A 54,245-nucleotide genomic window follows, 5' to 3' on the forward strand; every position below is an offset into this window, starting at 1 on the left:
CGTTCGGTCTAGGGACAGGACAGGTCAAGTCGCTGAACGATCTCAACGCGAAGCTCGCAGCCAACAACCTGCAGGCCTCGATCGATTCGTCGACCGGCAAGATCACCCTCAGCACGACCAACGACGCGGCGTCCGCCACGATCGGCGCGATCGGCGGTACGTCGGCTGCATCCAGCCAGGCCTTCAACGGTCTGACGGCGGCGGCTCCGGTGGCGGATGTGACCGCGCAGACGCAGCGCGCGAGCCTGGTCTCGCAGTACAACAACGTGCTGGCGCAGATCAATACGACCGCGAGCGATGCGTCGTTCAACGGTGTCAACCTGCTGAACGGCGATACGCTGAAGCTGACCTTCAACGAAAACGGCAAGTCGACGCTGTCGATCACCGGCGTGACCTTCAACTCCGCGGGGCTCGGGCTGACGACCCTGACCTCGGGCACCGACTTCCTCGACAACAACTCGGCGAACAAGGTCATCGGCGTGCTCACCACCGCCAGCTCCACGCTGCGCAACGAGGCCTCGACGCTGGGTTCGAACCTGTCGGTGGTGCAGGTTCGTCAGGACTTCAACAAGAACCTGATCAACGTGCTGCAGACCGGCTCGTCGAACCTGACGCTGGCCGACACCAACGAGGAAGCGGCCAACAGCCAGGCGCTGTCGACCCGTCAGTCGATCGCGGTGTCCGCGCTGTCGCTCGCCAACCAGTCGCAGGCGAGCGTGCTGCAGCTGCTGCGCTGATCCACAAGCATCGCATCTCGACGATCAAGGCGGCGGGGGAAACCCCGCCGCTTTTTTATCGGAGGAAAGGTCCGACATTGCTGCGGCGTAGCTTGGCGAGCGCGCAAAAATCGGAAAGCCCGGCCTCGCGACTGGCGAGCCGGGCCTTTCGATGTCGGGTGAGGAGACGAAAGCTCAGGCCGCCGAGCTCACCGGCTTGTCCTGCTGTTCGGCTTCAGCCTGCTCGATCAGCTTCTTCTCGTAGGCGACGAGCTTCTTGGCTTCCTTCAGCGCCTGGTAGAGATCGCCGTTGAGGATATGACCGTTGATCGCCTCGATAATCGGCCAGGCGCTCGGCACCGTGGTGATGATGTCGCGCAGCAGGTTGAAATAGGTGCCGTGATCCGCGTCTGCCCCCGGCGAGATGTACATCAGCTGGACCGCAAGATAGACGAGCTTGGCCGGCGTGTCGGCCGTCTCCGGCGTCAGGATGTCCTTCTCGCGCAGGATCGGAATGTTCTCGCCGTCGATCAGGAGGCGCGCGCGCTGATCGGTGTTGGTGATCACGCAGGAGCCGATGATGATGCGCTCATGCGGCTTCAGTTCGACTTTCAGGGCCATTCTCATTCTCCGTTGCCGCAATCGGCGTGGCGCCGAACCTGCTGCGTCGAGGCCGATGACGGGTCCAGCTGCCAGTCTAGATCGCGCGGGGAGTCTGCGCGCTCGATCGGTCGGTGCGCAGCAATCCTTTCCGATCATGGTTAACGGACGGTAAACGGCCGCGCCCGCCTGGCGAATATGCGGTGTTTTCAAGGTGATCCGCGGCGAATCGCCGATGCGCGGCCGTGCCGATGCCACGCATCGGGGACCGCGAGCGGTCGTGACTTCACTGTTTGTTAGCCGCTCGCATTTACCTTAACGCCCGTCGCCCGGTGGTGCAGTCACCGACGGGCTTCGCCTTGATCCTGAATGGATCGGGCCGTTTGTTTCACACCAGAAGGGTATGAAAATGTCAGGTATTGTTCTCTCGGCGTCGGTGCGTCAGAATCTGCTCTCGCTTCAGTCGACGGCTCAGCTCCTCGCCACCACCCAGAACAATCTCTCCACGGGCAAGAAGGTCAACTCGGCGCTCGACAATCCGACCAACTTCTTCACCGCCCAGGGTCTCGACAACCGCGCTTCCGACATCTCCAATCTGCTCGACGGTATCGGCAACGGCGTGCAGGTGCTGCAGGCCGCCAACACCGGCATCACCTCGTTGCAGAAGCTCGTCGACAGCGCCAAGTCGATCGCCAACCAGGTGCTGCAGAGCTCCGTGGGCTACTCGACCAAGTCCAGCGTGACCTCGGCGGCTCTGACCGGGGCGACCGCCACCGACCTGCTCGGCTCCAGCTCGACGGCTGTGACCGGCTCGGTCGTGAACAACGACAATACCTCGAGCGCGGTGGCGATCACCGGCTCGACCAAGCTGTCGGGCACGGCGGGCACCGCGTCGAACAACCTCGCCTCCGGCATCACCTCCGGTGAGACGCTGGTCGTCAACGGCACCACCTTCACCTTCATCACCGGCACGTCCTCGACGGGCACCAACATCGGCATCGGCGACAGCGTCAGCAACCTGCTGTCGGCGATCCAGACCCAGACCGGCGTCACCGCGTCGATCACGGCGGGTGCGATCACCTTGACGCCGCCGGCGGCGGGATTGACGCTCTCGGGCAGCACCGGCACCTTGGGCAAGCTCGGGCTGACTGCTGTCGGCGACGGCTTGTCAGGTCAGACCTTGACGATCGGCGCCACAGGAGGTGGCACGGCGACGAGTGTCACGTTCGGTCTAGGGACAGGGCAGGTCAAGTCGCTGAACGATCTCAACACCAAGCTCGCGGCGAACAACCTGCAAGCCTCGATCGATACCACCGGCAAGATCTCGATCACCACGACCAACGACGCGGCTTCGGCCACGATAGGTGCGATCGGCGGTACGTCGGCTGCATCCAGCCAGGCCTTCAACGGTCTGACGGCGGCGGCGCCGGTGGCGGATGCGACCGCGCAGACGCAGCGCGCGAGCCTGGTCTCGCAGTACAACAACGTGCTGGCGCAGATCAACACGACCGCGGCCGACGCCTCGTTCAACGGTGTCAACCTGCTGAACGGCGATACGCTGAAGCTGACCTTCAACGAGAACGGCAAGTCGACGCTCTCGATCACCGGTGTGACCTTCAACACTGGCGGTCTTGGCCTGTCGAACCTCACCTCGGGCACCGACTTCCTCGACAACAACTCGGCGAACAAGGTGATCACCCTGTTGAACTCGGCGAGCTCGACGCTGCGGTCGGAAGCCTCCACGCTGGGTTCGAACCTGTCGGTGGTGCAGATCCGTCAGGACTTCAACAAGAACCTGATCAACGTGCTGCAGACCGGCTCGTCGAACCTGACGCTGGCCGACACCAACGAGGAAGCGGCCAACAGCCAGGCGCTGTCGACCCGCCAGTCGATCGCGGTGTCCGCGCTGTCGCTCGCCAACCAGTCGCAGGCGAGCGTGCTGCAGCTGCTGCGCTGATCCACAAGCATCGCATCTCGACGACCAGGGCGGCGGGGGAAACCCCGCCGCTTTTTTTCGCCTGGTTTGGCCGTCCGGCCCGTATCAATACTGGTCTGGAACCGGACGCGAGTGGAGCCAAGGATCGCAACCAGTCGTTAAGCAAGAAATTTAAAGTGCCATTAACCATGTTTTAAAAGTGGGTGGACTAGAACCCCCTGGTGAATAACTAGGAAGGTTTCACACACATGTCCGGTATCGTTCTCTCGGCTTCGGTTCGCCAAAACCTGCTGGCGCTGCAAAACACCGCATCGCTGCTGGCCACGACTCAAAACAACCTGGCCACCGGCAACAAGGTCAACACGGCGCTCGATAACCCCACCGAATTCTTCACCTCGCAATCGCTCAACAACCGCGCGAGCGACATTGCGAATCTGCTCGACAGCATCGGCAACGGTGTCCAGGTTCTCCAGGCTGCGAATACCGGTCTCACCTCACTTCAGAAGCTTGTCGACAGCGCCAAATCGATCGCAAGCCAAGTGCTTCAGGCGCCGACGGGATACACTACCAAGTCGAGCGTGACCTCCGCGGTCATCTCAGGGGCGACGGCGAACAACCTGCTCGGCAGCTCCTCAAACAATTTCGTGACCGGCAGCACGGTCAACAACGACAACCTGAGCTCGGCCGTTGCAATCACCGGATCCACCAGGCTGTCGGGTACGGCGAGCTCGACCTCGAACGACCTGGCGAGCAGCGTCACCACCGGCGATACGCTCGTGGTCAACGGTGTCGTGTTCACCTTCGTGGCCGGCTCGGTCTCGGCCGGTACCAATATCGGCGTCGGCGACACCGTCAGCAACCTCTTGGCTGCCATCGATTCGGTGACCGGAGCCACCGCAACGCCGTCCACGGTGGCAGCGGGCAAGATCCAGCTGGCGACAGGCACGGCGCAGGATCTGACAGTATCGGGCACGGCCCTGGCCAAGCTCGGATTGACCGCCGGCACGACCACACGAAATCCGCCAGCCTTGACAGGACAGACGTTGACAATTGCCTCGACAGGGGGCGGCGTCGCAACGAACATAACGTTCGGCACAGGTGCTTCGCAGATCTCGACGCTGGCACAGCTCAATACGGCGCTCGCGGCCAACAACCTGCAGGCCAGCCTGAGCACGACGGGCCAGCTTACGATCCTCACCACCAACGAAGCGGCATCGTCGACGATCGGCGCGGTCGCCGGCTCTTCGACCGCGGCCAGCATGGCCTTCAACGGCGTGACGGCCTCGACCCCGGTGGCCGACACCAACTCTCAGACGACGCGTGCCGGCCTGATCGCGCAGTACAACAACGTCCTGGCGCAGATCAACACCACGGCGCAAGACGCCTCGTTCAACGGCATCAACCTGCTCAACGGCGACACGCTCAAGTTGGTGTTCAACGAGACCGGACGGTCCACGCTGAACATCACCGGCGTGACCTTCAACAGCACCGGTCTCGGCCTGTCGGCGCTGGTGGTCGGAAGCGACTTCCTCGACAGCAACTCGGCCAACAAGGTGCTCACGACCTTGAACAGTGCATCGACCGCGATCCGCTCTGAAGCGTCGTCGCTCGGTTCGAACCTCTCGATCGTGCAGATCCGTCAGGACTTCAACAAGAACCTGATCAACGTGCTGCAGACCGGCTCGTCGAACTTGACCTTGGCCGACACCAACGAGGAGGCGGCCAACAGCCAGGCGCTGTCGACGCGCCAGTCGATCGCGGTCTCCGCGCTCGCGCTGGCCAATCAGTCGCAGGCGAGCGTGCTGCAGCTGCTGCGCTGACGCGCGAACGTACCGGAATAATATCTCATCGAAGCGGCGGGCCATGCCCGCCGCTTCTGCGTTAGGCTATGCCGAGCGTGCCGGCACTGGTCTCCGTTCGATGTCGGGGCAGTGAGTCAGCTCTGTGAGAACGCCGTTGTTCGTGTAGTTCGCGCCGCTCGGGCGGGATGAACAACGTACGAGCTTCGTCCGGACATTTTGAATCACCGCGTTCGCAAGAAATTAAGAGGTGCACCAAACAAAGCGATTTCCGGTGCTCCGTGACGCTACGAAACAAATTCCGCTAACGGCCGCTAACCATATTTTAAAGGCACACAAAGTACAAAACCTGAGCAGTTTGGTCGTGTCCCTGCGTCAGTCCGGAGTAGTTGATGTCATATGCCGCTCAAGCCTATGCCCGCACGTCGCAGACGACGGCATCACCACGGGAGATCGAAGCTCAGGCTCTGTTGAAAGCGGCACGGCAGCTGCAGGAAGTCCAGGCCAATTGGAACGGCCCTGATCGCAACATGTACAAGGCTCTGCTCTTCAATCGTCGCTTGTGGACGATCTTCATGAGCGCGATGGAGGCGGACGACAATCCGAATCCGCTCGACATCCGCCAGAACATCGCAAATATCGGCGTGTTCGTGATGAAGCAGACGATCGAGATGCAGATGGACCCGGATCCGGCGAAGCTCAAGTCGCTGATCGACATCAACTGCCACATCGCCGCGGGGTTGTCCGGGCGGAGCTGACCGTCGGGGGCAGGGCGGGAGGCGCGTCGTCGTGACCGATATCGCCAGCATCCTGTCTGCGTCCTACAAGTCGAACCTGCGCAGTACGGCGCGAAGCAACAGCAGATACGTGGCCGTCTATCCGACGCTCTATATCGGGCGGCTGGAGCGGAAGACATGCCAACGGGAAGTCGTTCCCGGTCTCATGCGTTCAGGATCGGCGATACGAGGTTCACGCCAACCGGCAACGGCAAGGCCCAGATCAAGAACGTGGTCGCCGACGCCGCCTCGGGCCGGACCTATCTCGACACCGCCCACGCGATACGGAGCCGTTGATCCGCCAAAGCTGCGCGGCTCGATACGGCAATGCCGCCCGGTGGGGCGGCGTGCGGGCGGCGGAATGAAGCGGCCCGGTTCCGCGGGGGCTCAGGCAGTGCGATCGGTCGCCACGACGCGCGGCACGTCCGCCCTCTGCATATCCTTCTGCAGGTCGAGCGTATTGAAGTAGGCCCGGCGGCGCAGCACGGCCTCATCTGGATATTGGGTCACGACCTGGTCGGTCTTGCGGTTGACCACCTGGAACACCAGAGCGGCAGCGGCGCGATCGTAATAGGCTTGGCGTGACACGGACAGATCGTTTGCGATGTTGACCGGGATGTCGTTGCGCACGGGGACGCCGGGCTCGGCCGCGGTCACGGTCTGGCTGGGAGGAAGGTCCGTCGGAACAGCGCTCACCACCGCCTGGCTCGACGGCGGAATTATCGGAACGGACGCAGGCGTCCCTACCGGTCTTACGCTGAAATCGGAACTCATGGCAGCCTCCTCATGGCCATCGAGTCAATTCCCAACCCATCCCGCTTGCAACTATGCCGATGACCAATCAACGTTATGTTAGGAAATAGGATGAACACCGCGTTGTGATTCGCGCCGGCCTTTTAAGCTTATCCGAGCGTTAAACGGCGGCGGCCGCGCGGCCCTCGAGGCGGCGCGGCGCTGCGATGCAGATGGGGGCTGGCGGTGAGGCTCAGAGCGTCCGGCTGACGGCGAGCGGGGTGAGGTGCCGTGCGCCCGGGGCGGCGCGGCGGCCGCCGGCGGTATAGGTGCTGGGGATGTTCTTGCGCTGAACCTCGGCATTGACGCCGCGCACGATCTTTTCCGAGATCGCGTGCGCCGTCGCCAGCACGGTCAGGTTCACCTGCAGCATGGCGCGAAAGGTGTCGTGGTGCCGATGCAGGGTGGCGAGCAGCTCCGGCGCGGTCTGCTTCATGAAATTCTGGCTCGCCTTGAGGCGGCCCACGGTCGTGACGTAGTGGCGGGACAGCTCGGTCTTCTTGGGGCCGAACGCCATGCCTTCGCGCAGCTTGCCGGCGCGGACCAGTTCGGTCTCCTGCTCGATGACCGCGATCAGCTCGCTCATGACGCTCACCATCTCGTCGGCGAGCGCGCGTGCCTCTGCGGCGCTGGTGGCGGCCGTGTAGGTCGTCTTCTTCGCTTGTCCCTGTGCGGTCATTTCATAACTCCCATCGGCGTGAGCGTTTGCCGCCCACGCGCTCGTCACGCGAACATCTACGCTTTGCCGTTGGCGCCGGAGCTGCTGCCGGCCTGTTGCAGGATGAGAGTGCGGAAGACGTCGTTTGAGATGCCGACGCCGCCGGCCTTGGCGAAGTTCTTGGAATATTGCTCCGTCAGCATCGAGCGCCAGACGCCGGTGCCCGGCGTGTCGCCGAACGGACCTTCGCCCTTCACGCCGCTGGTCATCTGCGAGAACATGCTGTTGAGGAACATGGCTTCGAAGTCGGTTGCCGTCGCCTTGGCCCTGGCCTGTGCCTTGGGCGAGACCTTGGTCAGAGCCGCCGCGAGATCGAGATCGGTGCGCGGCGCGGTGACGGCCGCGGCCGTCGGCATGCTGAGAGCGACGCGGCCATGATAGGAGTCGATGAAGGACGTCGCCATCACATCACCTCGATGTCGGCTTCGATCGCGCCGGCCGCCTTGATGGCCTGCAAGATGCTGATCAGGTCGCGGGGGCCGATGCCGAGGCCGTTGAGGCCGTCGACCAGTTGCTGCAATGACACGCCGTCCCTGACGACCGCGAACTTCTTGCCTTCCTCGGTGACGCCGACGCTGGTGCGCGGCGTGACCACGGTGCGGCCGCGCGACAGCGGATTGGGCTGGCTGACCTGCGGACTTTCGGAGATCGTGACGGTGAGGTTGCCCTGGGCCACGGCGACGGTCGCCACACGCACGTCGCGACCCATCACGATGATGCCGGAGCGCTCGTCGATGACGATCTTGGCGGCGAGATCCGGGTCGACCTGCAACTGCTCGATCTCGGTCAGCAAGGCGACGACGTTGCCCTTGAACTCCGGCGGGATGCTCAGCTGCACCGTCGACGGATCGATCGGCTCGGCAGTCTTGACGCCGAGGAAATCATTGACCGCGGCCGCGATGCGCTTGGCGGTGGTGAAGTCGGCGTTGCGCAGCGCAAGCCGCACGTTCGGCAGCCGGTTCAGCGCGAACTCGATCTCGCGCTCGATGATGGCGCCGTTGGCGATGCGGCCGACCGTCGGCACGCCGCGCACGATCTTGGCGGCCTCGCCCTCGGCCTGGAAACCGGAGATCGCGAGCGAGCCCTGCGCCACCGCATAGACGTTGCCGTCGGCGCCGAGCAGCGGGGTGACGAGCAGGGTGCCGCCCTGCAGGTTCTTGGCGTCGCCGAGCGCGGAGACCGTCACGTCCATGCGCGTGCCTTGCGTGGCGAATGGCGGCAGGTTTCCGGTGACCATGACAGCGGCGACGTTGCCGGTGCGGATGGTGGCGCCGCGGATGTTGACGCCCATGCGCTCGAGCATCGCCTGCAGCGACTGCTTGGTGAACGGGATGTTGTTCAGCGTATCGCCGGTGCCGTTGAGGCCGACCACGAGGCCGTAGCCGATCAGCTGGTTCTGGCGCACGCCCTCGATATTGGCGAGATCCTTGATCCGCGAGGTCGCATTCGCAGACATAATGGTAGATGCCAGCGCCAGCACCGCGGCGCAGGCGACCTGAAACAGGCGCGTAGTTCGGACGCGTCGCATCCTATGCTCCCCTCGAACTCTTCAAGTGATCACTCGGCCACTCCCATGACCGCATGATCGGCATTAACTATGCGAGGGCCGTGCCACAGCGATGCTCCGGGCTAACTCATTGAAAGAGTGTGAAATCGACTCGAAGCTTTGTCGCGGTCCAGGGTTACTCCGGGGGAACGAAGCTGCCGCCCCGGCAGAATTTGCCGGGCCGTTTACGCACCGTTAACCACGGCGGAGCCAATCTTCCGCTCGACACGCGAAGCTTGCGGGAGCCATCGATGCGCATCTACGGACCGAACGGCACGACCCTGGGCTCGTCAACCAGCAGCACGCGGAAGGCCTCGTCCAGCGGCTTCAAGCTGCCTGACGTCGGCACCACACAGGACACGCGCGCGACCCTCGCGCCGAAGCAGACGGCGAACATCGATGCGCTGCTGGCGCTGCAGGGCATCGAGGAGGAGCCGGCGGAGCGCCGCAAGCGCTCGGTCCAGCGCGGCAAGCGCGCGCTCGACGTGCTCGATGATCTCAAGCTGACGCTGCTGTCCGGCAAGCTCGACACTGCGATGGCGCTGCGGCTTCGCGATGCCGCGGCCGACCTGAAGCAGACCTCGGGCGACCCGGGACTGGATGCGATCCTCTCCGAGATCGAACTGCGCGTCGAGGTCGAGCTCGCCAAGGCCGGGCGGAGCTGAGACGCTTCGCGCGTTCAAGCCGCCTTCGACGGCTGTTGCGCGTCGTAGCGCCGCTGCGCGGCGGTGACCTCCTTGAGATGACGCTCGGCCCAGTCGCGCAGCGGATCGACCGCGGCGGCGAGCGTCAGCCCGAGCGGCGTGATCGAATATTCGACGGTGACCGGGACGGTCGCGATCGCGCGCCGCCGCACCAGGCCGTCGCGCTCCAGGCTCTTCAGCACCTGGGACAGCATCTTCTGCGAAATCCCTTCGATCGACCGCCGCAACTGATTGAAGCGCAAGGGTTCGTTGCGCAGCAGGATCAGGATCAGCACGGCCCATTTGTCGCCGACGCGGTCCAGGATCTGTCGCGTTGGGCAGTCGGCCGAATAGACGTTCGCGGCTCTCATCGGTTACTCCGGCGTGACCAGGTGATCTTAAAGTGCGCTCTTAACACCAGCATTCATTCCGTTATCTAGTCACTATCGGATACCAAGGCGGCTTCGTCCAGACCTCGGATCCGACCTCGTGATCTCGAACATAGGAGTTTCCCCATGAAGATCGCCGTCGCCGGCGCCTCCGGCCGTGCCGGGTCCCGCATCACCGCCGAGTTGGCCAGCCGCGGCCACCAGGTCACCGGCATTGCCCGCAACCCGGACAAGATCGAGAAGCACGCCAACGTCACGGCGGTGCGGGGGGACGCCAACGACCGCGCCGCGCTGGCGAAACTCTGGGCCGGCCATGACGTCGCGATCAGCGCGATCCATTTCTCGGCCAGCGATGTCGAGACCCTGATCGGGGCGGCCAAGGACTCCGGCGTATCGCGTTACCTCGTGGTCGGCGGCGCCGGCTCGCTCGAGGTCGCGCCGGGTGTGCGGCTGGTGACGACGCCCGGCTTTCCGGCCGCCTACAAGGCCGAAGCGGAGAAGGGCGCCGCGTTCCTCGACCGCCTGCGCCAGGAGAAGGAGCTCGATTGGACCTTCCTGTCGCCCTCTGCGATGATCGATTTCGGCCCCCGGACGGGCAAGTTCCGGCTCGGAACGGATCAGCTGCTGGTCGATGCCGACGGCAAGAGCTTCGTCACCTTCGAGGACTTCGCGGTCGCGATGGCCGACGAAATCGAGCGTCCAGCCCACCGGCGGGCCCGTTTCACGGTCGGTTACTGAGGCCGTCCACGGCGTCCCGCCGGCTGGGGCCGAATTTGCCTGTGCAACGGCCCGAACGGCGGGGCGCCCGTGCCGATGGAAATATTGTCTGTCACATGAGGCCGCTATATAACGCGGCCGCGAACGGGCGTATTCCGTCCGCCGGTGCCGAAACCGGCGCCAGCACGTACAGATGGGCTGACCTTGGAAAAGTTGAAGAACTACAAACCTTCCGAAAAAGAGCCTTTCATGAACGAACGCCAGCGCGACTATTTCCGCGCCAAGCTGCTGGCATGGAAGGAGGAGATCCTGCGCGAATCGAAGCTCACCCTGCAGGCTCTGCAGGAGGAGAACGTGAACCATCCGGACCTCGCCGACCGCGCGTCGTCGGAGACCGATCGGGCGATCGAGCTTCGCGCCCGTGACCGCCAGCGCAAGCTGATCTCCAAGATCGACGCGGCGCTCCAGCGCATCGAGGACAACACCTACGGCTATTGCGAGGAGACCGGCGAGCCGATTTCGCTGAAGCGGCTCGAGGCCCGTCCCATTGCGACGCTGTCGGTGGAGGCGCAGGAACGCCACGAGAAGCGTGAAAAGGTCTATCGCGACGAGTAGGTCGCGACATTGACCTGAACGAGCGGGGATTGCGGCCGCTTGCCGGGTGCGGCCGCAGCGTCTGTTGCTGAGACGGCGCCGGTGTGCGCGAGGTCGAGTGTCTCGTCACCTGAGCGGTCTGCGGGCCGGCAATGCCGGCACGACCGCGCGCGCTGTTGGTTTTCCAAGCGTCCGGAACTTTTTCGCGTCTGCTGAATTATCGGCGGTTCCATCTCGGAACGCCGCGGGGAATCATGGGCGAGCCGGACATAGCCAGGGGCGCGCTGGCAACGATGCAGCGTTCCTATGGCGCCTTGAGCATCAAGGGGCGCCTCCTTCTCCTGGCCGGCATTCTGTTCCTGCCCTGCGTCGGGCTGATCGCCTATGTCATCGTATCGATGGCGCAATCCGCCGACGCCTCGATCCGGCGCGGCCTGTCCTATGCCGCGCAGACGATCTCCGGTGCCGTCGACGCCGAATTGCGGCGCTACATCGCGCTCGCCGAGGTGCTGGGCAAGTCTCCGGATCTCAGTGCCGCCGATCTCAGCAACTTCGAGGCGGAGGCGCGCCGCGTCGGTGCGGTCAGCGGCGAAGGCTGGATCATCGTGTCGGACGCGAGCGGCCGCATCCTGCTCAACACCGGGGCGACGCCGGGCAAGCCGCTCGGCGAGCGCGCGCCCGAAGGCTGGGGCTCGCAGGAGCGCGCTTTTCAGTCCGGAAGGCCGTCGATCTCCGACATCTTCACCGGTCCCAATTCCGGCGCGTGGGTGGCGACCGTCGATGTCCCCGTCTTCAAGGACGGCAAGCCGTTCCGCTGCCTTTCGATTGCCATGCCAGCCGCGAACTACACCCGGCTGCTGGCCCAGCAGCAGCTGCCGGCCGACTGGCTGGTCGGCATCATGGACGGCCAGGGCCGCTACATTTCGCGCATCCCGAAGAACGCCACCTCGACCGGGCAGCCGGCGTCGGCCGGATGGCGGGCGACTGCCAAGGCTGAGGGGATCGCGGAGTTTCCGTCGATCGAGGGTGATCGGATCATCAACGCCAATGCGCGTCCCCAACTGAGCGACTGGACTGTCGGGGTCGGCATCAAGCAGGCGGCTTTCGCCCAGGCGATCTCCTCGACGGTGCAGACCGCAACCATCGCGGCGACGACGATCTGTGCCCTGGCGCTGCTGCTGGCGGCCGGCATCGGCCGAAGCATCGCCCGGCCGCTCGAAAGCATCGCCGTCAAGCGCGCCATCCCCGGCGAGGCCGCGCCCTCCGATCCCCCGGAGGTCCGGGCGCTCAACGCCCGACTAGCTGCGGCCGAAAAGGCGCAGGCGGAGAGTGCACGCGTCATCCAGGAGAATTTCGGGATGCTCGCCCAAGCCAGGGACGATGCGTCGCGCACGGCCGGGCAGCTCAAACTCGCCGCGAAATACGGACGGCTTGGCACCTTTACCTGGGACGGCAGATCCGGCGCCAGCCACTGGTCCGATGAGATCGAAGAGCTCTATGGACTTGCGCCGGGCACGTTCCCCGGGACCTATGACGCCTGGCTGGCGCTGGTGCATCCCGAGGACCAGGCGCGTGCCGACCGGGACAACAAGCAGGCGCTGACAACCGGGGAGCTCGATTCGGAATGGCGGGTGCCGCTGCCCGACGGCTCGATCCGCTGGATCGAGGCGCGCGCCCGCATGTTGGGTGGCGAGGGCGGCGGCGATCCGTACATGATCGGCGTCAACATCGACGTCACGGCCGCGAAGGAAGCCGACCGCAAGCGCGAACTGCTCGTGCATGAGCTGGCCCATCGCGTCAAGAACAGCCTTGCCGTGGTGCAATCGCTGGCGCATCAGCTGCTGCCGCGGCACGACGCCAAGGTCCGCGATTTCACGTCGCGCCTGCATGCGCTGGCGACGGCGCACACGAGCCTTGCCGAGAACGACTGGCAGGGCGCCGATCTCGCCGCCCTCATCAGGAGTCAGGTCGTGCCGTTCGCCAGCACACCGGATCAACTCGCCACCAGCGGCCCCGCCATCCTGGTTCCGGTCGAGCTGACGACGCAGCTGGCTCTCGTCATCCACGAGATGGCCTGCAACGCCAGCAAATATGGCGCGCTCACCACGCCCGACGGCCGGGTCGATGTCAGCTGGTCGTTGGCGCAGGACGCGCTGCATGTTCGCTGGCAGGAAAGCGGTGGCCCGCCGGCAACGGAGCCGCCAGTGGTCGGCTTCGGCAGCCGGCTGCTGACCCGCACGGTCAGGCATCTGCAGCGGACGTTTGCCGAGAGCGGGCTGACCTGCCAGTTCGAGCTGCCCTGGCTCAAGACGCCTGGCGAGAGTTCGGTGGCCGCAACGGAGGCGAGCTGAGCGCCGGTGCGCGAAACGCTGCGCGGCTGGAGTTCGCGCTCCAACGAGGACGCGATCGTCGCCGCTGCGGAAAGTCTGCTCGAACTCGGCATCGTGAGACGTGAAATCGGTTGAACGAGCCGCTTGCGCTGTGGCCGCGTCGTCTCAAATTGTTGATGAAGCTGAGATGGGAGCCCAAAACTCGTTTATAAACAATCCGTTCACCATAGATCCTGCGATGCCGGTTCGGACCGCGGGCCAAGGGAGTTGAAGGGCCATGGGAGCAGACGAGATACTTTCCGCTGCGCGACTGATCGTAGATGCCCGCAAGCAACGGGCGCCCTTGGGGGCTCTGCCGGCTCAGCTTCAGCCGAAGGATGAAGCTGCCGGCTATGAGATCCAGCGCGAAGTCCATTGGCTGCTCGCCGAACAGGCCGATGACTTCGCCGGCTACAAGATCGGCTGCACCAGCAAGGTGATGCAGGACTATCTTGGCATTCCGCATCCCTGTTCCGGCGGAGTGTTCGCGTCCGGTATTCACCAGACAGGTGTCGAACTGCGCACGGCCGACTTCGTCCGCGTGGGCGTCGAATGCGAGATCGCCGTGCGGCTCAAGCACGACCTGCTGCCGTTGGACGCGCCGTTCACCATGGATCGTGTCGTCGAGGCGATCGGCGACTGTCACGCGGCGATCGAGATCGTCGACGACCGTTATGTGCAATGGCAGACGCTGGGCGCGCCGACGCTCGTCGCCGACGATTTCTTTGCTGCCGGCTGTGTCCTCGGCCCGGCGCTCCCACGCGCTGCCATAGCGGACTTGGCCGCGGTGCAGGGCCGTGCCATCGTCAACGGCACCTTGGTCGGCGAGGGCACTGGCGCGGATGTGCTGGGACATCCTGTCCATGCGCTGGCCTGGCTTGCAAATCATCTCGCCGCCAGTGGTGACGGGCTCGAGGCCGGGCAGCTCGTCCTGACCGGCAGCCTGGTCAAGACGATCTGGCTCAAGGCCGGCGACCGGGTACGGATGGAGCTGGACGGCCTCGGTGTGGTCGAGGCGACGTTCGGGTGAGCCGAGGTAGGGCCGGAACGTCTTGAGCTGGGGTCTGTCAGCTCGGGTGTGACAGCCAAAACGAACGCGGCCTCCGGCAGGGGAGCTACCGGAGGCCGCGTATACATCACCCGCCGCGCCTAGGTTCGCATTGGGCAATGTGGGAGCTCGTTTTCAGAGAAGGGCGGCGGCTGCGGGGGTCATGCGCCGTGACCCATATCGCGCTCGGCCATCCCTTGTCCGACCCTCCCGCGCGGGGAGGGATTTCGGTCGTGTGTCCTGGTCCTCGTTTCGATTTGCGCCTTGCGAGGTCATCGCATGGGCGGCTTCCTGAGCGACCGGGCGGGCTCCGCCCGGTCATTGATGCTGAGGTTTGCCTCAGAACGGCAGCAGGATATCCATCACCTGCTGGCCGTAGCGCGGCTGCTGGACGTCGGAGATCTGGCCGCGGCCGCCGTAGGAGATGCGGGCCTGGGCGATCTTGGTGGAGTCGATGGTGTTGTCGCTCTGGATGTCCTCGGGCCGCACGATGCCGGCCACGATCAGCTCGCGGATCTCGTAGTTGACCCGGATCTCCTGCTTGCCTTCGACGACGAGGTTGCCGTTCGGCAGCACCTGCGTCACGACCGCGGCGACGCTGGTGGTCAAGGACTCCGACCGCTGGATCGTGCCCTTGCCGTCCGAGGACGAGGTGCCGTCGGCAGTCAGGATGCGGCCGGGCAGCACCTTCTGCGCCTGCACGCCGAGCGTCTTCGCGCCGATGAAGTCGGTGATGCCCGAATCCTCCTTGTTGGTGCGGCTGCGCTGGGTCTCGTTGGCGAAATTGGCCTTGTCGGAGATGCTGACCGTGACGGTCAGGAGGTCGCCGACCTGACGGGCGCGCTGGTCCTTGAAGAAGGCGCGCGAGCCGTTGCGCCACAGCGAGTTCGGCGCGTAGGACACGGTTTCAGGCTTCGGCATCGGCATCTGCACCGGCTTGTAGCCCGGCTGCGTGGTCGGATTGTCGATCTCCGTCAGCTTCGGCCGCTCGCCAATCTGGCTGAGACGGTCGATCGAGGAGCATCCGCCGGCGATCGACAGCACCGCGAAGGAAACCGAGATCAGCGCGACCCGGCGCAGGCTCGAGACGCCCCGATCATCAAACTTGAACTTCGACATGAAACTTACTCGGCTTTCGGGGTGGCGGAGGTGGGAAGGCGGCTGGCGACGGCGACGGGTGCGGCGATGTCGGCTTCGGAGGTCTGCGCCGGCTTGGCGACGGCGATGTCGACGGAGACCTGGCCGCGACCCGAGACGCGGCCCGTCACGGTGCGCTTGGACTGCAGATTGAGCACGCTGACGACGTCGCCTTCGGTGCCCGACTCCAGCGCCTTGCCGCGCGTGGTGAGATAGATGCCGGCGGTCTGGAAGATCAGCGTGACCGCCTGGTCGCGCTGCACGAGGTCGGGCTTGGCGAGGTCGGTGGTCTTCAGCGCCTGGCCCGCGCGCGCCGGGCGGCGCATCTGCATGCCCACTGCGAGCTCGCGCGTGGCGGGGTCGCCGCCGCCGAGCTCGGCACGCGGCCGCCGCTCGGTCTGCAGGTCGCCTGAGCGGATCATCTCGTTGCGGTCGATGTTGCGGGTCAGCACCACGGCCTCGACGGTTTCGATCGCCGTGCCGGTGTAGCGCAGCTTGGTCGGGCTCGCGCCATTGGCATGGCCGAGCTCCAAGGTGATGTCGAAGCGGCCGCTGCGCGGGTCGAACCGGACGCTGGTCGGCGCCAGCGTGCCCGACGTCGAGGCCTCGAATTTGAGGTCCTGCACCGGCTGGTCGAAGCTGATGCTGAGGTTGGCGGCATCGCCAAGTCCGTTGCGGTGATCGAGCGCCTGGGCCACCGTCGTGCTGATCTCCTTGGCGTCGACGGCGCGCGCCAGCCGCGTGACCGCGACCTCCTTGATGTCGCGGACCTCGATGCCGATCACCTGGTGGGTGCGCAGGGTTGCGATCACCTGCGCGGCCGGCAGCACGCCGGTCGTGCCGAGGTCGGGCGCGCGGTAGACGGCGATGTTGGCCGCGACGCCCGCATTGTCGATCAGGTCGCCGACGCGAACGATGTCGCCGGTGACGTTCACGGTGGAGCGCAGCACGGGCGCCTTGATCTGGTCGTCGGCCTCGCCGGCCAGCGCCGATAGCGCAGTCGAGGCGAGCAGGGCGGCCGCAAGCAGGAAGGGACGGACGGTACGGGTCATGACGGTGATCTCCCTTCGAACCTCAGCGGAACAGCGCAGTGGTCGACTGCAGCATCTGGTCCGCGGCCGAGATGACCTTGGCGTTCATCTCGTAGGCGCGCTGCGCGGCGATCAGCTCGCTCATCTCGCTGACGACGTCGACATTGGCCTGCTCCAGGCTGCCCTGGGTGATGCTGCCGAGACCGTCCTGGTTGGCGACGCCGTCCTGCGGCGGCCCGGAGGAGGGGGTGTCGGTGAACTGGTTGTTGCCGACCGGCTGCAGGCCGGCCTTGTTGATGAAGCGGGTGACCTGGAGCTGGCCGATGATGTTCGAGGTGGTCGAGCCCGGCAGCGTCACCGAGACCTGGCCCTGCGCGTTGACGGTGATGCCCGAGGCGTTCTGCGGGATCGTGATGGTCGGCTGCACCGGGTTGCCCTGGGCGGTAACGATGCGGCCCTGATTGTCCATCTGGAAGGTGCCGTCGCGGGTGTACTGGAAGGTGCCGTCGGGCATCAGCACCTTGAAGAAGCCCTCGCCAGAGATCGCGAGGTCGAGATCGTTGCCGGTCTGCGACAGAGTGCCCTGCGTCATCGAGCGCGGCGTGCCGACGGTCTTGACGCCGCCGCCGATGTCGATGCCGACGGGCAGGATCGTGCCCTGGTCCGACGACTGCGCGCCGACGCGGCGCATGTGCTCGTAGATCAGGTCCTGGAACGCCACCGTCTGCTTCTTGAAGCCGGTGGTGCGCAGGTTGGCGATGTTGTTGGAGATCACCTGAACGTTGAGTTCCTGTGCCGCCATTCCGGTCGCAGCGGTGTGAAGCGCCTGCATGTCACGTCTCCTTCAAGATCTGTCAGGCCGGAACGTCGGCGAGTTTCTCGATCGCGTTCTTGCGCAGGTCGCTCTGGACCTGGAGCATGTTGGCGACCTGGGTGTAGGCGCGCATCACTTCGACCATCTTGCTCATCTCGCCGACCGCGCTGACGTTCGACTTCTCGATGTAGCCCTGCTGCACGGTCGACTTGGTGTCCTGCTGCGGGATGGCGCCGCCGGCGGCAGCGTAGAGGTTGTTGCCCTGCTTCTGCGCGGCCTGCGGATCGGCGAAGTTCACGATGCGCAGCTTGCCGCGGATCGAGTCGGTGCGGTTGACGCCCTCGACCACCGTCACGGTGCCGTCGGGCGAGATGTTGATGTCGTGGTCGGTCGGCTGAAACACGATCGGACCGCCGGTGCCGAGCACGAGGTCACCGGCGGCGGTGACGAGCTGGCCGAGATTGTTCATGTGCAGATTGCCGTCGCGGGTGTAGCGCTCGCCGGCCGCGGTCTGCACCGTCAGGAAGCCGTCGCCCGTGACGGCGACGTCGAGCGCGTTGCCGGTGCGCTGCATCGAGCCCTGCGAGAAGTCGCGATAGGTGCCGCGGTCCTGGACATAGGACACCCTGCGGGCGGCGCCCGGAAAATTGTCTTCATGCGCGCCGGAGGAGAGATACTCCTCGAACAGCTGCTGATCGGCCTTGAAGCCGTTGGTGTTGACGTTGGCGACGTTGTTGGCAACGACGTCGAGTTGCCGCTCCAGCACCATCTGCCGCGACAATCCGATGAGAAGCGCGTTCTCCACCGGTCGATCTCCCCTCTTAACGAATCCCGTTCGCGGCACCTCTCCCAAGGCGGTCTCGACCGGGTCTTCAACGAACCGTTCAGCTCTCCCAAGCCGGCGGGTTCGCAAGGGGTACAGCGAAAGCCGTGCCACTATGAAAATCGTATTCTTATCAATGAATTAGAGTTTCGATGGCGTCCGAAACGCCCGGCAATAACGTCTCGCTAACCATAATTGCCCGGCAAGATTTTCCCACCGCCTCGGCAAAAGAAAGCTTCCGTTAACCATTGTTACCGTAGCGTTCACTCAACAAAGCGCAGATGCGCTGGGAGCGTTGGTTTCGCGTCATTAAGCTTTCTGGCGGCATCGGCTCGATTTTCCGGAAGGATCCGAAAGCTATGGCCGAGAACGACGCCGGAGCAGGCGAAGGCGAGGAGCAAGCAGGCTCGCCGAAGAGCAAGCTCAAGCTGATCATCATGGTCGTCGGCGCGCTGGCGCTGCTCGGCGTCGGTGGTGCGGCCTATTTCTTCTTCTTCAGCCACAAGAACGACGAGCATCACGCCGAGGCGGCGCCGCCGCCGAAGCCGCCGGCCTTCGTCGAGGTGCCGGACCTTCTCGTCAACCTGGTCGGCAATCCCGGTGACCGCGTCCAATATCTGAAAGTGAAGATCGTGCTCGAGGTGAAGGAGGAGAAGCAGGTCGAGTCGATCAAGCCGACGCTGCCGCGCGTCACCGACATCTTCCAGACGTACTTGCGCGAGCTCCGGCCGAGCGACCTCAACGGCTCGGCGGGCCTGTTCCGGCTCAAGGAGGAGCTCACCAAGCGGGTCAACGTCGCGCTGGCGCCCAACCAGGTCAACGCGGTGTTGTTCAAGGAAATCGTGGTCCAGTAAGGCAAAGAAGCTCAACGATCATGGCGGGCAACGATCAAGTCGACCAGGATGCGATAGCCGCGCAATGGGAAGCCTCGCTCGACTCGGAGGATCCCACAGAGGCCGCGGAAGCCGCAGCAGCCAATGAACTCACCGAATCGATGGCCCTGCAATGGGCCGCGATGGTCGAGGACGGCAGCCGCGATTTCGGCGCCACCAAGAACGGCGGCGAGCGGGTGCTGTCGCAGGAGGAGATCGACAATCTCCTCGGCTTCACCGCCGGCGAGGTCAGTCTCGACGACCATTCCGGCATTCGCGCGATCATCGATTCGGCGATGGTCTCCTACGAGCGTCTGCCGATGCTCGAAATTGTCTTCGACCGCCTGGTGCGGCTGATGACGACGTCCTTGCGCAACTTCACCTCCGACAACGTCGAGGTCTCGCTCGATCGCATCACCTCGGTGCGCTTCGGCGACTACATGAACTCGATCCCGCTGCCCGCCGTGCTCAGCGTGTTCAAGGCGGAGGAGTGGGAGAATTTCGGGCTCGCCACCGTCGACTCGACCCTGATCTATTCGATCATCGACGTGCTGCTCGGCGGCCGCCGCGGCAACACCCAGCTCCGCGTCGAGGGCCGCCCCTACACGACGATCGAGACCAACCTGGTCAAGCGCCTGATCGAGGTGGTGCTGAGCGATGCCGAGCAGGCGTTCCGGCCGCTGTCGCCGGTGCGCTTCACCATCGACCGGCTCGAGACCAATCCGCGTTTCGCCGCGATCAGCCGGCCCGCCAACGCCGCGATCCTGGTGAAGCTGCGGATCGACATGGAAGACCGCGGCGGCAACATCGAGTTGCTGCTGCCCTACGCGACGATCGAGCCGATCCGGCCCGTGCTGTTGCAGATGTTCATGGGTGAGAAGTTCGGCCGCGATCCCGTCTGGGAAGGCCACTTCGCCACCGAGATCGCCAAGGCCGAGATCGCCGTCGACGCCGTGCTCTACGAGGCCGACGTGCCGCTGAAGCAGCTCATGAAGCTGAAGGTCGGCGACACCCTGCCGCTCGACATCCGTCCCGATGCGCTGGTCGCGGTCCGCTGCGGCAGCACCATGCTGACGGAGGGGCGGATGGGGCGGGTCGGCGACCGCGTCGCGATCCGTGTCACCAAGAATTTGCGCAAGCCGAATACGACGCTTGCGATGTTCGAAGGCGCAGAAGGCCAGAACAAGTTGATGGAGGCCCAATGAACCACTCCCTCGGATTGATCATCGAAAGCCTGGTGGCGGTCCTTCTCGTGCTGACCATCGGCTATTGCATGCTGCTGAATTCCAGGCTCAAGCGGCTGAAGGCGGACGAGCATTCGCTCAAGGCCGTGATCGCGGAGCTGATCACCGCGACCGAGATCGCCGAGCGGGCGATCGGCGGCCTCAAGCTCGCGGTGCGCGACGTCAACGACAATCTCGGCAATCAGCTCGCCGCCGCGACGCAGATGTCCGACCAGTTGCGCAAGCAGCTCGCCGAGAGCGACGGCGTGGTGCGCCGGCTGTCGCGCATCGCCAGCGCCGCGCGACCCATCACCTCGCCTGAAGCCGCGCCGGAGCCGGCGCCTGCGCCTGTGCCGGCGATCACGACCGAGCCGGTGCGCGTCTCCGGTGCCAAGGCGGTTGCCGCCGCGGCCCAGGCATTCTCCGAACGTCGAAGGACTGGTGGCCTTGCCGCATGAATGCGTTTCGTAACATCCGCGTCATTCCCGTCGTCCTGATCGCGGTGGCCTGCCTTGCGGTCCTGAAGGTGGCCGGTCTCGTGATCGATGGCGGCTACGTTTTCGACTATGACCCTCACCCGACCAAGCGGTCCTGGGCCCAGGAGAACCTGGGCTATCCGGGCCGCGAGGACAACGACATCGTCACCGGCTCCACGCACGGCGCGCCGAAGGAGAAGAAGGAGGAGGCGCCCAAGCCCGCCGCTCCCGACACCAAGCCCGAGGGCGTGGTGATCAAGCCCGAGGAGAACCAGCAGCAGGTGTCGCCGGCGGAGAAGGCGATCCTCGAGCGGCTGCAGTCGCGTCGCCAGGAGCTCGACGCGCGCGCGCGCGAGATCGACATCCGCGAGAGCCTGCTGCGCGCCGCCGAGCAGCGCATCCAGTCCAAGACCGAGGAGATGAAGGCGATCGAGGGCCGCATCTCCGGCGCGCAGGCCGCCAAGACCGAGGCCGACAACGCCCGCTTCAAGAGCATCGTCACGATGTACGAGGGCATGAAGCCGAAGGATGCCGCCAAGGTGTTCGACCGGCTTGAGATGTCGGTGCTGATCGAGATCGCCTCGCAGATCGCCCCGCGCAAGATGTCGGACATTCTCGGTCTGATGACGCCGGAGGCCGCCGAGCGGCTCACCGTCGAGCTCGCGCGCCGGGCCGGCGCCGACAGGCCCGAGACCAGCGCCGAGCTGCCGAAGATCGAGGGCAAGATCGTGCCTGTGAAGAGCAATTGAGCCGCATGTTTAATGCGCCCTTAAACGCCGGCACCTAGATTTCCGGCGTGGCGGGGCAGGCGTATCCGTCAAGTTGCGGATGTCGAACCGGAAGCTTGTGACCATGGCGCGCACGACTCCCATTGGATTGCGGTCGAAGGCCCGCGCACGGGCGCGCGCCGGCCTTGCCCTGCTGTCGGCCATCGTCATTGGTCTGGTGCTGTCCACGGTCGCGGCAGGCGCTGCGCCGGTGCCGGGCGAGGCGAGCCTGTCGGCCCAGGACGGCTATGCGCGGCTGGTGCTGAAATTCGCCGAGGACGTCAGCGCCGACGTCACCACCGCCGGCTCGATTCTGCTGATCAGGTTCGATCGCGCCGCCACCGTTCCGATCGACCGCTGGGTGGATGCGGCGCCCGACTATATCTCATCGGCCCGCGGCGACCCCGACGGCTCGGCGCTGCGGTTGTCGCTGTCGCGCAAGGTCCGCGTCAACACCATGACCGCGGGCGAACGCGTCTTCATCGACCTGTTGCCCGACAGCTGGACCGGCCCGCCGCCGCCGCTGCCGGCCGAGGTCGTGCGCGAGCTCGCCGAGCGCGCGCGCGCCGCCGAGAAGGCGCTGCGGCTGCAGCGCGCCGAGGCGGAATCGAAGAAGCGGCCGCCGATCCGCGTCCGCGCGCTGGTGCAGCCGACCTTCGTGCGCTTCGTGTTCGAGATCCCCGACGGTGTCGGCATCTCCTCGGTGCTCAACGACCAGAAGCTGTCGCTGTTCTTCACCGCGCCGCTGTCCTTCGATCTCGCCGACGCCAAGCTCGTCGCGCCGCCGAACGTCGCCGCGATCAACCAGCGCATCGACGGCAGCAGGACCGTCGTCGAGCTCGGCCTGGTCGGCGAGGTCGACGTTCGCGCCTTCCGCGAGGAGAAGAACTACAACATCGACGTCGCCTATCAGCAGCCGGACAAGAAGGTCTCCGCAGTCTCCTCGGACACGCTGCCGGGCGCCAAGGCGGCCGCGGCCGACAAACCCAACGGCAGCAAACCCAATGGCGACAAGCCCAAGCAGGCTGCGCAGCCCGAGATCGTGCCGCCGACCTCCGACACCATCGCCAAGGAGATGAAGGCGGAGACCAAGCCGGCGCCTGCGGTCGCGGCGCCGGCCACGGAGCCCGCAGCCCAGCCGGCGCCGTCGGCAGCGGCTGTTGCCGCGCCCGCCGCCGCGAAGGCCGAAGCCGCGCCCGAGGCCGCCAAGCCTGAAGCTGCTGCGCCCGAAGCCGTCAAATCCGAAGCCGCCAAATCCGAACCAGCGAAGCCCGAGGCGATGAAGCCGGAGGCCGGCAAAGCCGAAGCCGCCAAGCCCGTCGAAACCAAGCCTGCCGAAACCAAGCCGGCCGAGAAGGCAGCCAATGGAGCCGCCACCCTGGAGGCCCTGCGCGACAGTGAGGGCCTGCGGCTCACCTTCGGCTTCGGCCAGGTCACGCCGGCGGCGCTGTTCCGCCGCGGCGATACGGTATGGATGGTGTTCGATTCGACCAAGCCCGTCGACGTCGAACCCATCCGCGCCAAGGGCGGCGCCATCATCGGCGAGGTCAACAGGATGTCGCTCGATAACGGGCAGGCCATCCGGATCCGGCTCAACCGCCCGCAGATGCATTCGCTCGGCAGCGATGACGGCGGGCGCAGCTGGATGCTGTCGTTCGCCGACAAGGGCCAGGCCAATCAGCAGCCGCTGATGGTGATGCGCAACGTCACCGATCCCGCGCTTGCCAATGTGATGGTGCCGCTCGCCAATCCCGGAGCCGGCATGCTGCACCGGGTGACCGACCCGGATGCCGGCGACACGCTGCTGGTCGTGACGGCGCCGCCGCCGATCCGCGGCTTCATCAAGCGCCAGGATTTCGTCGATCTGTCGCTGCTCGATTCCATCCACGGCATCGCGGTTCGTCCGAATTCGGATGACGTCGCAGTCGAGATCGCGCCCGACAAGGTGATCCTGGGCCGGCCGGGCGGGCTGACGCTGTCGTCGATCGGCTTCTCGCCGGAGCGGGCGCCGACCGCTGTCAGGCCGATGTTCGACATCGACGAATGGCAGCAGAACCAGACCCAGCCGTTCGTGCCGCGCGAGGATCTCCTGATCAAGGCCGCGGCCAACGCCGAGCCGGAGCGGCGGGCGCAGGCGCGGCTGGCGCTGGCGCGCTTCTACATGGCGCGAGCGATGTATCCGGAAGCGCGCGGTGTCACCAATCTGATGATCTCCGACGCCGACCCGCGCACCGACGAGACCGCCATGCTGATGATCCACGCGGTGGCGAGCATCCTGATGGGCCGGCCGGACCAGGGGCTCAAGGATCTCGCCACGCCGTCGATCGGGAACAATTTCGACTCCCAGATGTGGAAGGGCCTCGCCTTCGCCCGGCAGGGCAAGTTCGCGGACGCGCGCGAGAAGCTGAAGAACGTCGAGTTCGCCATCGCCTCGCTGCCGCTCGATCTGCAGCGCGTCGTGATCGCTGACGCGATGAAGTCGGCGCTCGAGATCAAGGATTTCGCTGGCGCCGCGAAGCGGCGCGCCGAGCTCGACGTGATCGGCGTGCCCGCGGACATGAAGCCCGACATCGCCGTGCTGCGCGGCCGACTCGCCGAGGCGATGGCGCAGGAGAAGGACGCGCTCGACGACTATCGCTTCGCCGTCAATTCCGACGACCGCATGGCGGCCGCGGAGGCCAAGCTGCTCGAGATCAAGCTTCTGCAGAAGCGCGGCGAGATCAAGCCGCCCGACGCGTTGAAGGAGCTTGAGACCTTGCAGGCGATCTGGCGCGGCGACGCCATCGAGGTGCAGACGTTGCAGATGATGGCGCAGCTCTACGAGGAGGCCGGGCGCTACGCGGACTCGCTCGAGGCCGCGCGCCAGGCCACCCGCCTGATGCCCAACTCCGACTTGGCGCGGCAGGCCCAGGATGCAGCCTCCCGCCTGTTCTCGCAGTTGTTCCTGAGCGGCAAGGCCGACGAGCTTCCGCCGGTCGATGCGCTCAGCATCTTCTACGGGTTTCGCGAGCTGACTCCGATCGGCCGCCGCGGCGACGAGATGATCCGCAAGCTCGCCGACCGCCTGGTCGGCATCGATCTGCTCGACCAGGCCGCCGAGCTTTTGCAATACCAAGTCGACCACCGCCTCGAAGGTGCGGCGCGCGCCCAGGTCGCCGCGCGTCTCGCCATGGTCTACCTCACCAACCGCAAGCCGGACCGCGCCATCGAGGCGCTGCGCACCACCCGCATCGCCGATCTCGCGGGCGAGCTGCGCCAGCAGCGGCTGCTCTTGGAGGCGCGCGCCAACAGTGACATCGGTCGTTACGACCTCGGGCTGGACATCATCAGCAACATCGGCGGCCGCGAGGCGATCCGGCTGCGCTCCGACATCTACTGGGCGTCGCGGCGCTGGCGCGAGGCGTCCGAGCAGATCGAGCTCTACTACGGCGATCGCTGGCGCGATTTCCGCCCGCTCAATCCGGCGGAGCGCGGCGACATCCTGCGCGCCGTGGTCGGCTATGCGCTCGCCGACGACGCCATCGGCCTCGCCCGCTTCCGCGAGAAATATGCGCCGCTGATGACCGGCGAGGCGGACAAGATCGCGTTCGACGTCGCCAGCAAGCCGGCGAGCGGCTCCAGCGCCGAATTCGCGCAGATCGCGAAGATGGCAGCGAGTGTCGACACGCTCGACGGCTTCCTCCGCGACATGCGGGCGCGCTTCCCGGATGCCACCGGCAAGGGACCGGACGGCGGCAAGGATGCCGCGAAGGCCCCGTCGGAAGCGACCGGCGCCTTGCCGCGCATCCAGGGCGTCAAGCAGGCGATCGCCGGCCGTTGATCTCAACGCCGCACGCAGAGCCGGAGAGCCACCAGATGAGCCGACCAAGGCCGAAGCCGAGCTCATCGCGATGCTGTCCGCAATCCGCCCGACGCGCGTCCAGACGAAAGGTCGAGACTGCCTTGCGACGCCATTGTCTCGTTCGTTCAGTCAGAGCGATGCGGCGCAAGCGCTTCGATGATGCGGCAGTCGGCAACGGTGCCGTGCTTGCAGCGCCCGATGACATCGGCAAGCTCGTCGCGCAGCGCCACGAGGTCCGCGATCTTGCGTTCGATCTCTGCCAGGTGTTGGCCGGCGATGACGTCGACCGCGTCGCACGAGCGGTCTCGCTGATCGGCGAGGTCCAGCAGGTCACGGACCTGGTCGATGGAGAAGCCCAAGTCGCGGGCACGCCGGATGAAGCTCAGTCGCCCCAGTTGGTCGTTGTCATAGGCTCGGTAATTGCCCTCGGTTCTCGCCGGAAGAGGTAGCAGACCGATCCGCTCATAATAGCGGATCGTTTCGACTTTGGTGCCGGTCCGCTTCGCGAGGTCGCCGATGGTCAGTCGTGACATGGCTTGACCCTATAGTGGCTACAGGGTCCATATAGGACGTCGCATCATCTTGTAAGAGGCGACGATATGCCTGGTTGTCATGACGACTGCTGTTCCTCTTCCCCTCCGAGGGAACTGGACAGCCCCCGCTGGCGTCGTGCGCTCTGGATTGCGCTGGCTATCAACGCAGCCATGTTTTTGACGGAGATCGCAGCAGGCGTGGCGGCCGGGTCGGCCTCGCTGCAGGCGGACGCGATCGACTTCCTCGGTGATACGGCCAACTATGCGATCAGCCTCGGAGTGGCGGGACTGGCGCTGAGCTGGCGAGCGCGCGCCGCCCTTCTGAAGGGCTGGTCGCTCGTCCTGCTTAGCGTCCTTGTCCTTGCCTCCACTGTCTGGCACGCAATGACCGGCACCCTCCCGGAGGCGAAGGCGATGGGGATCGTCGGCATGCTCGCCCTTGTCGCCAATGCGGGCGTGGCCCTCATGCTCTACCGCTTCCGGATCGGCGACGCGAATATGAGGTCGGTCTGGATCTGCTCCCGGAACGATGCGATCGGCAACGTCGCCGTACTCGCGGCCGCAGCCGGTGTGTTCGGCACCGGCACGGCATGGCCGGATCTCATTGTGGCGGCGATCATGGCCGCGCTTGGTTCGAGCGGTGGCTGGCACATCATACAGCGAGCTCGCATCGAGTTGCGCGGCTCCCCCACATCGCGCCCCGTCGCAAGCCCAATCCGGGCGAACTGATCGAGGGCACGTGTCAATGGAAAGTCACGACCGACTGGCTTTCGCTCACACCGAGAGGTGAAACCTACCCGCCGTAGCTCTGCACCAGGCTGCCGGCCACCAGCGACCAGCCGTCGACCAGCACGAAGAAGATCAGCTTGAACGGCAGCGACACCACGACCGGCGGCAGCATCATCATGCCCATCGACATCAAGACCGACGCGACCACGAGGTCGATGATCAGGAAGGGCAGGAACAGCAGGAAACCGATCTCGAAGGCGCGCTTGAGCTCGGAGATCATGAAAGCCGGCACCAGGATGCGCAGCGACAGGTCGTCGGGCGTCGCCGGCGGCGGCTCGCCGGAGAGGTCCATGAACAGCTTCAGGTCCTTTTCGCGCACGTTCTTCTGCATGAAGCCGCGCAGCGGCACCGAGGCGCGCTGCAGCGCGTCCTCGACGCCGATCTGGTTCTCCACCAGGGGCCGGATGCCGTCATCATAGGATTTCTGCAGCACCGGGCCCATCACGAACGCCGTGAGGAACATCGCGAGCGCGATGATGACCGAGTTGGGCGGCGCGGTCGCTGTGCCCATCGCCGTGCGCAGCAGCGACAGCACGACCACGATGCGCGTGAACGACGTCATCATGATCAGGATCGACGGCGCGATCGACAACACCGTGAGCAGCGCGATCAGTTGGACCGCGCGTTCGGTGACGCCGCCACCGCCGGCGCCGAGATTGATGCTGATGTCCTGCGCAGCAGCACGTCCCGCCAGTAAACCGGCGGCAGTCAGAACAGCGGTGAAGACAACTCTACGCGGGGGAAGCAGCGATCTCACTGAGACGACTTCGGACGTCCGAGCAGCGAGGCCATCTCGTCCTCCAGATTCTCGAAGCTGGTCTTGACCGGCGCGGCTTGCGCCGCAGGCGGCTCGTTGCGCGCGGCCGCCCGGAGCGCCGGGGGACCCGAGGCCGGAGCAGCCGACGGATCGGCTGATGGACGCCGCAGCGCGGCCTCGAGCCGTTGCGCCATCTCGGCCAGATTGGCTTCGGCGCTCGAATCGGCCGCTGCGGGCGGCGGGGCAGCCGGGGGCGGGGGCGGCGGCATCTGGGCCGCCGGCGGCAGCGGCGGCGCCGCCGCGCGCTCGACGCGCTCGGCTGCGCGCTCAGCGCTCCGCACCGGTGGCAGCCGGGGCCCCTCGGAAGGGCGCTGCGCCTCGGCCTGACGCTGCGGCTCGGCGGGGCGCAACGGGCGCGGCATCACTGGTTCACCGCGGGCCACCCGCTCGGGGCGCGGCTCCAGGCGGGCTTCGTCTCCGCCGCGCGGTTCTCCACGGACGTCCGCCCGGAGGTCCTGGCGGGGATCGGGACGGCGCGGAGGGAGCGGTGGTTCCGGCGGAAATGCCGGTGCCGGCTCACGCCGCTCTGCGGCAGTCGGCGCCGTGCGGCGAACCTCATCGATGAACGACGGCCGCATCGGGCGCTGCGGCGGCTCCGACATCTGCAACTCGGCATGCTCGGCGGCCTCGGTCTTCGGCTCGTTGTCGGCCCAGGACGGCGCATCCGGCAGCGGCGCGATGCGCGCCGCCGGCGGCTCGGCACTGATGCCCGGCCGCTGCGGCAATTGCTCGCGCGCCGGCATGGCCCGCACGATATTGGATTCGACCACGATGTCGGTCGGCCCGCCGATCATCAGAAGATGCTCTATATTATCACGGCGCACGAGCACGAGACGGCGGCGGCCATCGACGGCGGCGGCATCGATCACGGCAAGCCGGGGCATGCGGCCGCGATTCGGGTTGGTCCCGAGACGATTGCCCGCGAATCGACGGACCAGCCAAGCGGCGAGGCCGATCAGCGCCAGCACCGCCACGAATGCAAAAAAGAACGTCAGTGCCTGCATCTCTGTCCCCGGCAAATACCGCGTCCTTTCGAAGTCTTTCGTCTGTCCAACGCATCGCCGGCAGCGAACGGAGCTTCAGAACCGGAACCAACCTGTTAACGCATGACGGCAGGAACTGCCGCTCCGCCTCTTAATAACCCATGAATCGGCCGGGCCAAAACGACTTCTTGGCGAGCCGCGCCGTCCCGGAATGATGCATCGGTCGGCTGGGACCCCGGCAGTTTCCTAAGAATTCGTCAAGACACCGGGATAGTCCCGGTGGGCATCGCACCCTTTCTTAACTCCCTGTTAACCATATGCACGGCAATTTCTACCTACCCAAACCGTCCGGTAGTCGGACACAACCGAGCAGCGCCATGTCCATCAACGATCTCCCCGTGTTGTCGGCGTTGCGGACCAAGATGCAATGGCATCAGGAGCGCCAGCGCGTGCTGTCCGAGAACGTGTCCAATTCGGATACGCCAAACTTCAAGCCGAAGGATCTGGTTGAGCCGAAGTTCGATTCAACCGGCCAGGCGGTCGGCGGCTTTGCGCCGCTGTCGCTGACCCGGACCAGCACCGCGCACATCGCCCCGTCGTCGGGCGAGAGCGCGAGCTTCGACCAGAACCGCAAGGTCGGATTTCAGACGAGGCCCGCCGGCAACGCGGTGAGCCTCGAAGAGGAGATGCTGAAGGTCTCCGCCAACCAGATGGACTACGCCGCGGCGACCTCGTTGTACGGCAAGAGCCTGCATCTGTTGAAGACGGCGATCGGCAAGGGCTGAGCTCGGGTTAAGGACAGAGACCGACAAGCATGGCAAACGACTCCAGCGATTTCCTCCGCTCGATGAGCATCGCGACCTCCGGCCTGCGTGCGCAGGCGGGACGTATGCGCGTCATTTCCGAGAACATCGCCAATGCCGATTCGACCGCTGCCAAGGCGGGCGGCGATCCGTATCGCCGCAAGGTCCCGACATTCACCTCGGCACTCGATCGTGCGCTCGACGCCAAGGTGGTGGCACTCGGCAAGGTGGTGCCCGATCAATCGTCGTTCCGCGTCAAATACGACCCCAGTAACCCGGCCGCGGACGCGTCCGGCAATGTCAAGTACCCCAACGTCAATCCGCTCATCGAGATGACCGACATGCGTGATGCGCAGCGGTCCTACGAGGCGAATTTGAACATCATCGGCGCCACGCGCCGCATGATCCAGCGCACGCTCGACATTCTGAAGACCTAGGACAGGAACGAAAGTCATGGCCTCCCCAATCTCCGCAGCGAATGCCTACGCGAATTCCGCGCGCGTGCTCGACACCGGCGGCTCGAGCGGTGCCTTCGGCAGCCTTGGGCGCGTGCGCGACGTGCTCGGTAGCGGCAACGGCGCCGACAAGGGTGGTCCGTCATTCAGCGCGGTGCTGAAGGACGCGATCGGCAGCGTGATGGAGGCCGGACGCAAGTCCGACAGTCAGGCGGTCGCGATGGCCGCGGGCAAGGCAAACGTCATGGATGTCGTCACGGCGGTCGCCGAAACCGACGTCGCGGTGTCGACGCTGGTGTCGGTGCGCGACCGCGTGATCCAGGCCTATGAAGACGTGATGAAGATGACGATCTAGGCGCAGCTCGTAACGCTTCAGGCCGCCACGTGCCTGATGCGCCCAGGGGATTTGCCGTCTGCCGCGACCGCGCGCGATGAGGCGGGTGCCGGACCGGAGCCGATCGACAGTGAGGAACGACAGGACATGACGGGAGCTGAAACGCTCGATGTGGCGCGCGATGCGATCTGGACCATCGTGCTGGTGTCGTCGCCGCTGATGGTGGTCGGCCTCGTGGTTGGCGTGGTCGTCTCGCTGTTCCAGGCGCTGACGCAGATCCAGGAGCAGACGCTGGTGTTCGTGCCGAAGATCATCGCGATCTTCGTGACGCTGCTGCTGGCGCTGCCGTTCATGGCCGATGCGCTGCATTCGCACATGATGCGGATCTCGTCGCGAATCATCGGCGGATGAGGCAATGTCCGGGGCGGCAGGGCAGGCCTGCGTGAGGGCGCTGCGAGCGGTCGTAAGGAGCAGTGCGGGGGGCGCTGCCGCTTTCAGGCGCGCGCGGGCAGCCTTTCGGGCAAGCTCTTCGCAGGCTGCCTCTTCGCAGGTTGCCTCGTCGGAGGCTGTCTCTTCAAAGACCGTCGTGCCGCACCAGCATGCGGTCGAAAGGGCCGTGACGGCGGACGATGCGCATCGATATATCCTTCCTTCCGGCGTTGGCCGCCGTGTTCATGCTGGCCTTCGCGCGCGTCGGCGCCATGGTGATGCTGTTGCCGGGCCTCGGCGAGGTCAACATCCCCGTCCGCATCAAGCTCGCGACCGCGCTGCTGCTCACGATGATCGTGCTGCCGCTGCATCGTCAGGCCTATCAGGTCGACCTGCAGGCGTTGTCGCCGCTCTTGGTGATGATGGTGCACGAGATTGTGATCGGCATCGTGCTCGGCGCGACAGCGCGGGTGACGCTGTCGGCGCTGCAGGTCGCGGGCTCCGTGATCGCGCAGCAGATGGGACTCGGCTTCGTCACCGCGGTGGATCCGACGCAGGGACAGCAGGGCGTCCTGATCGGCAACTTCCTCACCATGCTCGGCGTGACCCTGCTGTTCTCGACCGACAGCCATCACCTGGTGATCGCCGCACTCAGCGACAGCTACAAGATCTTCGCGCCGGGCGAATTGATCCCGAGCGGCGACGTCGCCTCGCTGGCGACCAAGGCGTTTGCCGCGGCGTTCAAGATCGGTCTGCAATTATCGGCGCCGTTCCTGGTGTTCGGCTTGGTCTTCAACATCGGGCTCGGCGTCTTGGCGCGGCTGATGCCGCAGATGCAGGTCTATTTCGTCGGCGCGCCGCTCTCGATCCTGATCGGCTTCCTGATCTTCGCGCTGGTCCTGACCGCGATGATGGGAACGTTTCTCGGCTATTTCGAAGGCGTCATGCACGAGATGATGCCGCGGTGAGGGGGCCGATCGATGTCCGATGAGGCCGATTCCGAAGACAAAACAGAAGACCCGACGCAAAAACGGCTGGACCAGGCGCTCGAACGCGGCGACGTCGTCAAGAGCCAGGAGCTCAACACCTGGTTCGTGATCGCCTCCGCGACCTTGGTGATGTCGACCTTCTCGGGCTCGATCGGCACCGCGGTGCTGGTGCCGATGCGCAACCTGATCGCCAATTCCTGGATGATCCACGCCGACGGCGCCGGCCTGCTGGCGCTGGCGCGCAGCCTGTCGTTCGCCGTGATCGCGGCGATCGGCGTGCCGATTCTGATGGTGATGCTGGCGGCGATCGCCGGCAACATGATGCAGCATCGCCTGGTCTGGTCGGGCGAGCCGATGAAGCCGAGCCTGAGCAAGATCTCGCCCCTGGCCGGCGCCAAGCGCCTGTTCGGCAAGCAGGCCGCGGCCAATTTCGCCAAGGGCCTCTTCAAGCTCGTGCTGCTTGGCACGGTCATGGTCATGATCCTGTGGCCGGAGCGGCTGCGCCTCGAATCGCTGCTGCATATGGACGTCAGCGAGCTGCTCGGCGTCACGATCTCGCTGACGACGCATCTGATGGGCTCGGTGGTCGCGCTGCTCGCCCTGGTCGCGATCGGCGACTACCTGTTCCAGTATCGGCAATGGTACGAGCGCCAGAAGATGTCGGTGCAGGAGATGAAGGAGGAGTTCAAGCAGTCGGAAGGCGACCCGCACGTCAAGGGACGCATCCGGCAGATCCGCCAGCAGCGCATGAAGAAGCGCATGATGGCCGCGGTTCCCAAGGCCTCCGTGATCATCACCAACCCGACCCACTACTCGGTCGCGCTGTCCTACGAGCGCGGCATGTCGGCGCCGGTCTGCGTCGCCAAGGGCGTCGACAACATCGCCTTCAAGATCCGGGAGGTGGCCAAGGCGCACGACATCCCGATCGTCGAGAACGTGCCGCTGGCGCGCGCGCTCTATGCCACCGTCGAGATCGACGAGGAGATCCCGGTGGAACATTATCATGCCGTCGCTGAGATCATCGGCTACGTGATGGGGCTGCGGCGCAACCTCTCGGGGCGCCCGCGATGACAACCGATTCGGTCCATGGACGGACCGCAAAATACGGATAAATCATGGAATATCGGCTTGACGGGCTTGCGCTTGACCCGTCGATTCAGGCAGGTGGAAGGGGGAGCCGCGCGAACGGGCTGGGGCTCCCAGCCGACAGGTCGCGTCCCCGAGCCATGAGCGCCGATTCCGACAACGATGGGTTACAGGATCAGGTGGGCCTGCCGGAGCGGCCGCGCCGCAGCGGCAGCATTCTGCTGATCCTGCTGGTGGCGTTCGGTCTCGTCGCGGTCGCGATCGCGCTGATGACGATCGGCCGCGCCCAGGCGCAGCCCTATATTCTCGGCCTGCTGTCGCTGCTCGCCACCGTCGGCCTGTTCAATCTGTTCGCGTTCGCCGCCGGCATCGTCCGCTTCGCCGACAAGGCGACCGACGATCCGGTGTTGGGCGCGATCGCCGATCACGCCTTCGATGGCCTCGCGGTGACCGATCCGCGCGGCCATGTCGTCTACGCCAACGCCGCCTATCTCAACATGACGGGAGCGGCGACCGCGCAGGAGGCGCGTCCCGTCGAGCGTGTCTTCATCGGCAATCCCGATGTCTCCGAAGCGGTGTTCCGCCTGCTCAAGGCGGCGCGCGAGGGCAAGCGGCAGCAAGAAGAGGTACGCATCACCGCGGCCGAAGGCGCGCAGGGGCGCTGGCTTCGCATGCGCGTTCGCCCGCTCGGCCAGACCAAGCGCCACGCCCGCTACGCGGTGTGGTCGATCGCCGACATCACGCGGGATCGCGAGCGCCAGGAGGACGTGTTCCAGGAGCTGCAGCACGCGATCGAATATCTCGACCATGCGCCGTGCGGCTTCTTCTCGGTCAATCCGGAAGGCAGCCTCGTCTACGTCAATGCCACGCTCGCCAACTGGCTCGACTACGATCTCGCCGAGATCGGCTCGGGCGGCCTGAAGCTCGCCGACGTCGTCTCCGGCGACGGCGCGTCGCTGCTGACCTCGATCGTGGCGGTGCCCGGCGAGGTCCGCACCGAGGTGTTCGACATCGACCTGAAGATGCGCGGCGGCAAGACCATGCCGGCGCGGCTCTACCACAAGCTCGCCTTCGGCGCCGACGGCAAGCCGGGCGCCTCGCGCACCCTGGTCATCAGCCGCGCCCGCGACGAGCGCTCCGATCCGGAGCGCGCCGCCGAGGTGCGCTTCATGCGCTTCTTCGACCATACGCCGATGGCAATCGCCACCGTCGACCGCGGCGGCGCCGTGGTCAGGGCCAATGCGCGCTACGCCAAGCTGGCGCAGAGCGTCAGCGGCGACGTGGCCGCGGCGAAATCGATCTTCCGCACCGTCAGCCAGCGCGACCGGCACCTGCTGATCGCCGCGATCAACCAGGCCTCGGAAGGGCAGGCGGACATTCCGCCGGTCGAGGTGATGCTGGAGGGCGCGAAGGAGCGCTTCGGCCAGTTCTTCGTCACCGCCGTCGACGAGGACGAGCGCGAGACCGAGGCCGCGATCGTCTATCTGCTCGAGACCACCGAGCGCCGCGCGCTGGAAAACCAGATCAACCAGTCGCAGAAGATGGAGATGGTCGGCCAGCTCGCCGGCGGCATCGCCCACGACTTCAACAACGTGCTCTCGGCCATCATGATGGCCAACGACTTCCTGCTGAACGCGCACAAGCCGACCGACCCGTCGTTCCAGGACATCATGCAGATCAAGCAGAACGCGACCCGCGCGGCGACGCTGGTGCGGCAGCTGCTCGCGTTCTCGCGCCGCCAGACCCTGCGGCCCCAGGTGCTTGATCTCGGCGACGCACTGTCCGACCTGACGATGCTGTTGCGTCGGCTGATCGGCGAGAAGGTCAAGCTCGACCTGGTTCACGGCCGCGACCTTTGGCCGGTCAAGGTCGACGTCTCGCAGTTCGAGCAGGTGGTCGTGAATCTCGCGGTCAACGCCCGCGATGCGATGCCCGATGGCGGCAAGCTGTCGGTGCGCACCGCCAACGTCTCGGCCGACGAGGTCGCGCAGGCCGCCTACAAGGGCATGCCGGTGGCCGACTACGTCCGCATCGAGATCAGTGACACCGGAACCGGCATTCCGGCCGAGATCCGCGAGAAGATCTTCGAGCCGTTCTTCTCGACCAAGGAGGTCGGCAAGGGCACCGGTCTCGGACTGTCGACCGTCTACGGCATCATCAAGCAGACCGGCGGCTTCATCTACGTCGACAGCGAGGTCGGCAAGGGGACTTCGTTCCAGATCTTCCTGCCGCGCCACATCGTCGTGCCGGAGGTCCAGGCCGAGCCGCACGCGGCCAACGGCGCCGTCAAGGAGCCGGCCGTCGCGGAAGCGTCGAAGCCGCGCGCGGACCTGACCGGGCAGGGCACCATCCTGCTGGTCGAGGACGAGGAGGGCCTGCGGGCGCTGAACGCGCGCGGCCTGCGCTCGCGCGGCTACAGCGTGATCGAGGCGTCGAACGGCGTCGAGGCGATGGAGGCGCTGGACGAGTGCGACGGCGTGCTCGATCTCGTGGTGTCCGACGTCGTGATGCCGGAGATGGACGGGCCGACGCTGCTCAAAGCGATGCGCGAGCGCAATCCGGAGATCAAGATCATCTTCGTCTCGGGCTATGCCGAGGATGCGTTCGAGAAGAGCCTGCCGGAGAACCAGCAGTTCGCGTTCCTGCCGAAGCCCTTCACGCTCAGCCAGCTCGTGGCGGCGGTCAAGGAAACCATGGCGCCGCAATAGGTTACCGGAGTTCCTTGGCAAATTCCTTGGCAAGCCGGCCGGGCGCGTTCATCCCGCGACCCCGCGCCGCAGCCGCGCGGCCTCGTGCCGCCTTCCCTTTTCGCGGGTTGTGCCCATCTTACAGGCATCCCCATTCCGGGGAGTTATGGGAAACACAGATGAGCTTCATGCAGCGCAAAAGCGGCCTCCTCAAGGCGATGGCCGTGGCCCTTTCACTGGCGCTGCCGACGGTGCTCGCCGTCTCGGCGGCCGACGCCCGGATCGGCGGCGGCTCCAGCTCGGGCTCCCGCGGCACGCGCACCTTCTCCGCGCCGCCTCCGACCACGACCGCGCCGGGATCGGCGTCGCAGTTCAACCGCACCATCACCCAGCCGGGCCAGCCCGGCGGCTTCAACACGGCTGCGCCCTCCCGCGGCGGGCTGTTCGGCGGTCGCGCCGGTGGCCTCCTGGGCGGCCTCGCTGCCGGCTTCCTCGGCGCCGGCCTGTTCGGCATGCTGTTCGGCGGCGGGTTGTTCTCGGGGCTCGGCGGCTTCGCTTCGATCATCGGCCTGATCCTCCAGGTCCTGCTGGTGGTGTTCCTGGTGCGCATGGGGATGGCCTGGTGGCAGCGCCGCAGCCAGCCGGCCTATGCCGCCGGCCCGGCGCCGACGCCCACCGACGGCCAGCCGAGCTTGCGCTCGGGCCTGAGCGGCCTTGGTGGTTTCGGCGGCTTCGGCGGTGGCAGCAACACGCCGCCGCTGCAGATCCTGCCGGCCGACTACGAGGCGTTCGAGCGGCTGCTCGGCGAGATCCAGTCCGCCTGGTCGAACGAGGATGTCGGCCGCCTGCGGCTGCTGTCGACGCCCGAGATGGCCTCGTATTTCGAGCGCGATCTCGAGCAGAACCAGGCCCGCGGTGTGGTCAACAAGGTCAGCGCCGTGAAGCTGCTGCAGGGTGACCTCGCCGAAGCCTGGCGCGAGAATGGCGCCGACTATGCCACGGTCGCGATGCGCTTCACCTTGGCCGACAAGACCATCGAGCGCGCCTCGGGTCGCGTGGTCGAGGGCTCCGACCAGCCGCAGGAGGTCACGGAGATCTGGACCTTCCTGCGCCACGCCGGCGCCGATTGGCAGCTGTCGGGAATCCAGCAGGTCAGCTGAGCCTGACTTGAGATCCTCATCAGGCGCCGCGGAGCAATCCGCGGCGCTTTTGCTTGTCAACAATTCCCCCCCCCCGCGCGAGCCCGATGGCGGCTGTTCCCGGTCGATCTGACGAGCACCGGCGGTGGCAGGCTGCTATACTGCTTCGCGGCGAACGAACACCGCGTCCGTTACGTCGTCCGAGCCGAACGTGTGGGCGCATCACTGCGAGGATGGCCGATGCGTTACGAGCTCTACTACTGGCCCATGATCCAGGGCCGCGGCGAATATGTGCGTCTCGCGCTGGAGGAGGCGGGCGCCGCCTATCGCGACGTCGCGCGCGAGGACGGCATCGGTACGATGACGGCGATGATGGAGGCGGTCAGCGACACGCCGCCCTTCGCGCCGCCGTTCCTGAGAGCGGGCCGCCGCGTCATCGGCCAGACTGCCAACATCCTGCTGTTTCTCGGCAGCCGCCATGGGCTCGCGCCGAAGGCCGAAGCCGGCCAGCTCTGGGTGCATCAGCTGCAGCTCACCGTGACCGACTTCGTGGTCGAGATCCATGACACGCATCATCCGCTGGGGCCGACGCTGTACTACGAGGACCAGCGCGCGCCGGCCAGGAAGCGCACCGCCGAGTTCTGGAGCGAGCGGGTGCCGAAATTCCTCGGCTATTTCGAGCAGCTCCTATCAAAAAGCGGTGGCGCCTACGTCACCGGGCGCCGGCTCACTTATGTGGACCTGTCGCTGTTCCAGATCGTCGCCGGCCTGCGCTACGCGTTCCCGAAGCGCATGATGGCGTTCGAGCGCAACATCCCGGGCCTCGTCGCGCTGCATGACCGCGTCGCCAGCAGGCCCAACATATCAGCCTATCTCGGCAGCGAGCGCCGCATCGCCTTCAACGAGGACGGCATCTTCCGCCACTACAAGGCGCTGGATGCGTGAGGCGAGGCTCCGCGGCGCCACCCGTTGACAATGTATAAGTGTTTGCTTATACATTCCGCATGACCGTCGAAGCCCAGTTGACATCCGTCATGAAGACGCTTGCCGACCCGACGCGGCGGGCCGTGTTCGAGCGCATCGCGCGCGAGGGGGAGGTGGCGGCCACCGGCCTGGTGCAGGGCTCGCGGGTATCCCAGCCGGCGATCTCACAGCATCTCAAGGCGCTGCGCGACGCCGGGCTGGTCAGCGAACGGCGCGACGGCCGCCACAACTATTACAGCGTCGCGCCAAAAGGGCTGGCGCCGCTGGTCGACTGGCTCGGTCACTACCGCGCATTCTGGCATGAGCGCATTGCCGGCCTCGAGGCACTGTTGAAGGAGACCGAGTGATGGGTGAGGCGCATGCGATCGTGGTGGAGAAGCATCTGCCCCATTCGCCCGACAAGATCTGGCGCACGCTGACCACGAGCGACCTGATCGCGAAATGGTTGATGCCGAACGACTTCGTCGCGGCCACCGGTCATCGCTTCACCTTCCGCACCGAGCCGGTGGGCGACTGGGATGGCGTCGTTCATTGCGAGGTGCTCGCCTGTGAGCCGCCGCATCTGCTGAGCTATTCCTGGAAGGGCGGTTCGGACTCCAATCCGGCCCACGGCTTACGGCTCGACAGCGTCGTGACCTGGACGTTGACGCCGGCCGAGGGCGGCACGCATCTGCGGATGGTCCATGACGGCTTCGTCTTCCCGGGCAACAAGTTTCAGTTCGACATCATGGGACAGGGGTGGAGTCGTATCGGCGATGCCATCACACGTATAGCGGCGGATGCCTGAGGCGCCGCCGCTATACGAAGTTGGCCTGAGGGTGTGGGATCGTCAGGCGAGAATGTCGACGCGGGTGCCCTGGCCGGGCGGCAGCGGCGGACGCGAGGCCTGCTTCTCCGCGGCCGCCTCGTCGCCGGTCTTGGCGGGATTGACGGCCTGGCTCTGCTGCGTCTGGTTCCGCGCCTGCGTGTCTTGGGTCTGCGGCTTGGTCGTCTCGGTCGAGATCGGCGGCGGTGAGGGCGGCGGCGATGACGACGAAACGCTCGAAACGGACATTGTCCAGCTCCTCGCTTGGTGTTGCGACAAGCGTGGCCATCGCTCACGAAAACTTCGTCAATCAGATCGTTCGAATTGTCTGCAACTATCGGTGGCGCGGCGAATAGTGAACGGGTCGCTGCCGCCGGCGCAGAAACCGCAAGGCTGTTGCGTCACCCCCGGCCTATTGGTCCTTGCTGCGGCTGATCGTGATCGAGGACTCGGTCTTGGTTCGGGCGCAGCGCATGTCGAGCCGGCGGTAGCGGCTGGCGACGTCGTCGCCGCGGAAGATCCCGAGCCGGCGGTAACAGCGTGTGACGCCGCGCTGCATGTCGTCCTTCGGCAAGGTGAACACGATCGCCGCCGCGCTCGCCATCAGCTCGATGAAGGCCGGCGTCGGCTTGCGCTCGGATTTTCCGAACAATTGATTGCTGACGTTCTTCGATGAGCAGCCGAGCGTGATCTCGCGCGCCTTGGGATGGGCGAGATAGACGGTGCCCGCCGCGGTCTGTCCGATCCGGACGCCGTCGATGCCGTTCTTCAATTCCTTGGCGAGGTCGTCACAGCGATCCGCTTGCGCGGCCTGCGGCAGCAGCGCGCTGCTCAACGCAACGAGAAAAACAAAACCGGCCAAGCGGCCAAATGAGCAAAGCGATGACTGCATTCCAAATACCCCCGCGCCATTGAAGCCTGCGCGCGGAGGTCATGCAAGCGCGATGCGCCGCGGCCGCACAAGATCGTCGGCCGACGTGACCGCGTGTTGACGGGCCGCGGTCACCTGCCGGCGGCAGCGGCGCGATCGCTTCGTCAGAACCAGCAGCGGCCCGGATGCGACAGCGATACGCCCGCGGCGCGGCGCTCGCAGTCGTTGCCGTAGGTCTGGAAGTTGCAGCCGCACACCGGCATGTAGATGCGATTGCAGAACGTCGGCTTTCGGCGGCAGACACCCATCATGTCGAACCGGCCACACTGGCCGGCCGGGAATTCGCAATAAAGACCGGCATTGCAAGGGATGCCGGCAAATCCGCCGCACGCACGACCGGGACCGACCGCGCCGGCGCTGCCGGGGGCCAAGGTGGTCAGGGCAAAGGTGATCAGGGCAAGAGCAATTGTGATGGCAACGAAGAGACCTCGTTTCATGACGCCTCCAGGAGGAAAATGAATAGGTCAACAATCTAAGGTTACATAATTCGGCGACGGATCGCAATCAATCTCGCCGTACGACATTGCGCCGGTCGCGGCGTCATGTTGCGGCGACCTCGCGGGCCGTCTCGATCAGCAGGTCGAACGTCTCGTCGGGTGCGTGCTGCACGACATCGTGCCCGCACGCAAATGCGTGCACGCGCCACGCGGGATCGTTGCGCAGCCGCTCATATTGCGCGGTGAACGGCGTCGCGCTCCATCCGCTGGCGTAGACGAAGGTGCGCTGCAGAGCCGCCGGCGCCGGACTGTGGAGCTTCAGGGCCTGGATGAAGGTCCCGAGCGGATGCGGCCGGCGGCGCGGATCGGAGCCTTCGCGCGGCAGCGCCGTCAGCCCGTCATGCCCGGCACGTTCGATCACGAACCGGCGATACGCATCACCGGCGAGATCCCACCATGACTGGCCGTTCTCGGGTGCGAAGGCATCGAGATAGATCAGTGCGGCGAGCCTTTCCGGCACGCGGTCGGCGACGCCGGTCGCGACCATGCCGCCATAGCTGTGCGCGCACAGGATGACCTCGGACAGGTCCTCGATCGTCAGCAGATCAATGACGTCAGCGATATGGGTGTCGAGATTGACGGCATGGGCGGCGCGGGCCGGTGTCTGCTCCAATCCACTCAAGGTCACCGCATAGGCGTCATGGCCGGCCTGCTGGAGCCTGGCCGAGAGCGCAGCGTACATCCAGCCGCCGTGCCAACCTCCTGGAATCAGGACAAAACTTGCCATGATCGTACCCCTCTGCCGCTGTGCCGAGACATGTCTTGCAAGGCTTCCGACGGGTAGCGTATCAGACCTGTCAAGACCGCTTTGGGCGGCCATTTCTAGAACCCCACGAGCTCGCCATGAACGCGCCCACCGCCTTTCCCGACCAGTCCAAGCCCGTCCCGCCCTACAAGCACACGCCGCTGTTTCCGCTCGGGCCGGACACCACGCCCTACAAGAAGATCACCACCGACGGCGTGCGGGTCGAGAAGGTCTTGGGCCGCGACATGCTGGTGGTGTCGCGGGAGGCGCTGCGGACCTTGTCGGAAGCCGCGTTCGGCGAGATCAACCACTTTCTGCGCCCCGGCCATCTGAAGCAGCTGCGCAGCATCCTGGAGGATCCGGAGGCCAGCCCGAACGACAAGTTCGTCGCGCTCGACTTCCTGAAGAACGCCAACATCTCCGCCGGCGGCGTGCTGCCGATGTGCCAGGATACCGGCACCGCGATCATCATGGGCAAGAAGGGCTGCAACGTCATCACCGATGGCGACGACGAGGCGGCGCTGTCGCAAGGCGCGCGCGACGCCTATCTGCGCCGGAACCTGCGCTACTCACAAGTCGCTCCGCTGTCGATGTACGAGGAGAAGAACACCGCCAACAACATGCCGGCGCAGACCGAGATCTATGCCGAGGGCGAGGACGCCTACAAGTTCATGTTCATGGCCAAGGGCGGCGGCTCGGCCAACAAGAGTTTTCTGTTCCAGGCGACGCCCTCGGTGCTCACCAAGGACCGGCTGCTGGCGTTCCTCAAGGAAAAGATCCTGACGCTGGGCACCGCGGCGTGCCCGCCTTATCACCTCGCCATCGTGATCGGCGGCACCTCGGCCGAGCTGTGCATGAAGACGGTGAAGCTGGCGTCTGCGCGTTATCTCGACGCGCTGCCGACCCAGGGCTCCCCGGATGGCAATGCCTTCCGCGATCTCGAGATGGAGCAGGAAATCCACAAGATGACGCAGTCGCTCGGCGTCGGCGCGCAGTTCGGCGGCAAGTACTTTTGCCATGACGTCCGCGTCATCCGCATGCCGCGCCACGGCGCGTCGTTGCCGATCGGTCTCGGCGTGTCGTGCTCGGCCGACCGCCAGGTGCTCGGCAAGATCACCAAGGACGGCGTCTATCTCGAGGAGCTCGAGCATCATCCGGCGCAGTATCTGCCGGAGGTCGAGCAGGCGCTTGGCGGCGAGGTCGTGAAGATCGACTTGAACCAGCCGATGAAGGACATCCTCGCCACTCTGTCGAAGAATCCGATCAAGACGAGGCTGTCGCTGACCGGCACCATGATCGTCGCGCGCGACGCGGCGCATGCCAAGCTGCGCGAGCGCCTCGATCGCGGCGAGCCCCTGCCGGACTACTTCAAGAACCATCCGGTCTACTACGCCGGCCCCGCCAAGACCCCCGAAGGCTACGCCTCCGGCGCGTTCGGTCCGACCACCGCGGGCCGCATGGATTCCTTCGTCGACCAGTTTCAGGCGGCCGGCGGCTCGATGGTGATGGTCGCCAAGGGCAACCGCGCGCCGGCGGTGCGCGATGCCTGCAAGAAGCACGGTGGCTTCTATCTCGGCTCGATCGGCGGCGCCGCGGCCAACCTCGCCGAGCACTGCATCAAGAAGGTCGAGGTCGTCGAATATCCCGAGCTCGGCATGGAAGCCATCTGGCGCATCGAAGTGGTGGACTTCCCGGCCTTCATCGTCATCGACGACAAGGGCAACGACTTCTTCAAGGAGCTGAACCTCGGCTGAGGTCATCATCGCAGCCGGCCCGCGCGATTCGAGGATGTGATGGTCGAATGGTTCGATGACCTCCAGGTCGGGATGAGGTTCAAGAGCGGCGAGGCGACGGTATCGCGTGAGGACATCAAGCGCTTCGCCGCTGAGTTCGATCCGCAGCCCTTCCATCTCGACGAGGAGGCGGCGGAGAAGACGATCCTGAAGGGGTTGGCCGCCTCCGGATGGCACACCGCCGCGATCGCGATGCGGCTGGCGGCGGAAGCGCGTCCGTTTGGCCCGCATCCGCTGTTCGGCGCCGGCGTCGACGATCTGCGCTGGCTGAAGCCGGTGCGGCCGGGCGACACGCTTCATCTCGAGGGCGAGGTCGTCGATCTCGTGCCCTCGCAGAGCAAGCCGCAAGGCATCGTGCGGATCAGATGGACGGCCTACAATCAGCACAATGAGGCGGTCTATACCTTCAATCCGATCGCGATCGTGCCGCGGCGCCCGGCCTGACGGGCGCCATGGGCAGCGTCAGATGCTGCCTGTGCGCCCGTTGCGAACCCTCGCGATCCTTAGCCGCGTCGGAACGATGGAGCGCCGGCTCGTCATCAAGCCTTGCTGCCGATCGGCGCGAGCTCCGACGTGATCCATTCCACGAAAGCTCGCAGCGCGCGCCGTTGACGGGCCGCGCGAGGGAAGACGAGATGATGGCCGACATAGCGGATGTCGGTGGAACGACCGGCCAGCGGCGCGACGAGGCGCCGTGATTTGATCTCGCGCTCGGCCAAGCGCGTTGATTCCAAGGTCACGCCGACGCCGCCACATGCCATGGCGATTGCGAGGAAGCTGCGGTCGAAACGCATACCGTGGATCGCCGGAGCCTCGAGTCCGTTCGCGCTGAACCATTGATGCCACTGAACCTGCTTGACGTCCGAGCGGATCAGCACCTGGCTCAACAGGTCCTTTGGCTGGCGAATTCTCTTCGCGATCTCAGGAGCGCACAGCGGCGTGACCGTCTCCTCGCCGAGGGGGATCACTTCGAGACCCTCGCCACGCGGCGGACCGTAGACGATGTCGAGATCGAAATCGTCGTTGGTGAAGCGGGCGTATTCGGTGTTGGCGGCGAGGCGAACCTCCAGTTTCGGTTCGGCAGCGAGAAACCTGGTCAGGCGAGGGGCCAACCATTGCGCCGCGAAGCTTGGCGCACAATGCACCCTCAGGAGCTGCGGCCCCCGTCCGGCGACCTCTTCTATGCCCCGTCGCAGATTGTCAAAAGCCGCTCCGGCGTGACGCATCAGGTTCTCGCCCGCCGGCGTCAGCCGAACCGAACGCGCGCTGCGCTCGAACAACGTGGTGCTCATCGTGCTTTCGAGCTTACGGATGGCGTGGCTGACGGCGCTTGGTGTCAAATGCAGTTCGGCGGCCGCGTCGCTGAATGAGCCGGTGCGCGCAGCCGCTTCGAAGGCGCGAATGGCCGAGATCGGGATGCTCGACAGCAGCATGTCCATGAGTGAACCAGATTCACATATCCAAGACAACAGCGCGTTTGTGCTGGAAACGCCCCCGACCTAGGGGTGAGCTCAAGAGAGCCGGCTGCCCACCGAGGCGTCCGGAACACGAGCAGAGGGAGGATCGGATGCTGCTGCGCGGCAAAACAGCCATCATCACGGGTGCGGCTTCGCCCCGCGGGATTGGCCTCGCGACCGCCAGACGGTTTGTCGAAGAAGGCGCTCGGGTCGCCATCCTCGATATCGACGGGCCCGCTGCAGAAGCGGCCGCGCACGATCTTGGCGAGGGCCACATCGGAGTGGCCTGCAACGTCGCCGACCAGGCCTCTTGCCTGAGAGCGGTCGAAACCGTCGTCGATGCGTTCGGTCAGATCGACATCCTGATCAACAACGCGGGCATTACCCAGCCCGTGAAATTCCTCGGCATCACGCCGGGCGACTGGGACCGGATCCACGACGTCAACCTCAAGGGCATACTGTTCCTCTCTCAGGCGGTGATACCGCACATGCAGAAGCGCAAGGCCGGATCGATTGCGTGCATGTCGTCCGTATCGGCACAGCGCGGTGGCGGCATTTTCGGCGGGCCGCACTACTCGGCGGCGAAGGCGGGCGTCCTTGGACTTGCCAAGGCGATGGCGAGGGAATTCGGCGCCGATGGAATTCGCGTCAATTGTGTCACGCCAGGACTGATCGGCACCGACATCACGTCCGGCAAGCTCACGGACGAGATGAGGGCAAAGATCTTGGAAGGCATTCCGCTTGGAAGGCTCGGGGAAGCGAAGGATGTCGCGGGAATCTACACGTTCCTCGCTTCAGACCTTTCGGCCTACGTCACCGGCGCCGTGATCGACGTCAACGGCGGAATGCTCATCCACTAAGAGCAGCGAGGGAGAGAAGCATGTCCGCCAATACGCTTGCAAACGCGCCGCCCCTTGCGCAGCGCGCGCGCAACATTCGCCGCAACGCCCTGCGCATGGGCGAAGTTCAAGGCCAGGGCTACATCGCGCAGGCACTCGACATCTCCGACGTGCTGGCGGTCGCATATTTTCACGCCATGCGCTACCGGCCCGAGGACCCCGCCTGGGAAGGCCGCGACCGCTTCCTTCTGTCCAACGGCCACTACGCCATCGCGCTCTATGCCGCACTCATCGAGGCCGGCATCATCCCTGAAGCCGAGCTCGAGACCTACGGCTTCGACGAGAGCCGTCTTCCGATGTCCGGCATGGCCTCCTACACGCCCGGAATGGAAATGTCCGGCGGGTCGCTGGGGCTCGGATTGAGCATTGCCGTGGGCATGGGCCTCGGCTTGAAGCGGAAGGGCTCGAACAGCCGGGTCTTCACGTTGTTCTCTGATGGAGAGCTCGACGAGGGCTCGAAGTGGGAAGCGATGATGTCGGCGGCACACCACAAGCTCGACAATCTGATCGCCATCATCGACGTCAACAACCAGCAGGCCGACGGCCCCTCGAAGCAGATGATGGGATTCGAGCCGCTGGTCGACAAGCTCGAGGCCTTCGGCTGGTTCGTACGCCGGGTCGACGGCAACGACATCGAGGCCGTCGTGGCCGCCTTTGACGCGGCGGGTTCGCACCCCGAGCCGCAACCGCGCGTCATCGTCGCTGACACTCTCATGGGAAAGGGAGTTCCATTCCTGGAGCAGCGAGAGAAGAACCACTTCATTCGCGTGGAGGCCCACGAGTGGAAACTGGCCTTGGCAGAACTCGATGCGGGAGACAGGTCATGAAGTCGGTCAGCTCATCTTCGCCGGAAAAACCGCGGCTTACCACCTCTGCCATGATCGCGTCGATCGCGGCAGAAGGCCAAAGGACAAGGCCGGCCCCGTTCGGTCATGCGCTGGTCGAACTCGCGCGGAGCCGTCCCGAGGTCGTGGGACTCACCGCCGACCTCGGCAAGTACACCGACCTGCACATTTTCGCGCGGGAGTTCCCCGATCGGTACTATCAGATGGGGATGGCGGAGCAGCTACTTTACGGCGCAGCCTCGGGCATGGCGGCCGAAGGATTCATGCCCTTCGCGACCACCTACGCGGTGTTCGCTTCGCGTCGCGCCTACGATTTCATCCACCAGACGATCGCGGAGGAAGACCGCAACGTGAAGATCGTCTGCGCCTTGCCCGGTCTGACCTCGGGCTACGGCCCCAGCCACCAGGCGGCGGAGGACCTCGCGCTGTTTCGCGCCATGCCGAACATGACCGTGATCGATCCCTGCGACGCTCACGAGATCGAACAGATCGTTCCGGCCATCGCGGCCCATCACGGGCCGGTGTACATGCGGCTCTTGCGTGGCCAGGTGCCGCTTGTTCTGGACGAGTACAACTATCAGTTCGAGCTTGGCAAGGCGTTCCTCATTCGCGACGGGCGGGATGTCCTGATCATCTCCTCCGGGATCATGACCATGCGGGCGCTGGAATCCGCCAAGGAACTCACCGGCGACGGCGTGGATGTGGCCGTGCTGCATGTGCCGACGATCAAACCGCTCGATGCGGAAGCCATCTTGCGCGAAGCCGGCAAGCCCGGCCGTCTCGTCGTCGTCGCAGAGAACCATACCATCATCGGCGGCCTTGGCGAGGCGGTTGCAGCATTGTTGATGCGCTCCGGCGTTCATCCGACGTTCCGCCAGATCGCACTGCCCGACGCGTTTCTTGCCGCGGGGGCGCTGCCCACGCTGCATGATCGCTACGGCATTTCGACTGCCGAAGTTGCCCGGCAGATCAAGGGGTGGCTGCGCTAAGCGCAGCGCGCGTCATACGTCAAATTTGACCGAGGAAACACCGCCTGCGCGGCTTCGCTGCGCAGAATGACGGCGACTGCCTGACGGCCGGCGTCCGAGAACCGGTCGGAGCTGCAGACAAATGCCGCGGCCGTTGAACAGACCAATTCGTCTCAACAAGGAGGAAGCAATGACCCAACGCAAACGGACTGCAATCACTCGTCGCAACTTGCTCCTGGCTGGCGCCGCCGTTCCATTGTGCGCAGTTCTCAGCCGCCCCGCTGCGGCGGCGGAGTTCACCTACAAGCTCGCGACCGGGCAGGACCCCACGCATCCGGTGAATGTTCGAGCCAAAGAGGCTGCCGACCGCATCAAGGAAGCGACGGGCGGTCGCCTCGAGGTCAATCTCTTTCCGGCCAATCAGCTCGGCTCCGATACCGATCTCCTGACCCAGGTCCGCAACGGGAGTGTCGAGTTCTTCAACTTGTCGTCCCTGATCCTCGCCACCCTCGTACCGGCCGCGGGCATCGTGAATCTCGGCTTCCTGTTTCAGAACTACGATGCGGTCTGGAAAGCCATGGATGGTGAGCTCGGCGCCTACATCCGGGCGCAGATCGCCAAGACGCCGATCATGACGATCTCCAAGCCGTGGGACAACGGCTTCCGCCACATCACCTCATCGGGCCGTGAAATTCGGACGCCCGAGGACCTCAAGGGGTTCAAGCTGAGGGTCCCCGCCGCACCAAATCTGACGTCCCTGTTTCTTGCCCTTGGAGCAGGTCCGGCGCCGATCAACTTCAACGAAGTCTATTCGGCACTGCAGACCAAGGTCGTTGACGGTCAGGAAAATCCCCTGCCGATCATCGCGACGGCGCGCCTTTACGAGGTCCAGAAGACCTGCAGCCTGACGGGCCATGTCTGGGACAACTACTGGATTCTCGGTAACAAGCGCGCGTTCCAGAAGCTGCCGGCAGACGTGCAGGCCATCGTCACACGCGAGTTCGATCGTTCGGCCGATGACGAGCGTCGTGACATCGCCAAGCTCAGCGAGTCGCTGCGGGCCGATCTGGCCGCGAAGGGGATGCAATTCCTCGAAGTCGACCGATCCGTCTTCCGCCAGGCGCTGGCGAAGACGAGCTTCTATTCCGACTGGAAGGCGAAGTTCGGAGAAGAAGCCTGGGCGCAGCTCGAGCGCGCCGCCGGCAAGCTGGGATGACGGCCATGGCACACGCACGCGTAGATGGGCGCGACATGGCCCTTCGGGGCCCGGCATCGGGCTGGCGCAAAGCTGCCATAGGCCTGAACAAGGCGCTCAAGCCCGTCGTGGCAATCCCCGCCGCGCTCTTGGTCGTTGCGGAGGTTATCGTCCTTCTTGTCGGCATCGTTTCCCGCTACGTGCTTCACGCGCCGATCGTCTGGTCGGACGAACTGGCCGGCATTCTGTTCCTGTGGCTCGCTATGCTCGGATCGGTCGTCGCCTTCCAGCGAGCCGAACATATGCGAATGACCGCGGTCATCGGCATGATCCGCCCGGAAGCCAGGCTGTTCCTCGATGTCTTCGCGACCGCCGCGTCTCTGGCATTCCTGCTGCTGGTCATCCATCCGGCGTTTGAGTTCGCGGCCGACGAAGTGTTCGTCACCACTCCCGCTCTGGGAATAGTCAACACTTGGCGCGCCGCCGCGCTTCCTGTCGGTATCGGCCTGATGCTGATCGTCGCAACCCTGAGGTTGGCTGCCACGACGAATCTCAAGCACCTTGCGGCGGCTGTCGGCGCCGTGGCAGCCCTGGTTGCGATGCTCGCGCTGCTGGCGCCGGTCTTGAAGCCGCTCGGCAATCTCAACTTGCTGATCTTCTTCGTATTGATCGTCGGGGCCATGGTTTTGGCGGCGGTGCCGATTGCCTTCGCGTTCGGGTTGGCGACCATCGGCTACATAACGCTCACCACCAGCACGCCTGACGTGGTCGTCATCGGCCGCATGGACGAAGGCATGAGCCATCTCATTCTGCTTGCGGTACCGCTGTTCGTGTTCCTCGGCTTGTTGATCGAAATGACAGGCATGGCCCGCGCCATGGTCGGATTCCTTGCGAGCCTGCTCGGCCACGTTCGGGGTGGTCTCCAATATGTGCTGGTCGGTGCGATGTACCTGGTCTCGGGTATTTCGGGATCCAAGGCGGCCGACATGGCGGCAGTGGCGCCCGTGCTTTTCCCCGAAATGGCCAAGCGCGGCGCAAAGCGGGGTGACCTCGTCGCCCTTCTCGCGGCAACCGGCGCTCAGACCGAGACGATCCCGCCGTCCCTGGTGCTGATCACGATCGGATCGGTGACCGGTGTGTCGATCGCGTCTCTTTTCACCGGCGGTTTGCTACCGGCGATCGTACTCGCGTTCGGCCTGTGTGCGGTCGTGTGGTGGCGATACCGGAGGGAGGACTTATCCCACGTTCGACGGGCGACGCGCCGGGAGATCGGTCGTGCGTTCCTGATCGCGATTCCCGCGATCGCCCTCCCGTTTGTGATCCGCGCCGCCGTTGTCGAAGGTGTCGCGACCGCCACCGAGGTCTCGACGATAGGTATCGTCTATTCCGTACTGGCTGGTCTTCTCATCTATCGCCAGTTTGACTGGCGCCGGCTCTATCCGATGTTGGTCGAGACCGCGGCCCTTTCCGGCGCGATCCTGTTCATCATCGGCGCGGCGACAGGAATGGCCTGGGCTCTGACCCAATCGGGCTTCTCGGCATCGCTCGCGAAGTTCATGACTTCCTTGCCTGGCGGCGTGCCGGTCTTTCTGGTCGTCACGATCATCGCGTTCGTCATCCTTGGGAGCGTGCTCGAAGGCATTCCCGCCATCGTGCTCTTTGGCCCGCTGCTTTTCCCCATTGCGCGTCAGGTCGGCGTTCATGAGGTCCATTATGCGATGGTCGTCGTTCTGGCGATGGGAATCGGGCTTTTCGCGCCGCCATTTGGCGTCGGCTACTATGCGGCATGCGCGATCAGTCGGATTCATCCCGACGAAGGCATGGGCCCGATCGTCGCTTACATAGCGGCCTTGCTCCTCGGCACACTCGTGGTGGCGGCCGTCCCATGGATTTCCGTCGGCTTCCTGTAGGTTCGGCGAAGCGAGACGGACGAGGTGCGGGGCCGCCCGCACCTCGTCCCCTTTTTGGCGGCGGAGACGGCGACTCTCCCACGCCGCTCCACCCAGCCACCGATGTCGGCTACCGGTCGGACCGGATCTGTGAACATTGTCTCCGGCCCATCGTCGGTTGAACGGAAGGCGCGCCATGGCTTCATCCGATGGTTCGGCATCTTCTTCGGAAAAAAATAAATATATTGCTATTTATCGGAAAACATGATTTTCTCCCGTCATCCCGCCTCACTGCGGAGGGGCGTTGCGCGCGATCGTCACGACACGCGAGGCGGGGAGGCGATGGCCGCGATGGAGCCGCAGCGTGTCTTCGGATACGCGGACGAACGGCTTGGCGCGGACGCGAAGTCGCAGCGTCCTGACACCCCGAAGCTGGTGTCACGTTCGTGCGGTGCTGAGCGCATCGCGCGGATCATGGTGGCCAACAAGCCGGCGCACCAGGGAGACTGCGTATAAGCGTGAAGCCATCGCGCAGGGAAGGCCGGGCGTTTCCGGCTGCACCTGTGGTACCTGCCGCCTGCATTTCTTTCGCAGGCGGGCCGCAGGCGTCAGCCGACGCCTGGCCTTCCCTGCGCCCTCTGCATTTGGAGAGGGACATGCCGCTGCATCACTCGGGCCTTATCAGCCGCGAGGTTGCGTCCGCTTGTCCAGGCTGTTTGAGATGTGAAGCGGGACTGCTGCGATTGAAAATCGGTGTCGTCCCGGGCAAGCCATGAGCGCGCGACAGCGCGATCGTGGCGCCGACCCGGGACCCATACGCCGCGGCCGTCGTGACGGGCGAAAAGCCAATTGCCAGCGTGCCTCTAACCCCTCCCTGGGGGTATGGGTCCCCGCTTTCGCGGGGACGACAGCGGAGAGTATCGATGCGACGCATCCACGCAAAAGAATAGCGCTCAGCCCCGCGCGCCGGTGAACGGGAAGCTGCCCATGAAGCCGATGCCCATCTCGCCGGAGATGGTGTCGCCGGCGACCTTGCCCTTGAAATCCAGCGTCAGCGGCATCGGGCTGGTGATGGAGACCTTCCAGGCGACGTCGTCGCCGTTGACGGTGCCGTCGAAGATCTCGGCGGAATCGCCTTCCGCGGCCTGGGTCCCCGTCAGCGTCGCGCCCGAGCTCTTCAGGCTCAGGGTCGCGCTGCGCTCGCCCATGGGCGTGTTCAAGGTCAGATTCCAGTTGCCGTCCACAGCCATCGATCGTTCTCCTGGCATTGCGATTTTGCGGACCTCGAGGCAACGACCTCGAGGATGCGTTCGGCCGCCCCTATAGCGCATCTTTGCGCGTAAGCCCATTGCGGCGATCGGATGCAGCGATCAGGCCCGCGCCGCCCTGAGGCGGTTGGCGACCACGAAGCGGAAGGCCATGAACTGCAGCGCGAAGGCCGCGACCTTGGCGCCGCCCGCGACCACGGTGATGTAGAGCACCCACAGCTTGATGTCGCCGGTCATGGCGACCGCGATCGTGCCGAGACCGAGCGCGAACATCAGCGCCGCCCAGGCATAGCCGGCGATGGTGACGTATTCCGGAATGGTCTCCGACACGATCGGCGGCACGTAGCGCAGCATCCAGCCGCGCTTGAGCATGATCAGCCCGATGGCGAAATGGCCGATCGCGGGCTTGGCGAACATGAAGCGGGGGTCATTGGTCAGCAGCGTCACGCCGCCGAGCACGATGACGAGGCCGACGCTGGCATAGGCCATGAAGCTGAGGTTCACGCCCCTGATGCGCGCCCAGACCACCTGCACCACGGCGACGGCGACCGCGGCGGCGGTGGCCAGCACGACATCATCGGTTGCGATGTACAGGATGAAGAACACCGCGGCCGACAGGAAGTCGGCAATCAGCTTGGCAAACACGATTTTCACGCACGTCTCCTGGAGCAGACCCCGGTCACGAATCTTGGCCGGACATTGCGGCGGCAGTCTGCGCTGCCACGTCCTTTGTTCGGCGGTAGTCAGGATACCAGCGCGTGAAATAAAGTGCACTATTGCGGGCGGCAAAGGCGATGGCGAGGCCGGTCCAATAGGGCAGGCCCGGCACGTAGAGCGTCATCAGGTTGCCGACGATCATCAGCAGCGCCGACACGGTCCAGGCGCCGGTGATGACGTAATTGGCGCGCAGGAAGCCCGGAATCGCCGCGGTTTCCGGCGGTACGGCCTCGAGCGCATATTGCAGCGTGAACGGCGCGCGCAGCAGCATCGAGCCGAGCGACAGCGCGAAAATGCCGCAGTCGACCGCAAGACGCACCGCGGATGCGCTGAGGGTCGGATCGATGAGGCCGAGGTAGGCGGCTACGCTTGCGAACACGATCGCCGAGCCCAGGCCGAGAATCTTGATCGAGCGTCCCTTGACGACGTCGACCGCGACAACGATCAGGCACATCGCCGTGGCCACGGCCAGGCTGAGCGTGGCCGAGACCACCATCATCAGCGCCGCGTAGACGCCGTAGGGCGCAAGGATGAGGAAGATCGTCATAGAGCTCGCCCGGCCAATCTTTACACCGCAAAGATTAGTAGGATCCCGGCGGAACCGGGTCAAGCAAATCTTGACGGTGTCAAGATTTTGTGAAGCCGCATATTAAGCTCAGCTTTATCAATGACTTGGTTTGTCAGCGTCGACCCAATTGCCGTGGAAGCCATCGGGCACGCGGTGGCCGAGATGAACCAGGGCCACCGGACCGCCGCCGATGTCGGTGGCGTTGAACACGGCGAGGTCGCTGGTGTTGGAGCCGGCACGCCAGACCACGGTCAGCAGCCAGCCGTCGCCCTCGGCGGCATCGCGGCTGCGCGGCACGAATACCGGCTCGGACAGGGTGTCGCCGGCGGGCAGCAGATGCGTCGCGTGGCGCGTGCCGGCGCCGTCGACATGGACGAGGCCGGACAGCGCCCCGAACAGCGGGCCGTCCGGATTGGCGCAGGCGTACCAGCCATGGCCGCTCTTGAGCCCGGCGCGGCGGTCGTCGATGCGGGGGAATTCACCGGTGAGGTCGTCGAGATAGCTCTGGGTGAAACGGTCGGTGTTGCCGGCGAGATCGAAGCTCCAGCGGCACAGCCGCGCGACCGACTTGGCCGGATCGGTCGGACGTCCGTCGGGATGCGGAAACAGCGGCGCTTCCTCGAACTGCATGACGTCGGCAATGATCCGGCTGCCGTCCTCCCAGGCATTCATGATGTGGAAGACGTAGCAGGCGTCACCGCGAAACCAGACGATGTCCTTGATGTCGCCGCTGCGCTTCATCACACCGACATAGGCGCCCTTGTCGGGCTCCCAGGCATAAGGCGGCTTGCCGGACATTGCGCGCTCGATGCTGCCGGTGAGCGGCAGGATTGGAAACAGCACGTGATTGGCCGTGACGATGAAGTCGTGCACCATGCTGGCATAGGGCGCCTCGAAACGATCGAGACGCGTCAGCTTGCCGGCCGCATCGACCGTTCCGTAGGACAGCGCCGGCGTCAGCGGACCGGCGGCGTTGTAGCCGAAGAACAGCAATTCGCCGGTGACCGGATCGGTCTTCGGATGCGCGGTGAAGGCGCCGCGCAGGCGGCCGCCGAAATCGTGATAGCCGCGGGTGGCGAGCGTGCCGGGCTCGATCTCGGTCGGCAGATGCGCCTCTTCGAGCGCGAGCAGGCGGCCGGCATGGGCGATGATGTTGGTGTTGGCAACGCCGCCATCGGTGACCTCGGCTGGCGCGTCCGGCAGCCTGCGGCCGAAGCCGCCGAACAGCGCGCGCCCCGCGCGGCGCTCGGCCTCGAATTTCGGGGTGCGGATCCAGCGGTTGCGATAGGACGCGCGGCCGTTCTCCAGATGGAACGCGTGCAGCATGCCGTCGCCGACGAACCAGTGCGAACCCGGCGAGTCGAATTGCGGATTGGGGCCGTTGCGATAGAGCGTGCCGTTCAGCTCACGTGGCAGTTCGCCGGTGACGTTCAGGAACGGCGCGTCGCATTCGAACGGGATCGGCGCGATGTTGTCGCGCGGTGTGGGGCGCTGGCGGGCTGTGTCGTGCAACGGTCCGTTCATCGACTGTCCATTCATGGCGCTTCCTTCCCCTTGCATCCGGCTTTATCTTTACGATGTAAAGATAAGGCTACCGGCCGAGCGCCTGCAGGTCAAGGCTAATCTTTACGCTGTCAAAATTGCTTGTATAAGGAGAGGCATGACGAAGATCGAACAGGCAAGACTGAGCAGGCACCGGACGGCTACGGCGGTGGCCCGGACGCGGTCGCGCCGCGCGGTGAGCGCGGGCGAGCCGGCGGCGCCCTATCATCACGGCGCGCTGCGCGATGCGCTACTCGAAGCGGCCGAGCGCGTGCTGGAGCGCGACGGGCTGGCCGGACTCACCTTGCGCGCGGTGGCGCGCGAGGCCGGCGTGTCGCATGCGGCGCCGACGCATCATTTCGGCGATCTCACCGGGCTGGTCAGCGAGCTCGCGGCGATCGGCTTCACGCGGTTCAATGCGGCGATGAAAG

57 protein-coding genes (1 of these 57 running past the window's edge) are annotated in these 54,245 nt (G+C 65.4%); 35 read left to right on the forward strand and 22 right to left on the reverse strand.

What is annotated here, in order from left to right; translation table 11 throughout:
- A partial coding sequence (locus ACQR0W_RS29655) for a flagellin (RefSeq protein ID WP_316187257.1) occupies positions 1-737 on the forward strand: 737 nt, incomplete at its 5' end.
- A gap of 174 nt (positions 738-911) precedes the next feature.
- Here ACQR0W_RS29655 and flbT read toward each other — a convergent pair.
- Positions 912-1,337: a flagellar biosynthesis repressor FlbT gene (gene flbT, locus ACQR0W_RS29660; RefSeq protein WP_315715996.1), complete on the reverse strand. Its 426-nt coding sequence runs from the start codon at positions 1,335-1,337 to the stop codon at positions 912-914.
- A 388-nt stretch (positions 1,338-1,725) separates the two neighbouring features.
- Between flbT and ACQR0W_RS29665 the strand changes: the two genes are divergently transcribed.
- The 4 genes from ACQR0W_RS29665 to ACQR0W_RS29680 all read left to right on the forward strand — a co-directional run bounded on the left by ACQR0W_RS29665 (position 1,726) and on the right by ACQR0W_RS29680 (position 6,124).
- A complete protein-coding gene (locus tag ACQR0W_RS29665; protein ID WP_315715997.1) occupies positions 1,726-3,273 on the forward strand; it encodes a flagellin in 1,548 nt (515 codons plus the stop codon).
- 227 nt (positions 3,274-3,500) lie between these two features.
- The gene (locus ACQR0W_RS29670) at positions 3,501-5,072 is read left to right on the forward strand and encodes a flagellin (protein ID WP_315715998.1); all 1,572 of its coding nucleotides are present in this window, start codon (positions 3,501-3,503) and stop codon (positions 5,070-5,072) included.
- Between the two features lie 371 nt (positions 5,073-5,443).
- On the forward strand, positions 5,444-5,809 hold the full coding sequence (gene flaF, locus ACQR0W_RS29675) for a flagellar biosynthesis regulator FlaF (protein ID WP_315715999.1): 366 nt from the start codon (positions 5,444-5,446) through the stop codon (positions 5,807-5,809).
- 156 nt (positions 5,810-5,965) lie between these two features.
- Positions 5,966-6,124, forward strand: a complete 159-nt coding sequence (locus ACQR0W_RS29680; protein ID WP_316171186.1) for a hypothetical protein — start codon at positions 5,966-5,968, stop codon at positions 6,122-6,124.
- Positions 6,125-6,214: 90 nt separating this feature from the next.
- On the opposite strand, the gene ACQR0W_RS29685 is transcribed toward ACQR0W_RS29680, so the two are convergent.
- The 4 genes from ACQR0W_RS29685 to ACQR0W_RS29700 all read right to left on the reverse strand — a co-directional run bounded on the left by ACQR0W_RS29685 (position 6,215) and on the right by ACQR0W_RS29700 (position 8,865).
- Positions 6,215-6,601, reverse strand: coding sequence for a hypothetical protein (locus tag ACQR0W_RS29685; RefSeq protein ID WP_315716001.1), 387 nt, complete (start codon positions 6,599-6,601; stop codon positions 6,215-6,217).
- 211 nt (positions 6,602-6,812) lie between these two features.
- Positions 6,813-7,298 (reverse strand): hypothetical protein, encoded by a 486-nt coding sequence (locus ACQR0W_RS29690; RefSeq protein WP_315716002.1) that lies wholly within the window; start codon positions 7,296-7,298, stop codon positions 6,813-6,815.
- 56 nt (positions 7,299-7,354) lie between these two features.
- Positions 7,355-7,741, reverse strand: coding sequence for a flagellar assembly peptidoglycan hydrolase FlgJ (gene flgJ / locus ACQR0W_RS29695; protein WP_315716003.1), 387 nt, complete (start codon positions 7,739-7,741; stop codon positions 7,355-7,357).
- Complete coding sequence (locus ACQR0W_RS29700; RefSeq protein ID WP_315716004.1) at positions 7,741-8,865, reverse strand: flagellar basal body P-ring protein FlgI; 1,125 nt, start codon at positions 8,863-8,865, stop codon at positions 7,741-7,743. Before ACQR0W_RS29700 ends, flgJ begins: the two co-directional genes overlap by 1 nt.
- A 269-nt stretch (positions 8,866-9,134) precedes the next feature.
- Between ACQR0W_RS29700 and ACQR0W_RS29705 the strand changes: the two genes are divergently transcribed.
- Positions 9,135-9,548: a flagellar assembly protein FliX gene (locus ACQR0W_RS29705; protein ID WP_315716005.1), complete on the forward strand. Its 414-nt coding sequence runs from the start codon at positions 9,135-9,137 to the stop codon at positions 9,546-9,548.
- A 14-nt stretch (positions 9,549-9,562) separates the two neighbouring features.
- Here ACQR0W_RS29705 and ACQR0W_RS29710 read toward each other — a convergent pair whose 3' ends face one another.
- Entirely contained in the window at positions 9,563-9,937 is a 375-nt protein-coding gene (locus ACQR0W_RS29710) for a winged helix-turn-helix transcriptional regulator (protein ID WP_315716006.1), read from the reverse strand.
- 144 nt (positions 9,938-10,081) lie between these two features.
- Between ACQR0W_RS29710 and ACQR0W_RS29715 the strand changes: the two genes are divergently transcribed.
- The 4 genes from ACQR0W_RS29715 (at position 10,082) to ACQR0W_RS29730 (ending at position 14,665) form a co-directional block, all read left to right on the forward strand.
- Entirely contained in the window at positions 10,082-10,693 is a 612-nt protein-coding gene (locus ACQR0W_RS29715; protein WP_315716007.1) for an NAD(P)-dependent oxidoreductase, read from the forward strand.
- Positions 10,694-10,921: 228 nt separating this feature from the next.
- The gene (gene dksA / locus ACQR0W_RS29720) at positions 10,922-11,287 is read left to right on the forward strand and encodes an RNA polymerase-binding protein DksA (RefSeq protein ID WP_170323279.1); all 366 of its coding nucleotides are present in this window, start codon (positions 10,922-10,924) and stop codon (positions 11,285-11,287) included.
- Positions 11,288-11,559: 272 nt separating this feature from the next.
- Positions 11,560-13,617, forward strand: coding sequence for a sensor histidine kinase (locus tag ACQR0W_RS29725; protein WP_315716008.1), 2,058 nt, complete (start codon positions 11,560-11,562; stop codon positions 13,615-13,617).
- Positions 13,618-13,873: 256 nt separating this feature from the next.
- Complete coding sequence (locus ACQR0W_RS29730; RefSeq protein ID WP_315828146.1) at positions 13,874-14,665, forward strand: 2-keto-4-pentenoate hydratase; 792 nt, start codon at positions 13,874-13,876, stop codon at positions 14,663-14,665.
- Between the two features lie 357 nt (positions 14,666-15,022).
- Here ACQR0W_RS29730 and flgH read toward each other — a convergent pair whose 3' ends face one another.
- Genes flgH through flgF form a run of 4 tightly spaced genes read right to left on the reverse strand, consistent with a single transcriptional unit; the run spans position 15,023 to position 18,470 of the window.
- Positions 15,023-15,802: a flagellar basal body L-ring protein FlgH gene (gene flgH, locus ACQR0W_RS29735; protein WP_315716010.1), complete on the reverse strand. Its 780-nt coding sequence runs from the start codon at positions 15,800-15,802 to the stop codon at positions 15,023-15,025.
- A gap of 5 nt (positions 15,803-15,807) precedes the next feature.
- Positions 15,808-16,872 (reverse strand): flagellar basal body P-ring formation chaperone FlgA, encoded by a 1,065-nt coding sequence (flgA, locus tag ACQR0W_RS29740; protein ID WP_316171185.1) that lies wholly within the window; start codon positions 16,870-16,872, stop codon positions 15,808-15,810.
- A 22-nt stretch (positions 16,873-16,894) separates the two neighbouring features.
- On the reverse strand, positions 16,895-17,683 hold the full coding sequence (gene flgG, locus ACQR0W_RS29745; protein WP_315716012.1) for a flagellar basal-body rod protein FlgG: 789 nt from the start codon (positions 17,681-17,683) through the stop codon (positions 16,895-16,897).
- 22 nt (positions 17,684-17,705) lie between these two features.
- The gene (gene flgF, locus ACQR0W_RS29750) at positions 17,706-18,470 is read right to left on the reverse strand and encodes a flagellar basal-body rod protein FlgF (RefSeq protein ID WP_315753140.1); all 765 of its coding nucleotides are present in this window, start codon (positions 18,468-18,470) and stop codon (positions 17,706-17,708) included.
- Positions 18,471-18,847: 377 nt separating this feature from the next.
- Here flgF and fliL point away from each other — a divergent pair, with 377 nt between their 5' ends.
- From fliL to ACQR0W_RS29775, 5 genes are all read left to right on the forward strand, one after another.
- Positions 18,848-19,342, forward strand: a complete 495-nt coding sequence (gene fliL / locus ACQR0W_RS29755) for a flagellar basal body-associated protein FliL (RefSeq protein ID WP_315716014.1) — start codon at positions 18,848-18,850, stop codon at positions 19,340-19,342.
- 20 nt (positions 19,343-19,362) lie between these two features.
- Positions 19,363-20,565, forward strand: coding sequence for a flagellar motor switch protein FliM (gene fliM / locus ACQR0W_RS29760; protein WP_315716015.1), 1,203 nt, complete (start codon positions 19,363-19,365; stop codon positions 20,563-20,565).
- Entirely contained in the window at positions 20,562-21,041 is a 480-nt protein-coding gene (locus ACQR0W_RS29765; RefSeq protein ID WP_315716016.1) for a DUF6468 domain-containing protein, read from the forward strand. The genes fliM and ACQR0W_RS29765 overlap by 4 nt, the downstream gene beginning before the upstream one ends.
- The gene (locus ACQR0W_RS29770; RefSeq protein WP_315716017.1) at positions 21,038-21,808 is read left to right on the forward strand and encodes a flagellar protein FlbB; all 771 of its coding nucleotides are present in this window, start codon (positions 21,038-21,040) and stop codon (positions 21,806-21,808) included. The genes ACQR0W_RS29765 and ACQR0W_RS29770 overlap by 4 nt, the downstream gene beginning before the upstream one ends.
- A 103-nt stretch (positions 21,809-21,911) precedes the next feature.
- Positions 21,912-25,646, forward strand: a complete 3,735-nt coding sequence (locus tag ACQR0W_RS29775; protein WP_434840878.1) for a tetratricopeptide repeat protein — start codon at positions 21,912-21,914, stop codon at positions 25,644-25,646.
- A gap of 146 nt (positions 25,647-25,792) precedes the next feature.
- Here the strand turns inward: ACQR0W_RS29775 and ACQR0W_RS29780 are convergent, their stop codons facing one another.
- On the reverse strand, positions 25,793-26,200 hold the full coding sequence (locus tag ACQR0W_RS29780; protein WP_315716019.1) for a MerR family transcriptional regulator: 408 nt from the start codon (positions 26,198-26,200) through the stop codon (positions 25,793-25,795).
- Positions 26,201-26,266: 66 nt separating this feature from the next.
- Between ACQR0W_RS29780 and ACQR0W_RS29785 the strand changes: the two genes are divergently transcribed.
- A complete protein-coding gene (locus ACQR0W_RS29785; RefSeq protein WP_316171184.1) occupies positions 26,267-26,929 on the forward strand; it encodes a cation transporter in 663 nt (220 codons plus the stop codon).
- Positions 26,930-26,993: 64 nt separating this feature from the next.
- Here the strand turns inward: ACQR0W_RS29785 and fliP are convergent, their stop codons facing one another.
- Positions 26,994-27,746 carry a flagellar type III secretion system pore protein FliP gene (fliP, locus tag ACQR0W_RS29790; protein ID WP_315716020.1) on the reverse strand — a complete coding sequence of 251 codons (753 nt, stop codon included), beginning with the start codon at positions 27,744-27,746 and terminating at the stop codon, positions 26,994-26,996.
- Entirely contained in the window at positions 27,743-28,810 is a 1,068-nt protein-coding gene (locus tag ACQR0W_RS29795; RefSeq protein WP_316171183.1) for a flagellar biosynthetic protein FliO, read from the reverse strand. Before ACQR0W_RS29795 ends, fliP begins: the two co-directional genes overlap by 4 nt.
- Before the next feature lie 356 nt (positions 28,811-29,166).
- Between ACQR0W_RS29795 and flgB the strand changes: the two genes are divergently transcribed.
- The 11 genes from flgB to ACQR0W_RS29850 all read left to right on the forward strand — a co-directional run bounded on the left by flgB (position 29,167) and on the right by ACQR0W_RS29850 (position 38,482).
- A complete protein-coding gene (gene flgB / locus ACQR0W_RS29800; RefSeq protein ID WP_315716022.1) occupies positions 29,167-29,574 on the forward strand; it encodes a flagellar basal body rod protein FlgB in 408 nt (135 codons plus the stop codon).
- A 29-nt stretch (positions 29,575-29,603) separates the two neighbouring features.
- Positions 29,604-30,029, forward strand: coding sequence for a flagellar basal body rod protein FlgC (gene flgC / locus ACQR0W_RS29805; RefSeq protein WP_315716023.1), 426 nt, complete (start codon positions 29,604-29,606; stop codon positions 30,027-30,029).
- Positions 30,030-30,045: 16 nt separating this feature from the next.
- Positions 30,046-30,402, forward strand: a complete 357-nt coding sequence (fliE, locus tag ACQR0W_RS29810; RefSeq protein ID WP_315716024.1) for a flagellar hook-basal body complex protein FliE — start codon at positions 30,046-30,048, stop codon at positions 30,400-30,402.
- Between the two features lie 126 nt (positions 30,403-30,528).
- The gene (gene fliQ, locus ACQR0W_RS29815; RefSeq protein WP_008965881.1) at positions 30,529-30,792 is read left to right on the forward strand and encodes a flagellar biosynthesis protein FliQ; all 264 of its coding nucleotides are present in this window, start codon (positions 30,529-30,531) and stop codon (positions 30,790-30,792) included.
- Positions 30,793-31,010: 218 nt separating this feature from the next.
- Positions 31,011-31,778, forward strand: a complete 768-nt coding sequence (fliR, locus tag ACQR0W_RS29820) for a flagellar biosynthetic protein FliR (RefSeq protein WP_315716025.1) — start codon at positions 31,011-31,013, stop codon at positions 31,776-31,778.
- 12 nt (positions 31,779-31,790) lie between these two features.
- Complete coding sequence (gene flhB, locus ACQR0W_RS29825; RefSeq protein WP_315828140.1) at positions 31,791-32,870, forward strand: flagellar biosynthesis protein FlhB; 1,080 nt, start codon at positions 31,791-31,793, stop codon at positions 32,868-32,870.
- A 155-nt stretch (positions 32,871-33,025) separates the two neighbouring features.
- The gene (gene cckA, locus ACQR0W_RS29830) at positions 33,026-35,593 is read left to right on the forward strand and encodes a cell cycle histidine kinase CckA (protein WP_316187258.1); all 2,568 of its coding nucleotides are present in this window, start codon (positions 33,026-33,028) and stop codon (positions 35,591-35,593) included.
- 167 nt (positions 35,594-35,760) lie between these two features.
- Positions 35,761-36,732 carry a Tim44 domain-containing protein gene (locus ACQR0W_RS29835; protein ID WP_316187259.1) on the forward strand — a complete coding sequence of 324 codons (972 nt, stop codon included), beginning with the start codon at positions 35,761-35,763 and terminating at the stop codon, positions 36,730-36,732.
- Positions 36,733-36,951: 219 nt separating this feature from the next.
- Positions 36,952-37,656, forward strand: coding sequence for a glutathione S-transferase (locus ACQR0W_RS29840; protein WP_316187260.1), 705 nt, complete (start codon positions 36,952-36,954; stop codon positions 37,654-37,656).
- Between the two features lie 59 nt (positions 37,657-37,715).
- Entirely contained in the window at positions 37,716-38,042 is a 327-nt protein-coding gene (locus tag ACQR0W_RS29845; RefSeq protein ID WP_316167101.1) for an ArsR/SmtB family transcription factor, read from the forward strand.
- On the forward strand, positions 38,042-38,482 hold the full coding sequence (locus tag ACQR0W_RS29850; RefSeq protein ID WP_316187261.1) for an SRPBCC family protein: 441 nt from the start codon (positions 38,042-38,044) through the stop codon (positions 38,480-38,482). The genes ACQR0W_RS29845 and ACQR0W_RS29850 overlap by 1 nt, the downstream gene beginning before the upstream one ends.
- Before the next feature lie 42 nt (positions 38,483-38,524).
- Here ACQR0W_RS29850 and ACQR0W_RS29855 read toward each other — a convergent pair whose 3' ends face one another.
- From ACQR0W_RS29855 to ACQR0W_RS29870, 4 genes are all read right to left on the reverse strand, one after another.
- A complete protein-coding gene (locus tag ACQR0W_RS29855) occupies positions 38,525-38,749 on the reverse strand; it encodes a hypothetical protein (RefSeq protein ID WP_315716033.1) in 225 nt (74 codons plus the stop codon).
- A 163-nt stretch (positions 38,750-38,912) separates the two neighbouring features.
- Positions 38,913-39,392, reverse strand: a complete 480-nt coding sequence (locus ACQR0W_RS29860; RefSeq protein ID WP_315716034.1) for a hypothetical protein — start codon at positions 39,390-39,392, stop codon at positions 38,913-38,915.
- Between the two features lie 143 nt (positions 39,393-39,535).
- A complete protein-coding gene (locus ACQR0W_RS29865; protein WP_316187262.1) occupies positions 39,536-39,868 on the reverse strand; it encodes a hypothetical protein in 333 nt (110 codons plus the stop codon).
- Between the two features lie 103 nt (positions 39,869-39,971).
- The gene (locus tag ACQR0W_RS29870; RefSeq protein WP_315753127.1) at positions 39,972-40,655 is read right to left on the reverse strand and encodes an alpha/beta fold hydrolase; all 684 of its coding nucleotides are present in this window, start codon (positions 40,653-40,655) and stop codon (positions 39,972-39,974) included.
- A gap of 116 nt (positions 40,656-40,771) precedes the next feature.
- On the opposite strand from ACQR0W_RS29870, the gene ACQR0W_RS29875 reads away from it, so the two are divergent.
- Complete coding sequence (locus ACQR0W_RS29875) at positions 40,772-42,427, forward strand: fumarate hydratase (RefSeq protein WP_316187263.1); 1,656 nt, start codon at positions 40,772-40,774, stop codon at positions 42,425-42,427.
- A gap of 39 nt (positions 42,428-42,466) precedes the next feature.
- Complete coding sequence (locus ACQR0W_RS29880; RefSeq protein WP_316187264.1) at positions 42,467-42,910, forward strand: MaoC family dehydratase; 444 nt, start codon at positions 42,467-42,469, stop codon at positions 42,908-42,910.
- A 95-nt stretch (positions 42,911-43,005) separates the two neighbouring features.
- Here ACQR0W_RS29880 and ACQR0W_RS29885 read toward each other — a convergent pair whose 3' ends face one another.
- Positions 43,006-43,896, reverse strand: a complete 891-nt coding sequence (locus tag ACQR0W_RS29885; protein ID WP_316184750.1) for a LysR substrate-binding domain-containing protein — start codon at positions 43,894-43,896, stop codon at positions 43,006-43,008.
- Positions 43,897-44,033: 137 nt separating this feature from the next.
- On the opposite strand from ACQR0W_RS29885, the gene ACQR0W_RS29890 reads away from it, so the two are divergent.
- From ACQR0W_RS29890 to ACQR0W_RS29910, 5 genes are all read left to right on the forward strand, one after another.
- Entirely contained in the window at positions 44,034-44,783 is a 750-nt protein-coding gene (locus tag ACQR0W_RS29890; protein ID WP_316187265.1) for an SDR family NAD(P)-dependent oxidoreductase, read from the forward strand.
- 20 nt (positions 44,784-44,803) lie between these two features.
- Entirely contained in the window at positions 44,804-45,649 is an 846-nt protein-coding gene (locus ACQR0W_RS29895) for a transketolase (protein ID WP_316187266.1), read from the forward strand.
- Positions 45,646-46,656, forward strand: a complete 1,011-nt coding sequence (locus tag ACQR0W_RS29900) for a transketolase family protein (RefSeq protein ID WP_316187267.1) — start codon at positions 45,646-45,648, stop codon at positions 46,654-46,656. The genes ACQR0W_RS29895 and ACQR0W_RS29900 overlap by 4 nt, the downstream gene beginning before the upstream one ends.
- A 169-nt stretch (positions 46,657-46,825) precedes the next feature.
- A complete protein-coding gene (locus ACQR0W_RS29905) occupies positions 46,826-47,851 on the forward strand; it encodes a TRAP transporter substrate-binding protein (protein ID WP_316187268.1) in 1,026 nt (341 codons plus the stop codon).
- A gap of 5 nt (positions 47,852-47,856) precedes the next feature.
- Entirely contained in the window at positions 47,857-49,740 is a 1,884-nt protein-coding gene (locus tag ACQR0W_RS29910) for a TRAP transporter large permease (RefSeq protein ID WP_316187269.1), read from the forward strand.
- Positions 49,741-50,672: 932 nt separating this feature from the next.
- Here ACQR0W_RS29910 and ACQR0W_RS29915 read toward each other — a convergent pair.
- The 4 genes from ACQR0W_RS29915 to ACQR0W_RS29930 all read right to left on the reverse strand — a co-directional run bounded on the left by ACQR0W_RS29915 (position 50,673) and on the right by ACQR0W_RS29930 (position 53,796).
- Positions 50,673-50,969: a hypothetical protein gene (locus tag ACQR0W_RS29915; protein ID WP_315753123.1), complete on the reverse strand. Its 297-nt coding sequence runs from the start codon at positions 50,967-50,969 to the stop codon at positions 50,673-50,675.
- Positions 50,970-51,089: 120 nt separating this feature from the next.
- Positions 51,090-51,641 (reverse strand): septation protein IspZ, encoded by a 552-nt coding sequence (locus ACQR0W_RS29920; RefSeq protein WP_315753122.1) that lies wholly within the window; start codon positions 51,639-51,641, stop codon positions 51,090-51,092.
- A gap of 25 nt (positions 51,642-51,666) precedes the next feature.
- A complete protein-coding gene (locus ACQR0W_RS29925; protein WP_315716046.1) occupies positions 51,667-52,251 on the reverse strand; it encodes a hypothetical protein in 585 nt (194 codons plus the stop codon).
- A 117-nt stretch (positions 52,252-52,368) separates the two neighbouring features.
- Positions 52,369-53,796 carry a carotenoid oxygenase family protein gene (locus ACQR0W_RS29930; RefSeq protein WP_316187270.1) on the reverse strand — a complete coding sequence of 476 codons (1,428 nt, stop codon included), beginning with the start codon at positions 53,794-53,796 and terminating at the stop codon, positions 52,369-52,371.
- A 136-nt stretch (positions 53,797-53,932) separates the two neighbouring features.
- On the opposite strand from ACQR0W_RS29930, the gene ACQR0W_RS29935 reads away from it, so the two are divergent.
- A protein-coding gene (locus tag ACQR0W_RS29935) for a TetR/AcrR family transcriptional regulator (protein WP_315716048.1) crosses the window boundary here: on the forward strand, positions 53,933-54,245 show its start. 404 nt of this gene lie beyond the right edge of the window; only the first 313 of its 717 coding nucleotides appear in the window; its start codon is at positions 53,933-53,935; its stop codon lies beyond the right edge, outside the window.

This window comes from Bradyrhizobium sp. HKCCYLRH1034, from assembly GCF_051168375.1.
Taxonomy (GTDB): domain Bacteria; phylum Pseudomonadota; class Alphaproteobacteria; order Rhizobiales; family Xanthobacteraceae; genus Bradyrhizobium.

Coding starts and splice junctions, on each gene's coding strand:
- ACQR0W_RS29730 (WP_315828146.1), top strand. CDS start 13,874: ATGGGAGCAGACGAGATACTTTCCGCTGCGCGACTGATCGTAGATGCC.
- flbT (WP_315715996.1), bottom strand. CDS start 1,337: ATGGCCCTGAAAGTCGAACTGAAGCCGCATGAGCGCATCATCATCGGC.
- fliM (WP_315716015.1), top strand. CDS start 19,363: ATGGCGGGCAACGATCAAGTCGACCAGGATGCGATAGCCGCGCAATGG.
- ACQR0W_RS29900 (WP_316187267.1), top strand. CDS start 45,646: ATGAAGTCGGTCAGCTCATCTTCGCCGGAAAAACCGCGGCTTACCACC.
- flhB (WP_315828140.1), top strand. CDS start 31,791: ATGTCCGATGAGGCCGATTCCGAAGACAAAACAGAAGACCCGACGCAA.
- ACQR0W_RS29880 (WP_316187264.1), top strand. CDS start 42,467: ATGGTCGAATGGTTCGATGACCTCCAGGTCGGGATGAGGTTCAAGAGC.
- ACQR0W_RS29705 (WP_315716005.1), top strand. CDS start 9,135: ATGCGCATCTACGGACCGAACGGCACGACCCTGGGCTCGTCAACCAGC.
- dksA (WP_170323279.1), top strand. CDS start 10,922: ATGAACGAACGCCAGCGCGACTATTTCCGCGCCAAGCTGCTGGCATGG.
- ACQR0W_RS29865 (WP_316187262.1), bottom strand. CDS start 39,868: ATGAAACGAGGTCTCTTCGTTGCCATCACAATTGCTCTTGCCCTGATC.
- ACQR0W_RS29775 (WP_434840878.1), top strand. CDS start 21,912: ATGGCGCGCACGACTCCCATTGGATTGCGGTCGAAGGCCCGCGCACGG.
- fliE (WP_315716024.1), top strand. CDS start 30,046: ATGGCCTCCCCAATCTCCGCAGCGAATGCCTACGCGAATTCCGCGCGC.
- ACQR0W_RS29910 (WP_316187269.1), top strand. CDS start 47,857: ATGGCACACGCACGCGTAGATGGGCGCGACATGGCCCTTCGGGGCCCG.
- ACQR0W_RS29690 (WP_315716002.1), bottom strand. CDS start 7,298: ATGACCGCACAGGGACAAGCGAAGAAGACGACCTACACGGCCGCCACC.
- flgG (WP_315716012.1), bottom strand. CDS start 17,683: ATGCAGGCGCTTCACACCGCTGCGACCGGAATGGCGGCACAGGAACTC.
- ACQR0W_RS29845 (WP_316167101.1), top strand. CDS start 37,716: ATGACCGTCGAAGCCCAGTTGACATCCGTCATGAAGACGCTTGCCGAC.
- ACQR0W_RS29840 (WP_316187260.1), top strand. CDS start 36,952: ATGCGTTACGAGCTCTACTACTGGCCCATGATCCAGGGCCGCGGCGAA.
- flgA (WP_316171185.1), bottom strand. CDS start 16,872: ATGACCCGTACCGTCCGTCCCTTCCTGCTTGCGGCCGCCCTGCTCGCC.
- ACQR0W_RS29795 (WP_316171183.1), bottom strand. CDS start 28,810: ATGCAGGCACTGACGTTCTTTTTTGCATTCGTGGCGGTGCTGGCGCTG.
- ACQR0W_RS29860 (WP_315716034.1), bottom strand. CDS start 39,392: ATGCAGTCATCGCTTTGCTCATTTGGCCGCTTGGCCGGTTTTGTTTTT.
- flgB (WP_315716022.1), top strand. CDS start 29,167: ATGTCCATCAACGATCTCCCCGTGTTGTCGGCGTTGCGGACCAAGATG.
- ACQR0W_RS29835 (WP_316187259.1), top strand. CDS start 35,761: ATGCAGCGCAAAAGCGGCCTCCTCAAGGCGATGGCCGTGGCCCTTTCA.
- ACQR0W_RS29870 (WP_315753127.1), bottom strand. CDS start 40,655: ATGGCAAGTTTTGTCCTGATTCCAGGAGGTTGGCACGGCGGCTGGATG.
- ACQR0W_RS29855 (WP_315716033.1), bottom strand. CDS start 38,749: ATGTCCGTTTCGAGCGTTTCGTCGTCATCGCCGCCGCCCTCACCGCCG.
- ACQR0W_RS29785 (WP_316171184.1), top strand. CDS start 26,267: ATGCCTGGTTGTCATGACGACTGCTGTTCCTCTTCCCCTCCGAGGGAA.
- ACQR0W_RS29710 (WP_315716006.1), bottom strand. CDS start 9,937: ATGAGAGCCGCGAACGTCTATTCGGCCGACTGCCCAACGCGACAGATC.
- ACQR0W_RS29915 (WP_315753123.1), bottom strand. CDS start 50,969: ATGGCTGTGGACGGCAACTGGAATCTGACCTTGAACACGCCCATGGGC.
- ACQR0W_RS29925 (WP_315716046.1), bottom strand. CDS start 52,251: ATGACGATCTTCCTCATCCTTGCGCCCTACGGCGTCTACGCGGCGCTG.
- ACQR0W_RS29670 (WP_315715998.1), top strand. CDS start 3,501: ATGTCCGGTATCGTTCTCTCGGCTTCGGTTCGCCAAAACCTGCTGGCG.
- ACQR0W_RS29890 (WP_316187265.1), top strand. CDS start 44,034: ATGCTGCTGCGCGGCAAAACAGCCATCATCACGGGTGCGGCTTCGCCC.
- flgJ (WP_315716003.1), bottom strand. CDS start 7,741: ATGGCGACGTCCTTCATCGACTCCTATCATGGCCGCGTCGCTCTCAGC.
- ACQR0W_RS29850 (WP_316187261.1), top strand. CDS start 38,042: ATGGGTGAGGCGCATGCGATCGTGGTGGAGAAGCATCTGCCCCATTCG.
- flgC (WP_315716023.1), top strand. CDS start 29,604: ATGGCAAACGACTCCAGCGATTTCCTCCGCTCGATGAGCATCGCGACC.
- ACQR0W_RS29930 (WP_316187270.1), bottom strand. CDS start 53,796: ATGAACGGACCGTTGCACGACACAGCCCGCCAGCGCCCCACACCGCGC.
- ACQR0W_RS29770 (WP_315716017.1), top strand. CDS start 21,038: ATGAATGCGTTTCGTAACATCCGCGTCATTCCCGTCGTCCTGATCGCG.
- ACQR0W_RS29680 (WP_316171186.1), top strand. CDS start 5,966: ATGCCAACGGGAAGTCGTTCCCGGTCTCATGCGTTCAGGATCGGCGAT.
- ACQR0W_RS29905 (WP_316187268.1), top strand. CDS start 46,826: ATGACCCAACGCAAACGGACTGCAATCACTCGTCGCAACTTGCTCCTG.
- ACQR0W_RS29700 (WP_315716004.1), bottom strand. CDS start 8,865: ATGCGACGCGTCCGAACTACGCGCCTGTTTCAGGTCGCCTGCGCCGCG.
- flgH (WP_315716010.1), bottom strand. CDS start 15,802: ATGTCGAAGTTCAAGTTTGATGATCGGGGCGTCTCGAGCCTGCGCCGG.
- fliR (WP_315716025.1), top strand. CDS start 31,011: ATGCGCATCGATATATCCTTCCTTCCGGCGTTGGCCGCCGTGTTCATG.
- ACQR0W_RS29715 (WP_315716007.1), top strand. CDS start 10,082: ATGAAGATCGCCGTCGCCGGCGCCTCCGGCCGTGCCGGGTCCCGCATC.
- ACQR0W_RS29780 (WP_315716019.1), bottom strand. CDS start 26,200: ATGTCACGACTGACCATCGGCGACCTCGCGAAGCGGACCGGCACCAAA.
- ACQR0W_RS29685 (WP_315716001.1), bottom strand. CDS start 6,601: ATGAGTTCCGATTTCAGCGTAAGACCGGTAGGGACGCCTGCGTCCGTT.
- flaF (WP_315715999.1), top strand. CDS start 5,444: ATGTCATATGCCGCTCAAGCCTATGCCCGCACGTCGCAGACGACGGCA.
- ACQR0W_RS29765 (WP_315716016.1), top strand. CDS start 20,562: ATGAACCACTCCCTCGGATTGATCATCGAAAGCCTGGTGGCGGTCCTT.
- ACQR0W_RS29875 (WP_316187263.1), top strand. CDS start 40,772: ATGAACGCGCCCACCGCCTTTCCCGACCAGTCCAAGCCCGTCCCGCCC.
- cckA (WP_316187258.1), top strand. CDS start 33,026: ATGAGCGCCGATTCCGACAACGATGGGTTACAGGATCAGGTGGGCCTG.
- ACQR0W_RS29895 (WP_316187266.1), top strand. CDS start 44,804: ATGTCCGCCAATACGCTTGCAAACGCGCCGCCCCTTGCGCAGCGCGCG.
- ACQR0W_RS29665 (WP_315715997.1), top strand. CDS start 1,726: ATGTCAGGTATTGTTCTCTCGGCGTCGGTGCGTCAGAATCTGCTCTCG.
- fliL (WP_315716014.1), top strand. CDS start 18,848: ATGGCCGAGAACGACGCCGGAGCAGGCGAAGGCGAGGAGCAAGCAGGC.
- fliQ (WP_008965881.1), top strand. CDS start 30,529: ATGACGGGAGCTGAAACGCTCGATGTGGCGCGCGATGCGATCTGGACC.
- ACQR0W_RS29725 (WP_315716008.1), top strand. CDS start 11,560: ATGCAGCGTTCCTATGGCGCCTTGAGCATCAAGGGGCGCCTCCTTCTC.